Raw genomic sequence first — 55,533 nt, 5'->3', positions numbered from 1 at the left:
GTGCGGCTGGTACTCGCAAAATCGCGTTGGGAAAGGTTGCGCTTGCCCCGGATCGTCCGTAGCACCTTTGCGAACGACGTCTTCAGTGACATTTCTGCTCCTCTGACTGAAACAGCCACGGTGCATCGAACCGATAGCACCTGGCTTCGACGCATCAAGCGCCCTATGACCGGGCTGCACTGTAGCATGGGCTTTGACCTGGGCGGGGCGTTGGCCAACCCTCGAAATCTCCGCAGGAGTGACCGGCGATAGGAGTACATTTGTGCCCTTACGATTCAAGGCGATGCGCTCTGATGTCACGTTTCCTTGGGACGATGAACGCCTCCGGTTCGGCCTGAGCCTGTAAGCCAGCTGGCTGTGCGGACTGATCACTGTTCAGGCGGGGACAAAGCTGTCAGAAAGGGGTGAGAAAAGACCTGACGGCCGATACCTGACTTGCTACTAACATGGATACCGACCGATCAGGGGAGGGTGCGATGGCCTACTTCTTGACGCGTTTAGTTCGACCCCCTGGGCCATGGACTACGATTGGTGTCCACGTTTTGTCAGCGCTGACTAGTTCAAACTCCCTCTCTACATCTTCTTGAGTGCAGAAGATGTCAGTCATGTAGAGCACACCATAGAACGTATCCCAGTCGTGGTGCTTATAACCCTTCATGTCTGCGTAGACGCCATCCAAGCTTGATTTCAGTTCAGTTTCGGAGTTGATGAACTTGAACTCAACCATGGTGCGAAGCGAAGGTATACCAATATCACCTTTGGTATGCTTCAGGATTCGCGGTATCCCGACCTCTTTCATCGCGTCTGTAAACGAGTATTTGCAGACTTTGAGTATTGCATTGCGCAATTCTGCCTCGGTCGTGGGAACAATGCCACTGTCCTGGATGATCATGCCAGTCTTCAAGAGAATATTGCGCAGCACGCCATGACTTGTAATCGCTTTGGCATTGCTCATCGCGCGCAATGGCGCGAAGCAGGCATGAGCTTTAGAGTAAGCATCGGAGTGGATGTCACCCTCAAAAGGTCGGGAAGTTTTTTCGAGATAAACGCGATCACTTCGAAGACTGGTAGCTTCGCGCTCAATCGATGGAACGCCCAGCCGTTCAGCCAAGGCACCGATACCCCGGAAAGCCGCTTCTAAGTGATACCCAATCATCAACTTGGCATGATCGTAGCGATGGTCATCAGGATTCTCATGATCTTCCAGGCTCATGTGATTTTCCAGATCATCGAATTTGTTGACTGCATCGTAAGCTGCATCGAGGTCTCTCTGAATCGCCTCGACCAAAAGCCATTCTTCTCTTCCCATGTGTTCCTCCTATAGAATTATGCTGCCAAACGGGGCGGGACTTCCGTGACGAGCAGGGTTGCTGGTGGCCATGCACATAGTTAATGCTAACCATCAGGATGATATGTTATTCGCCTTTAAGGAGCTGTAATGAGTTTTACTGAGCGGCAGATGAAAGACCATATCTATGACTCTCAAGAGATAGCCGGTATGTACCGGTTTGCCATGCGGATCGGGTTTTGGAATAGCGAACCTGATCGGAGCTCCATGTTGGAAAGATTTCTGAAAGTAGCGAACGTCGCCACCCTTTCTGAAATTGATGATTTGCTCAGTGCTCGGAAGCCACTGATCGAAAAGTTTCTCCTAAATCTGTATGCCAACAGAATCTGCCCTTGGCGGGTTACACCTGAATTTATCTGCGAGCTTGTCTTAATAGTCGAATATCCCGAAGTGTTCACCAAAGAGCGGCTGGTTGAGGAGCTGCAGTGGGACAGTGAAGCGACCGACAGAATCTTGAAAGCGTTGCATGAAACCATCCTGGCCTCATGAGGTTACGATGTGTCACGAGCACGGTCTCCACTGCTTGCTTTGACACTATGAAGAAAGGGCTGCAATTTCCTGCGGCCCTCTCCAGTTCAGATTCAAATCATGAGCCTCGTGTCGGACAGCGGTTTGAAACTCGCTCGCCTACACCCCATAATACCTAATGGCCGACGCGCTTGATCACATCGCCTGAATCCAGCTAGCGGGTATCAGACCGTCACCCTTGCGCTCCCAAGCCTCCACGCTAACGGTGTCCTCGACATTACCCCAGATGTCTGGCCCTGCGTGCTCCAATACGATGATCTGGAAGAAGTTTCCGGCGCGCTTGAGTCCTTTCGCAAGCACTTCAAAAATCCGACGCGTCGCAATTACGTCTGCGGGGCGCGCCTGATTGATTACCTCAAAACCTGCGTCCAGTGCGTTGGAGCCGCCGGTGCTGCTTGGGAAGTAAACCTGGCTCGGCTGATCTATTACGATGAAGCTGAATGGTGGGAGCTTTTTGTTATCGTCTTGGGACAAGTACTCGTGGATGCCAAGGAACGTTGCGATGTGGTAACCCATCCAGTTAGCACCACTGCCTATTTCCCACAGATAATCCTTCTTCCCGTGCCCCTCGAACCTGAGCGTGAGCTCTTTCCTGTCGAGGAAAATCTGCGCACCTGGTGTGCCGTTCAAGCCGAACTGGTCGGCGTACTCTTCGATCATAGGGGACAGCTGAGCGTCGACCTTTCGCTCCTGCTCGGCCTTATCGATCGACGACATGGCGAAGTTGTACTGACGGATCAGCCCCTCCAACTCGGTCATACGTTTGAGCAGGCCATGATCGGCATCAGACCCATCAAGCTGCTTGAGTAGCCGGCTGATTTCACCTGCCACGTAGTAGATCTGGCCTATCGAATTGCGGGTACGCTCGTCTTCCTGGATCAAACGATTCTGTTCACGCAGCAAGCGTGAAAGCTCACGCTCATCTTTTGCCCGTTGCCGTTTGAGGATGGACAGCTGATTGTCGACTACCGGATTATCCTTGAGGGCGTCAGAGATCCGCGAGATCTTATTGACCTTCTCTTCAAGGTTATCAATGACCATTGGCAGAGCATTGGTGAAGGAGCCACATGCCACGCAATTCCCGCCCTCCGCAACGCTCTCCTTCAGCCATTCCAGACCGATGACATGAGACTTTTCTGTATCGATGGCGGCGACGAACTGCTTGCTAGACCGAGCCAGGTGATCAATGCCATCGATCTGCGCGTCTAGCTCATCAACAATCCGTTGCTGCTTGGCCACATCGTCGATCACCTCCTTGAGCTTCTTGGAAATATGCAGCCGCTGGGGCTCAAGCAACGTTTGCTCAAGACGACCCTCGTGAGTGGCGATGACCACTGTCTTGAGCAGTTCCACCTTCTCAGTGCTCAAAGCACTGGTTTGCTGCAGGAGGCCAAGCTGGATGCATCGATCAAACAACTGGTCGATGTCCGTATAGTGGTTCGCCTTGGCTGCATCGTGGACGGTGATTTGTTTGCGAAGCCGATCCTGCTCGCGCAGGGCTTCATCCCGCCGACGCTCATTCATCACATACGTCCCATCCACCATACCTAAAGCGTATGGCATTGCCCGGGTAAGGCGTTCCTTGTGTTGGAACGAATCCGCTTTGAAGAAGAGGGTGTTCGGGTTGGCAACGATGTGCTGGGGCAGGAAGTTGAACGCTGCCATGTCGCGGTACGAGCTCCTGCGGTCGAAGCTTGCAGGATCTTCAGCATCAGAATGCGGCAGGTCGCTGACCCTAACCATTCCGTCGAAAGCCGCCTTGTACTGATTCAGCGAGTGCGTTCGGCTGACATCGTCAGGAATCGTCTCATTATCCTCATCAACAACGAGCATGCAGAGGTCATTAGAGCCCTGCGAGGTGCCCGGCGTGCGTCGAGCCAGTATGTGAGTCGTGTCGAGAAGGCGGACTTTCAGTCCGAACCATGCCACCGTCTCGCGGATGATCCCGATTGGAATCTGGCATTTTGTAGCGCCCAGCACGTAGTCAATGATATGGACGATTGACGACTTACCAGTGCCGCTCAGACCGTGGATGATGTTGATCTTCCCTTCCTCGAAAGGAATGACTCGTGGCTTCATGCCAGGCTTTCGAGGCCAGAGGATGACGGCGTCAATCGTGAATTTCATGGGGAATCCCAAACAAGAGCTTGTACAGATTTTCGGTCGACTCGGTGGCGAACCACTTGGCCAGTCGTTCGACGGTTTGCATCATCGCAGTGGGCATCGCGTTTTTGATGCCCCTTGGCCAGCGGTCAACGAGCACTTGGAAACTCGCTGCCTCTGGGGTTCTTCCGATTTTGCCGACCAGTCGAGCTGAGACTGCGAGGTTAAGTCCCTGAAGCGTGGCACCTGCATGCGCGGCAACGCGTCGTTGCAGATCGATCTTCAACACAGGCGTCTCGCGAAGCACGGTTGCCAATGCCGATCGGGTGGTTCGCTTGCACAGTGCATCGCGCGAGACCTGGCTCCAAGTAAGCGGTAATACGAGGAGAAGCTTTTGAAGGTCAGGCGTCTGCCCTAGCGCAGCCTCTTCGTATTGAGCAATGAAATGCGTCAATAGGAAGCACGCGAGGGATGAGTTGTGGATCAGCTGGCGGTCGAGGTAGGCATCACTCATGACTCTGCCTCCGATTCCGAGGGGGCACGGTGCCAGTGGATAGGTGACTTCGTTTCAACGGCATTAGCCATGCGCTGATAAGTGCCGCAGAACAGATACTGAGCCTGAGATTTGATCCGGCCGACGGTCATCGGGAATGATTCTGGGAACAAGGTTTTGGCCAGCACTTCCTTATAATCAGGTACGTCGAACTGGTGCAGCGCCTTGCTCGATCTCAGCTGATGCGCATTGCCGATAGAACGCCAACGGTCGCCCAAAACCCGCTCAGCACTGTCAAAGTCTTCGAGTAGTACTCGGCCCGAGTCCAGCAAACGAATTCGTTCGGAGTAAGCTGCGCAGAAGAAGCTGAACTGCTCCATCAGGATGTCCTGGGGCACGCTGAGCTTTTTGAGCTGCCCCATGAACACCATGGCGGCTGCATCGATCTTCTTGGCCCATTCAGTGAAGTCGGTTTTCTCGAAGGGCAGCGGCTCCCAGGGGCCATTCATGAATGCGTTAACCAGGGTGTGTTTCTGGTTGTAGAAAGGCTGGCCGGTTGTCCAGAATTGCTGGCGAGCTTTCCAGGTCTCCTGGCATTGGTCGAACAGGAATCCAACGAGTGTGTAGTAAATGGTTTCGCCGGAATCGAGCGCATCTTCGGGAAGGTGAAGCGAGGCAATAACCTTCTGCTTCATATCCGCGTTCTGCTGACCATCCTCGATGCGCATGTGTTTGATCAAGAACGTCAGATCCGCATCCGGAAATGCGGTGACTTCATTGGCGATCTCTCTCGTTTTACCAGTCATCCCAGCCGCGTGCGTGCGTAATGCTGTCACCGCTTCTGCAACGTCTTCTTTTGACTGGGCGTTCGAGAGGCGCATGGCTAGCGTGCCACTCTTCACAATTCGGTTTGTGACGAGAAGATACTCAAGCTCCTCGTGTTCCTGCCTGGCTGTAGCTAAGCCATTCAGCCAAATCCGAAGCGTTTTCCAGAGGTTCTTACCGCTGTCCTGGAGGGGATTTTTGCGAGGCTGGACTGACAGCTTCGCTTGCTCGGACACCCGCCGGGAACCCCTGGCACCCTGACTGACCTCTTCGATGTCATCAGCGGTTTCAATGCCGAACTTGGTGATCGGATTCTGGGCCGTAAAAATCCGAAACAGCGCACGCTCGTACTGATAGCCATACCCCGCTGCGCTAGGGCCAGCGTCAGGCTCTTTCATCCTTCCATCTCTCAGTCCATCCTCGTATCCAATGAGGCCGTGGCCCCATTCCTTTATCCGTGGCGCAGCAAGGCGGGAATGTACCTATCTAGATGTCATTTGGCCATCTATCGAAAGTTAAATTTCCTGCAGAAGATGGCGATAAGCATTCGTTTGGGTTTCTGCAGTTTTGCTCAACATTCAAGTGTGCATATGGCTGGCGTGATGGCTCGCCGGAAGGGCAATGCATGCGCGCTAGCCTCCAGCAGCTTGCGCAGATCTTTCTGGCAGAGTGGTGATGCTAACAGCGGTATATCGACCGCCGTTCCTAGCCCAAGGCGCTCACCTATAGCGTTAGCTTTCTGTGGGTTGCTTCAAGCCGTTGATCGCCTTCCGAGGGTGGAGTAATCGCACGTGTATTCATTCCAGATCGGACAGGTGGGCAGGGTCTTGCAGAGCGGTAGAGATCGCATTGTTCAGGTGAGGGAATGGCTAAGCGAAAGCATGAGTTTAGGCCTGCTGGGGCAATATTGGTCAGGTGCAGACGTAAAAGATCGAGGGCGAGAATGCGGCAGAGAAGGCGGTGAACGAGGATTTGGAAAGGCATGTATGGCACAGATCCTGGGAAGCCTATGGCAATGTATTGAGCGATATCCTGGATGAAGCATTGTGCAGCTACAAGCGCATCGGAGGCTTCGATGAGATGACGCGTCTGCATTCGAGCGCCGCCGGGTCTGACGCTCTTGTGCTACTCAGGCAAGCGATGGTAAATCGCTGGCCAGGTACTGCCGCCGATCCAGAGTCCTATTTAGCGATCCGTTCCAGGTTGAGAGCGCACATTGTGGACTTCCTGCTCTGCAAACTCGTCATCGACCAACACGAGACACCAATCCTGAGAGAGGCATACTTTGCCGCCGATCTCGGTCTATAGCGGACTGTCCAAGCGGGCCGTAGGCGGTTCACTCACGTAATCCTCAAATCACGCAGCTGCCTAGTCTGACGTAGTGTAGAAGTCAGGGCAGGGCGCGCTACACTCGCTACTACAATTCGCCTGGAGCCCCGCGATGCCACGGAAGACACTGATTTTCGGTAATGGGTTGGGTATGGCGCTTGACCCGAGGCACTTTTCACTCACCGAAGCTATGGCCTCAGTATGGGGCGACCCTTTCGCCATTTCCCCCGCTCAAAAGCAGCTGATCAGTCAATGCCTTGGTGGCTTCGACGCAATTCCCCAGCGCGAAGATCAGCTTGATCCCCTTCACTTAGTAATAGCTGCCTGTAAGACCCTCTCAAGCATCAATATGTCTCAGCGGATGGACGTCCACTGGTTGAGCGAAGAAGGCCAGCGGTTCCCGCTTGCCGTAGGAAACTACATTCATAAAGTCGCGACGCATTTGCATATGTATGAAGGCGAGCTTCCGCGGGATTTTCTTAACCCGTTAATCGACTTTGTAAGGCGAACCAGATCGCATGTCGCGACGTTGAACTATGACAAGCTACTCTATGGAGCCTTCCTGGACGCGGGCTTGATGGGCGGCTACTTCGACACCTCATTGGTGGACGGTATGCTCGCTGGAGGGTTCAGTTCCGAGGCTTTGGAGCGGCGATACGGCAATGATTATGCTTACTACCTACACCTCCATGGTTCGCCCCTTTTCTTTGACGACAGGGGCATTGCCAGGAAAAGGAATCGACATGAACTGAATCCTTTCTCACCTGAGGGTTCAGACCACATTGTGCTCACCCATGTCCGGCATAAGCGATCAGTGATAGGCGCTTCTCAGGTACTCTCAGCTTACTGGACGTACCTCAATCTCTGCCTAAACGAGTCACAGGAAATCATCGTCGTCGGATACTCAGGAGACGACTTACATCTAAACGATGTCGTAGCGGCTTATGCGCAATCTCGTCGCGTTGTAGTGGTTGAATGGGCAGGATTGGGTGCGACGCAGGTAAGTCGGATTGCGGTGTGGATGCAAAAATTTAAAACACAAAATTTGCGGCATTGCTACTTGCCCAATATTTTGGATTTCAACCAGTGGGAGTGATGCTTGCTTTCGGTGTGGGTTGTTGAGTTGAAGCGCATGGATTGAAGTAAAATATTTTTCGAGAAGTTTGACATTTATGAGTGTATGGAATTAGTATTGAATCAACAGTGAAGCATAATCTCACCCGAATTCGAGGTAGTACCATGTCCCGCTTGGCAGAATTTCGTCAGCTTGAACAAAAATTGGCCGCGCAACTGGCTGAGCTGGAAGCACTCAAAGGTTCGTCGGAACTTCAAAAAGAAATTGAGTTCGAAACCAAACTCCGTGATTTGTTGGCCAAATATAGCTTTAGCTTGCGTGACATCATCAATATTTTGGATCCCCAGGCTAACCGTCGCTCCAATGCTCCCGCTGTTGAGAAAAGCCCGCGTCGTGCTCGTCAGGTGAAACAGTACAAGAATCCGCATAACGGCGAAATTATCGAAACCAAAGGCGGTAATCATAAGATCCTGAAGGAGTGGAAGGCGCAATACGGATCGGATGAAGTTGAGTACTGGCTCGCTCATTAAGAATCATTAGCTTGCGAAAGCCCCTTTATGGGGCTTTTTGTGTTGAGTCGTAGGGCGGTGCACCTGAGTCATAGGCAGGCGTCCGCTCAATTTCTTTGTACGCTGGGCTGCCAGAACGGCTGCACTCAGTTGGGCATCAAGCGGGTTAGTACGCACTTACCTTTTCAGGTTGGTCAGTCAGCCTCAAGGGCGTAGCGGCACATGCCACACAGTCGAGTCATATCGTCGTCGTTGTCTATTTCCGACTCCAGCGTTGCGCCACATTCAGCGCAAGCTGGGCCTGGACTGTCTTCAAGGCAGAGCAGACATTCGAATTCTTCTGTCAGGTAGCTGAAGTGGCCGCAGCGGGAGCAATGTTCCAGCGGGGCCTCACCTCCCTTGGTTAAGGCATAGTACAGATCCGCGAAATAGTGTTTCGTAGCGATGGTTTCAGCTGCCTCAGCGTAAGTAGCGCAATAGGTGCAACAGGTACATGCAAAGGCGATCTCCGATGCAGGATTCACCAATGCGACGGGTTTGATGAGTGGCGATTTACAGGCAGGGCACTGCAGCAACTCTACCGAGCCCCTAAGAAGCTGATGCCCCCAAGGTACCTGTTTATTCGCTGCTTGGCAGATCTCCAGTTCGCGATTGTAGAAAGCCTCCTGGGCTGTGAGGAACTTCCATAGATCTTCGCCGAGAAAATCGATTGGGGTTCGGTTGAGATAGCTCGGCACAAACTGCTGGATGAGGTGGAAGGAAGCGGCCATGGCTTCGGCTAACCCTGATGCGGGCAGCTTGGAATAGTAGTGCTCCACATCGTTACGCATGATGGTCAGCTTTTTCAGAAGACTCCAGTCGATGCCCTTTACGCCAAGGTTCTCAAGGCGCTCTTGGATTGTTCGCACATCGACGGTCTGTCCTCCTTTGCCAACCCAAACGGGGTTGCCATCGGCATCCAGGCCCGTGGTCACATGCTGTTTGAGAAAGGCTTCTTTGGAATCAGCCGGGCTCAGTTCCTGAAGCTTCACCTTGAACATCAGCAGCAGGCCAGCTGAGAGATTTCGGATCGCCGACAAGGCACGGGCCTCGTCGGCTGGGATGGCTTTGAAATCCTCAATACCCAAGCGGATCGAGGACACAGCGTTGTCGAGCATTGTCATGGTTCACTTCCTTGTGAGGCTGCAGTGTCGTAGGCGGGATGCGGACGACCGTTGGTACGCGATTCGAGTGATCCTAAGCTGAACCTGTCGCCAATGCTAGAGAAGAGGGCCCACTCACATGCCGGCTAACTGCGCTGTGAGTCCCTCAAGTTCCACCAATTGGATGGAAAGAGAGATGAGTCGGGCTCATGTGGAACGCTCTGCGGATCCTAGCAATGCCCCGGATGTCCACCGTTGACTGCATTCCTCTATACGCGCCACAATCTGACCAGTCCTAAGTCTGACGACCTTCGCGTGATCTATGTTGCCTCTACGAGACACGTCACAGCGGTGCGCGGCGCACACCAAGGAGAGGCTGAGGACGGCGTTTTAGTACCGTCCGTCTGCTAGGGCGAAAATAATTAAGGTCGCTCGCCAGTAAACTCGAACCAAACAATTATTTAGTATTGACAGGTTATTTTTGCATTATTGTAAGTGCAATAGGTTGTTGGTTTCATCATAAGATGTTGATTTGTCGGTAGTGGCGCTGAATAATAAGCAAGTATTGACGTGCCGTGCTTGCTTTGTATCATATTATTGTACGGCGTGACAGTCGATGGTAACTATTTTTTGAGGTGGAGCGAGTGACCTCGTACGATGCCCAATAGGGTTGCACCTTCCAATTTTGCAGTTACCATGAGTGCATGACTCATTGAATCCTAATGCTGATGTTGCCTGCTGGCAGCTTGGAGGCTCTTGTGCGTTCGTGGATAATTATAATCGCCGTTGTGCTGGTCATTCTGTTGCTCTTGTACTCCCCAAAGGTCTATTAAGTTGTCGGGCTAGGTTGTCGATTGCGATGTGCCGACGCTTGAGTCTTAGTGCTTGCTCCGGGTGTTCTAGGAGGTCGTTATATGTCAGTGCTTGCAGATTAATAGGAGATGTCAAAAAAGATTTATTGCTATCTTTAATCGCTCTCCGGTGAGGCTGGAGTTGTATGCGGTTTTAAATCCAATTGCATTCGGTGTTAGAAAAAACTGTAAAATCCTACATGCGACGATTGAATCGCCCCTGGTTTCGTAGACACCTCCAAGCCTCATAATGAGGCCCAAATAGGAGGTGCCATGAGTCGTCAGCGTTACCCCGAAGAATTCAAGATCGAAGCGGTCAAGCAAGTGACCGAAAAAGGCAAACCTGTCGCCGAGGTCGCCCAGCGCCTGGGTATGTCCGTGCACAGCCTTTACGCCTGGATCAAGGTTTACAGCAAGCCCCAAGAGCAGCGTCAGCATGACAATGATCAGCAGGCTGAACTGCGCAAGCTGCGAGCTGAACTCAAGCGGGTGACAGAAGAGCGAGACATCTTAAAGAAGGCCGCCGCGTACTTTGCCAAGGAGTGCGGCTGAAGTACGCCTTCATCAACAAGCACTCGACGGATTACTCAGTGCGTCGCCTTTGCCAAACCCTCAAGGTGCATCCCAGCGGCTACTACGCTTGGTTGGCCAAGCCTCAATCTGCCCGAGCCAAAGAAGATCAGCGCCTGCTTGGCTTGATCAAGCAGGCCTGGTTAGAAAGCGGCGGCGTGTATGGCTATCGCAAGATTCACGATGACCTGCGAGAGCTAGGAGAGATCTGTGGGCGAAATCGAGTCGGTCGCTTGATGCAGGCAGAGGGGCTGCGTTCGCAAACGGGCTATCGCTGTCGTCCTGGGTTTTATGGCGGAAAACCAACAGTGGCATCGCCCAACCATCTGGCCCGGCAGTTCAAGGTCGGTGAGCCGAATAAGGTCTGGGTGACCGATATCACCTACATCCGCACCTATGAAGGGTGGCTGTACCTGGCGGTAGTGTTGGATCTGTTCTCTCGCCAAGTCATTGGTTGGTCAATGAAGCCCAGGATGAGCAGCGACCTGGCCATCGACGCCATGCTGATGGCCGTGTGGCGACGCAAGCCACAGCAGCAAGTGATGATTCACTCAGACCAAGGCAGTCAGTTCAGTAGCTCAGATTGGCAAAGCTTCCTGAAGGCCAACAATGTGATCAGCAGCATGAGCCGACGGGGAAACTGCCACGACAATGCCGTAGCCGAGAGTTTTTTCCAGCTTTTGAAGCGGGAGCGAATCCGACGAAAGATCTACGCAACGCGTGACGAAGCCCGAAGTGATATTTTCGATTACATCGAGATGTTCTATAACCCCAAGCGTCGACACAGCAGTGCTATGCAGCTGTCTCCAGTAGAGTATGAGAAACGCTATTTCCTGAGCTTGGAGAGTGTCTAGGAAACCAGGGGCGATTCATCCGGAGCGATGGTCAGGACGCACTCGCAACTGGGAGCCGATTGGTACCGTGCTGCTGAACCCTGATCGGGAACAACAGCACGTGAAGCAAGCCGCATAGTTGGATGGTTGACGCGACAACTACCTTGAAAAACGCCGAGAGTGAGTGCTTCCGTTTTAATACTGTTCCTTGACTTTTGCGAAGGCTGAAGCTCCGGGTTAGAGTGCTTGGCGCGACTCAATACAGGGGTGAAAGGCGAGATAATCTTGTGTCATATTCATGGGCCTGAGTGTTTTTTGTAAAGGTTTCCAAGGTTCGGTGTCACTTAATTATACTTGCAAATGTCATGTTTGAATTCCCCCGGAATTGCTACGCGGGCTAGAAGGGGGTGAGTGAGGAGTGTGGTCGGCTCTTGCTCTACAAGCTTAGGTGCGATGAGGATTTTTTCGCGCATTGGGTCGAGATAGAGTATCGCGGCGTCGAGGCTATAGTTTGAGCATGGGGATTTATAGTTGAAGTCACCTTGGTGGGCGATGTGGTACAAGATTTGGTTTCTGCGGCGATCAGGCTCTATGACATATATGATCATGGATAGGATGAGCATAAAGCCGATAGCGTTTGCGAACAATGAAAGTCCGAAGTGAGGGAATTCCTCTCTCCAGCGAGCTGCGACGTATGATGCGAGCGCAAAGATTAACAAAATACATGCAATGGCAATGCAGGGGTTTTTCAATCTTATCATTACATGCATGAATGTCGATGCTGATACTGTTAGTGGTAGCAAGGCAGGGTCTACGCCGAATATTTCATTCACGTTACCCAGAGCGTCGTTATGAGAAAACCAGATCACCAAGCCTGCAACTGAAAGCCAGAGCAGCGTGCTTGATTTTAGGCCCATAAGTGGTGCCGCCAGCTTCAGCTCCATGAGACTTATGAACACGTAGGCATTTATGATCATCGTGGCAGTCAATGCGAGGATCATGTAATCAGCAAACGGCATTGCGAATGCATCAATCAAGATGGCAGAGAACAGCACCAGAGTAGCTAGGGCGGAAGCAATCGTGAGCACTGATACCCGAGAGGGTACCTTCGGGCTATCAGATTCATGCGATGGGTTTAGTAGTTGTTGCGAGCTCATTTTTATGGCCTGCCAGCTGAACGAACTCAGGTTATCGGCAGGCTGGTGCATCGCAGGAGGGTATAGATCAGCTGGCAACCGGACGCTTCTCAGAACCAAATCACAATGAAGCCGAAATGGTGTGATTGGGGGGCGGTATAGGGGGCGACGGTAGCCAAGCTACACGTCAGAAAAATGATCAATTAGTGTGTAGTGGTCAACTCATCCCGGACACGGTTTTGAGTTTTTCTTCAGCTTTTGCCGGAGCCAGTCCATTGTTGAACTGATGAGGTCGGATCCAGTTGTAGTGGCTCATCAGGTATTGGCCAATGTCTCGTTGAGCTTGCTGCCCGGTCGGGTAACCCGTGGTCGGTATCCACTCTGATTTCAAGCTGCGAAATACTCGCTCCATCGGTGCATTGACGCTCCTATGTCAACCAGCGCTCCTCGACTCGCTCAAGTCGGCCAAAATCAGTGGATATAGGCCTCGGATGATGTAGCGCTTCAGACATCTTTGTATTTCCTTGCACGACATCCCTTCGGCCGTTCTGCGCGCCACATACGCCTTGGTTCTCGGGTCACTGCGCATTCTTACCATCGCGATAGTCCATAGCGCATTGTTGGCGGATCGATCCCCCCCACGATTCAAGCGATGACGCACCGTTTTACCAGATGATGCGGGGAGCGGGTTAACACCACAGAGCGCAGCAAGAGCGGACTCACTTTTCAGTCGCTCAGGGTTATCCCCTGCAACGGAGATTAAAGTGGCCGCTGTCTGAGGGCCAACACCGAATTGACTACGAAGGCGATGTGCATACTGCTGCGTTAGCGAGTCCAGCGTGTCATCTAGCTCCTGCAACTCTGCCGCAAGGGCCTGCCAGCGTTTAGCCAGAAGTCTAAGCGATGTAGTCAGGGCGCTCAGGAATGGGGCGTGCCCCAGTGAGCCAATGTGTGCACAGTTGTCGACGCAAATCGCAGGTTTGACGTCCCAGAGCCGCTCTCTGATTTCTTGAGGAGCACTGACCAGCAGTGATCTGATCTGGTTGATAGCTTGTGTTTTAGCTTTCACCGCACTTCGGCGGACGACAGAAATCTCCCTCATTGCCTCGGCAGCGCCTGAATGGGTTTTAGCGATGGCAGTGGCGCTCCCCGCCAGCACCGAACGAGCTGCGCTTTCCGCATCGGTAGGGTCTGACTTTCCCTCCAATCTGCGCTTGCATCGATCAGGGCGGTTCACTTCAAAAACAGCAATGCCGTGTTCGCGAAGTACAAGTGCAAGCCCAGCGCCGTACGTACCAGTGCCTTCGACGCCAGCCCGCTGGAGCCACCCGAATGACCTTGCCCAAGTCAGCAACTTAAGGTAGCCGCGAGTCTGTGTATCTACAGCAAGAGTACCTAACAGCTGCCCATTCACGTTGATCAGGGCGCCAACATGGACATCCAGATGCGTATCCACACCTAGGATGACCTCAGTGAGTTTTGCAGTGTTCATGCGTAATACCTCTGAGTTTACGCACTACCGACCTTGGACGCAGGACAGGACTCTCGCGGTGCAGCACAAAGCTCCTATTAAGTCACAGACGCCAAGCCTGGCAGTGCCAGGGAACGTCAGCGATCAATCGACAGGTCAACACCAAGGCATCTAGCTAGCCAATCCCAGCACGAGTCAGATTGAGCTGACGCTCTTGAGCATAGTGAACTGAGAATCCCAGCAGTTGCCTCGGCGACTCATGCTCTGGCGCATGCGATAGCGCCACAGTCTCTGGCGGAACAGACGGCTGCCATGTTGCGAACCCTGGTCGGAGTGGAACAATAATCCTTGAGGCTTTCCGCGCTGTTCGTAAGCCACCTCCAGCGCTTTGACCACAAGGTCTGCATCCGGCTTTTCTGATAAGGCCCAACCCACCACTCTGCGTGCATAGAGATCCAGGACAACTGCCAGATAGTGCCATTTGCCCTGTGCCCAGACATAAGTGATGTCGCCACACCAGACCTGATTTGGCGCGTCGACATCAAACGCTCGGTTCAAGATATTCGGAATATCTGGCCGCTCCACTGTTGCCTTTCTGTACGCATGCGCCCCTGGCTGCTTGCTGACCAACGCCAGCTCACGCATCAGCCTACGCACCTTGAACCGCCCGATTTTCTCACCCTCTTCTTGCATCATCATCTTGATACTGCGGCTGCCGGGCGCACTTCGTCCGTGTGTGAACAGCTCATTCACTCGACTACGTAACCTCAGTCGCTCAACGTCCGGAGTTCGCTTTCTATGACGATGTGCGTAGTAACTAGAGCGAGTGACTTCAAACACTTCGCACAAGCAATCAACGGGCTCATGGTCGCTGAGCTGGCGGATCAGCGCGTACGCTCGAGATCTTCCGACATCAAGAGCGCGGTAGCCTTTTTTAGTATCGATTTCTCGCGTTCAAGTCGCGTGATTCGGGCTTCCAACTCTTGGATTTTTTGCTGCTCTGGCGTCAGCGCTTTGCTGGCTGGCGTGATGCCACCGCGCTCCTGTTGAAGCTGATTAACCCACCGACGCAGGGCCGATTCCACCAAGCCGAGCGAACGGGCCGCTTCGGCATGGCTGTAGCCTTGATCGAGCACCAGGCAGGCGGCTTCGCGCTTGAACTCAGGAGTAAAGGTACGGCGTTGCTTGGTCATCGGACACCTCTCTGTGGCGAGCATTCTCGCCTAAATGGGTGTCCGGGGTTAGTAGACCACTACACTTTGCTACCTGGTTGGTTTCGCCAGGGCTCCAACAGCAGGCTGGCGTGATCGACATCGGTGATCTCCGAGGCTGCTTTCGGGTGAATGTCGAGGAACTGGAACTGGCTGATTCGGCCGGGCAGCACCTGGTCACCCGCGGCGACTGCTTCCTTCACCACCTCTTCCCTAGCGTCCGCCCAGCTCATCTTGCGTAGTCAGGTCGGCATCCACTGATGCGGCAGCAACTGCCCGATCTCACTGGCTCGTTGGGTCGGCAGCCGCGTCAGCACATCCTTGAGATAGGCATACGGATCATGCCCATTCATGAGTTTGATCCTAAAGCGGTGTCGGTGTGGTTCAGCGCATCTTGCACAGAATTGTTTCGCATGTTGACCTCCTAGGTCATCGACACCCATTCCATGGGCTTTCCGGAACGAACCGGGGCGGTTCGTTGGGAGGCACAACGCTACTACACCGAGGTCCGGGCCGCGTACTGGCTTTCCGTCCAGAGTGGATGGGTGGACAGGGCATTGCCGTGGTTCTCATGGGTGGTGCTAAAGTGCCATCTTTTGCTGGGAGCATTGAGATGATGAACGGAACGTTGCTACGGCCTGCTACGGAAATAGAAATTGAGAGTCTGCAAGCTCTACTGCAGCAAGACACTAACAACAGTATTCGGGCGGTACGTAATGGATCTGATGTCTTGGGCGAAACAGTGCTTGTGATCTTGCATGGAGGGGAATATGCGGGATTTTGTACGTTCAGAGCCGGTGGCAATGAGATTTTCCCGCTCGTGGTCTTCGACCGATTTCGTCGCATGGGGATAGGTTTTGTCGCTATGCAGCAACTGATCGGGATGCTGCAAGAAGAAGGTGTCCGAAATGTGAGCATCGAGGTTGTACCCGGTGCAGAAGCCTTCTGGAAGAAAGTCTTTGCGGGACGGCCAGAGACCGCACACTACGGCGGAACGAGTTTCACTTACGCTATTTGATGCTTTACTCAGGAGCCCCGCTTCGTGCTGAGCTTTTTGCATGTTGCGACACTGCTCCCTTACCGTGCTCTCTCAAAGGGGTGATCACATGAAGACACTGCTCGCAATCGTAGCTATGGCCTGCATAGCTGGGTGCTCGTCGCTGGAACCATCAAAGGCCGCCGAAGAAATCCAGGAATGCATGACCTACCACTCCATGATGACCGCGCCGATGGCGCCGGATGCAATGGAACGGCTCAAGGTGGAGTGCGAAAGGTCGAGGGCAGGGTAGAGCTTGGCTGTGCCCTCGGGTGGTTTTGGCCATTCCTGCTGGAGGTGGCAGATTTCCAACCGCCCAGGCAAGGACGCTCTAGATGTGAGCCCGCTAGACATCCTCAGGGTACCTGTACGGCTCCTATGACACCCATCAGTGATGAGTTTGATCCAATCGGTGCGCATGGATGGGCATGACCCGTATACCTACCTCAAAGATGTGCTGACGCGGCTGCCAACACAACGGGCCAGTGAAATAGGGCAGTTGCTACCGCACCAGTGGATGCTGGCCTGACTTACGCAAGGTGAGTTCGCCGGTCGCTTACCGGGAAAGACGCATTGCGATGCGCTACGCTCTAATCCTTCAGGGTTGAGGTCTCAGCATGGAATGCCACGTTCGTCCCGCCACGAGCAGAGATGCAGCAGCGATAAGCCGCGTAGTTATAGCCGCCCTGCGTGAGTCAAATTCACAGGACTATCCATCTGAAGTGATCGCTCAGGTTGAGCAGGGTTTTTCTCCTGAAGCCATCACCACGCAGCTTACGAAACGTAGGATCTTCGTAGCCTTGTTGGGCGAAAACATTATTGGCACTGCCGGTCTCGACGGTCATGTGGTCAGAAGTGTTTTCGTTGACCCGGCTCATCAAAAATGCGGTATCGGGCGGCACTTGATGGAGGTCATTCATACAACTGCTGCCAGCGCAGGAGTTGGGGCTGTACGTGTGCCATCGTCGATTACAGCTGAAAGATTTTATGCCGCGTTGGGCTATCAGAAAATCCGAGACGAGTTTCATGGGGCGGAGCGCACCATCGTCATGGAGAAGCGGCTGTAGGATTAGCCCAAATATTTACCCAGTTCTGCGGCAATAAATCAGTGATCCCACTGCCCCGCTGCGTCGGCAGCAATGTCAGCACATCTTTGAGATAGGCATATGGATCGTGCCCATTGTTAAGCGCCGACTGGATCAAGCTCATAATCGTCGCAGCTCGCTTTCTGCTATTTAGCGACTCAGCAAAGAGCCATTTCTTGCGTCCGAGAGCCCATGGCGGGATCTGGTTCTCTGCCCAATTATTATCAATGGATACGGCCCCGTCCTCAAAGTAGCGCGACAGCGCGGCAGAGCGTTCAGATTCTAATCAAGTGCTCTGCTGATAGCCGAACCTTCGGGCATAAGATCGCCTTGGGCGATCTTCCAGGAATTCGGCATGTCCATCACAGGTTTGGCGTTTTCTTGCCGTATTCGGCGACGCAAATCCGGTTCCAGGTAGCGGACTTTGCTCTCGATTTCGTAAGTAGTACAATGCCTGCCCGGTGAACGGAGTTTTCTTGATGGCATGCAATTCGAAGACCTTGCACCACGCAGGGTCTGCAGCCGATCTCCGTAAAGCCAAGCTTAAAGTTTGCCTGTAAGAGTAGACTGGTTGGTAATAATAATTGAATTAAATTTATTGGCGGGCGTGTCTGTATGAAAGTTTTAATGTATGTCGATCAAGGTAAAAAGAGGCAGGTTTCATCGCTTTTGTCATCCGGAATTAAGTTTCAGGATTTGTGGGGGGGTTGTAAAATATGGATATTGGTTTTTGAATTTCATCACGTGCAGGCTCTGTAACCATAATGGGCATGGTTGCGCAAGAGACCCTGAAAATAGCAGGATTTAAGAGCGACTTCCGCCATGAGGTCGCAGTCAATAATGCTGCGCTGATCAGTGTTGCAGTATGTTTTTCTGGTCAGTTTTTTTGTTGGGGAAAATAGATAGTATGGGCGGCGATAGAATAATATTTGCAAACTCACTGAGGGGGTGGGCCGCCATTTTCGTGGTTGTGTCCCACTATGCTGGAATATTTTGGGTAATGCATTCGGATATTGCTGATGAAATGGGTGTGCCCCCACTTGAAGACTTCCCCTCGGTGCCAGTTGGGCTTTCTGTATTTGTTGATTATTCTACTTTGATTGGGCAGCTGGGAGTAGGCATTTTTTTTATCATTAGCGGGCTGGTGATACCGTTTTCTTTGAAAAATGGCACTAGTAAAGTCTTTCTGAAGAAGCGCGCTATACGTATATATCCCGTCTACATCGTCGGCTTCTGTATTTCCGTGGTTTCATTATATATTTTGTCTGCATGTCTAGGGGTGCCCTACAAGTTTTCAATGGGGGATATTCTTGCCCATTTTGGCGTAATCACGCGTGCGCCTTTGGGTGTCACGAGAATCGATGGGGTTAGCTGGACTCTCGAAGTCGAAATTTATTTTTACCTCGTCATGGCGATCCTGGGAACTCGACTGCTTGAATTAGACTTCAAGCGCTATGCAGGGCTGTCTGTAGTTATATTCGCCCTGTCTGCGTTATTTTTCAGAGTGCATGGAAACTTGAATGGTGCGCAAGTGGCCTGTGGGTTGTTGCTTTTGTTGGGGGTATCTTATTACTCTAATTTAAATGGGGGTGTGTCTAAGAAGCAGTTGCTGATAATGCAGTTTATTTCTTCTATTTTGATTTCAGCTCTTTGGCTCGGTTTTGCAAATCGTACCGATCGTACCTTTCAGTGGTTTGGTGCTTATTTGTTGGCAATTGCTTTTTTTTATGGGTGCTTTACTTTTAGGGCGTGGTTTGGTGTTGGTCGACTTACTTTGCATTTATCCAGTATTAGTTATCCTCTTTATGTCGTTCACTCGATGCTTGGCTATGTTATTATTTATGCGCTGCTGAAGAATGGGTTTGGTGTTTATTTTTCTATAGGTGTGGCAACTGTTGCGGCTTACATTGTTGCTCTATGTGTCCATTTGTGGGTTGAGAATCCCTCGTTGCGGTGGATAGCGTTTCACCGTGAGCACAATAATCCGTAGGCACCTCAAACGTGGTAATTGCGCGGCGGCGTCAACCAAAATGTCCCTGTAAATAATCACCTCAAAGAGCTCGCGAGCCAATTTTCAACACCGGGCTCGCCAGAAAGTTGGCATGTTGAGCGCTGCGGTGACGTCGTGCATTCCTCTATAGTGCGAAAGTCATTCGTGAATGGTTAGGATAAACTCAACCTGGCTGACGCTGCGAGGGTTGAGCTTGACGGACTTTACCCCGCAGCCGCTTGCGTTTCTGAAGGCATGAAAGTCCCGCCTTCACCCTTTAGCCGCCGCGCTGCTGGCCTCCCGGCGCGAAGTAAATACCCCGGCGCGAGGCCCGGCTTCGGGCTAGCGGCAGCTCATTGGCCGATGGCCTGCATCCTGACGCGGAGCTCGGCGAGGTCCCTGGTCGGTATGACATAGGTTCTGGAAAGCATGTCCCCGACCCTCTGGCACCGGGCGGATTGCGTGAAGATGAAAAGGGTCACGATCCCCAGCGGCCCCTCGACAAGCCTCGTGAACCCTCGGATCAGGGTTTGAATCAGCGAGGGCGGCCCGCCTGCTCCGTTGATGACGGTAAGCCCGAAGATGTACTTTCCTGGTGTTCTGCCTTTGAAAAGCCACTCGCACAGGGGGTACAGGAGCAGGTAGACGAAGACCAGCTCAAACCCTGCGAAGTAAAGGTTCTCCTGACCGGCAAGCCACAGGCCGAGCAGTACGATTGCTCCGTAGTCGATGATGTATGCCCCTGAGCGTTTCATCAGAAGCGATGTCCTTGAGACTTCCATCGGGTGCTCCGTGCAGTGTTGACTCGAGCCTGACCTTGATTGGGGCGGTTCGAGATTGGCATGTGGCGGGCTCACGCCCGGCTTTACGGGTTGTAAATGGGCACTGCGACCATGCGTGGTGCACCTCGTTATTTTCAACGCGCATCATCCCTGCATCAAGGCTTGTCATGCAGTGCCTGGCAACCGCGCGTTCGTCAGTAGCCACGAACAGCTATGGGAGCGCGGCGGAGCCTGTGATAATGGCGGTAACGACAGGGGCCATACCATGCTGACCATCTCCAACACCGTGCATCTGCCGGATGCCGAAATCGAACTGAGCTACATCCGCGCACAAGGCGCGGGTGGGCAGAATGTCAACAAAGTCTCCAGCGCCGTGCACCTGCGCTTCGACATTTCGGCCTCGTCGTTGCCCGCCTTTTACAAGGAGCGCTTGCTTGCGCTGCGCGACAGCCGCATCACCGGCGACGGCGTGCTGATCATCAAGGCCCAGCAGTATCGCACCCAGGAGCAGAATCGCGCTGATGCACTGACGCGTCTTGCCGAGTTGATCATCACTGCCGGGAAGACCGAGAAGAAACGCCGTCCCACCAAACCGACCCTCGGCTCGAAGACCCGTCGCCTTGAAGGCAAAGCCAGGCGCAGCACCGTCAAGGCGGGGCGGGGAAAGGTGGAGTTCTAGGTAAACGCATTCCCCGACCCGAAGTCTCTACCTCACAAACCGCCCCACGATCTCCCCAAGCCGATCACAGCAGCGCTCCAGCTCGCGTCCGGCGCTGGTGGTAATGCCCAGCATGATCCCGCTCCTGGCCCGTGCCTGGTCCAGGTACCAGGTGGACAATGCCCCCGGTGACATGCCGAACATCGAGGCCTCCCTGGCGATGGCCACGTCCGGTGTGCCGGGCGGCAAGCGCAGCAGCACAGCCAGCCCTGCTGTGGCGATGTCGGCGCTCCACTGGCGTTTTTTCAGGGTGGCGAGCAGTTCGTCACGCTGGCTGCGGTACAGGCGCTTGGCCCTGCGCAGGTGGCGAAGGTAGTGGCCCTGCTGCATGAACTCCGCTGCAGCCAACTGCACCGCGGGTGCGGGTGCAGGGCTCAGGCAGGCGGCCACTTCGCCCAGCCTTGGTGCGAGCGTGGTCGGGGCGATGAGAAAGCCCAGGCGCAGGGCTGGGCTGATGGTCTTGCTGAAAGAGCCGATGTGCACAACGCGACCATGACGGTCCAGCGAGGCGAGTGCCGGTGCGGCCCTGGATTCGAGCTGCAGTTCGCTGAGGTAGTCGTCCTCGATGATCCAGGCATCGTTGTGCACCGCCCAGTCGAGCAGGGCCAGGCGCCTGGGCAGTGAAAGGGTGACGCCCAGTGGTGCCTGTTGGCCTGGGGTGACCACGGCCACGGCGGCATCCGGTGCCAGGCGTCGGCCTTGTTCGACGTCCAGGCCGTAGGCATCGACCGGTACGGCGACGGGGGGCAACCCGCCAAGTTCCAGTGCGCGCCGGGAGAACGGAAAACCCGGATCCTCGACCCAGGCCTTGCGACCGCTGAGGCCCAGCCCCTGCAGAAGCAGGCCGAGCCCGCCGGCAAAGCCACTGGTGATGATTACCTGGGAGGGCAGGCACTCGATCCCGCGGGCGAGCGCCACGTAGGCGGCCACCACCCGGCGCAGCTCCAGTTCCCCGCGCGGGTCAGGGTACTGGATCGAGCCGCGCATCTGCGCACGCATCGCGTGCGAGCGGATCTGGCTGAACAGCCTGGCTGGCAGGCTTTCATGAGAGGGGACGCCGAGCTGGAAGATGGCCGGGCCGGCGGTGAACTCGCAGTAGAGCTCCATGAAGCCGGTCTCGCGTGCAGGCGACTCTTCTCGCGGCGCAAGTGCCGGCCGGTCGCAGACGCGGGTGCCGTCTGCGCGGGAGGCGACGGCCAGTTGCGCGTCCACCAGCAGTTCGTAGGCGGCCCGCACGGTGCCGCGCGAAACCCCCAGCTGAGCGGCAAGGTCCAGCCACGACGGCAGGCGGGCGCCAGGGGCGAGCACGCCTGATTCGATGGCGGCAGCGATGCTGGCGCGGATCTGCTCGGTCAGCGATGTCTTCACTGTGCGGTCGATGCTGAGGTTGAGCGGCATGGCTGACGGACCTTGTAGTGGTACAAGAAACAATTCGGTTTTTGGTTCTTTTTAATGTACCAGAAAGACCTGAAACTGACCGGGTCATTCATTCCACGAGGACATCTCGATGAAGCGTCTTTCGCTCATGGCCACCCTGGTATCCGGCGTGTTGCTGGGGGCTTCCCTGTCAGCCCACGCGCACGGTTCCGGTGAGGTGGTGAAGCCTAATTTCGAACACGTCATTCCCAACATCCCCGGCAAATCGCTGGTTGCCGTCGAAGTGGAGTACGCGCCGGGTGCCCAGTCGCCGTCGCACGTCCATGCCGGCTCGGCCTTCATCTACGCCTATGTCGTGTCGGGTGCCATCGAGTCGCAGGTCGATGACGGGCCCGTCCAGGTGTTCAAGGCCGGTGAAAACTGGTTCGAAAACCCTGGCGCACGCCATGTCGTGAGCCGTAATGCGAGCAAGACCGAGCCGGCGAAGCTGCTGGCGGTATTCATTGTCGACAGCGACGACAAGACCCTCACCACACCCGTCAAACCTGCAGCGGAGCACTGACATGAGCAACCGACTCGACTACAACCAACTGGCGCCGGGTGGTGCCAAGGCCTTGGGCGGGGTCTACGCCTACGTCATGCAGAGCGGCCTGGATGCGACCCTGGTGGAACTGGTGTACCTGCGGGTGTCGCAGATCAACAACTGCGCCTACTGCCTGGACATGCACACCCGTGACCTGATCAGCAAGGGTCAGAAGATCGAGAAGATTGCGCTCGTCCAGGCATGGGCCGAAGGCGGCAATCTGTTCGATGCCCGCGAGCGCGCGGCACTTGCGTGGGCCGAGCAGGTCACCTGCGTGGCCCGGACGGGGGTGCCGGACGACGCCTATGCGGCCGCCCGTGCCGTGTTCGAAGAGCGCGAGCTGATCGACCTGACGATCGCCATCAGCCTGATGAACGCCTACAACCGCATGGCCATCAGTTTCCGCAACACACCCAAGGCGGTCGAGGCGCTCGAGCGATGAAGATACTGATTGCCGGCGCCACCGGCGCGATGGGCGTGCCACTGGTTCGGGCACTGTGCACGGCGGGTCATGAAGTGACGGGGATTACCCGTGCCGGTGCCGGTGTCGAAACCTTGCGCGGGATCGGTGCCAGGCCGGTCGTCGCGGATGTGTTCGATGCCCAGGCGATGCTCGATGTCGTTCGCGATACCGCGCCCGATGTGGTCATCGACCAGTTGACGCTGCTTCCCGCCGATCCTGCGTTGCTCATCGAGTACATGCCCAGGGATACCCGGCTGCACGAGGTCGGTGGTGCCAACCTGCTGGCGGCAGCCCAGGCCCATGGCGTGTCGCGCTACATCATCCAGTCCCGTGGCTTCTACCTGGCAGCGCCCGAGGGCGAACTGGCCGATGAGCAGGCGTCCTTGTGTGTCGAGGCGCCGGGCGTGGTCGGGGAAAGTGCCCGGGTGTTCCAGCGTTATGAGGACCAGGTGCTGGCCTCGCCGCAGATGACCGGTGTTGTGCTGCGCTATGGGTTTTTCTACGGTCCGGGCACCTGGTACCACCCCACGGGGGCAATTGCCGAACAGGCGCGAAGAGGCGAGTCGACCATCATTGGCGCGGGCAATGGGGTCTGGTCGTTCGTGCATCTGGACGATGCGGTGGCGGCAACGCTGGCTGCGCTAAACAGCGAAGGCGGCATCTACAATGTGGTCGATGACGATCCATTGCCGGTGTGTCAGTGGCTACCGGCGTTCAACCGCTGGGTCGGGGCCGATGCGCCAGGGTCGCTCACGGTCGGGCAGGCACGTGAGCAGTTCGGTGAAGAAGCGCTGTTCTACCATGCGGCGATCCGCGGCGCCTCGAACGCCCGTGCCAAGGCCTTGCTCGGCTGGCAGCCACGCCGGCTGCTGTGGCGTGACTGACCGCCCGCGGTCCTTGCGCTGACTCGAACCTCGACGCGGCCCCCAAGCCCCGGCAGCATTGCCATGCTGCCGGGGTTGCGTCACATCCGATCCACGTCCACCACTGCCTGGGCAAATGCCGCAGGCGCTTCCTGTGGCGGGTTGTGGCCGATGCCGCCGGTCAGTACGCGGTGCTCGTAGTGTCCGGTGAAGCGCTGCCGATACGCCTCGGCCGGCGGATGCGGCGCACCGTTGGCGTCGCCTTCCAGGGTGATGGTCGGCACCGTGATCGCAGGAAACTGCGCCAGCCTGGCTTCCAGCGGGTCGTACTGGGTTTCGCCCTGCGCCAGGCCCAGGCGCCAGCGGTAGTTGTTGATGGTGATCGCCACCTGGTCGGGGTTGTCCAGGGCCTTGGCGCTGCGCTCGAAGGTGGCGTCGTCGAATGCCCACTTGGGCGAGGCGAGCTGCCAGATCAGCTTGGCGAAATCGTGCCGGTTCTTCTCGTACCCGGCGCGGCCGCGCTCGGTGGCGAAGTAGAACTGGTACCACCACTGCAGTTCGGCGCTCGGTGGCAGCGGCGCCTTGGCGGCTTCCTGGCTGCTGATCAGGTAGCCGCTGACCGACACCAGTGCCTTGACCCGCTCCGGCCACAGGGCCGAAACGATGTCGGCGGTCCGCGCACCCCAGTCGAAGCCGGCGAGTACGGCCTTGTGCACGTCCAGGGCATCCATGAAGGCGATCACGTCGCTGGCCAGGGCCGAAGGTTGGGCGTTGCGTGGGGTCTTGTCGGAGAGAAAGCGCGTGTCGCCATAACCGCGGACATAGGGCACCAGGACGCGATAGCCCTTGGCGGCAAGCAGCGGCGCCACGTTTTCGAAACTGTGAATATCGTACGGCCACCCATGCAGCAGGATGACCACCGGACCGTCGACGGGGCCCTGTTCGACGTAGGCGACGTCCAGTACGCCGGCCTTGATGTGCTTGAGCGGACCGAAGCTGTCGTGGCTGGCCTGCGCCTTTGGCGTGTCGGGCGTGATGTCGGCCGCCTGGGCTGCGCCGCTGGCGACGAGGCTCAGCGGAACCAGGGCGGCGGCGAGCAGGGCGGGATAACGGAAGCGACGCGGGTGGCTGCTGGACATGGACAGTTCCTTGGCTGGGCCATGGGTGGGTGATGGCGCCAGTAGAATCCTGCGGTGTATCGCGTATGTGTCCGGCGAGCGCTGTCGAGGTTTCCCGGTGTATCTACAGCACACCCTGGTACATGAACTTACAAAGGTGTGGGCCCTGATAATGCCGGCTTAAGCTCGGTGTGCGGCCTGGGCCGGTGCGCGACGGCGCCGCTGCGGTTAGGATGTCGTCCTTTGACCCTCGAATCACGGATCCAGCCCATGAGCACGCCAGTCTTTCGCCCCGCCACATCGTCGGATGTGGATCGTTGCTATTACATCGAAACCACCGCCTACGAGGGCGACGAGGCAGCCACGCGGGAAAAGATCGCCACGCGCATCGACCAGTACCCTGAAGGCTTCCTGATCCTGGAGCTGGACGGTCAGGTGGTCGGTTTCATCAACAGTGGCTGTGCCCATGAGGTGGTGATGTCGGACGAGGCGTTCAAGGAACTGGTAGGTCATGATGCTCAGGCGCCGAACGTGGTGATCATGTCGGTGGTGGTCGACCCGGTGTTTCAGGGGCTTGGTCTGGCGCGGCAACTGATGACCCGCTTCGTCGAGCAGATGCGTGCCGCTGGCAAGGCGACCATCCACCTGATGTGCAAGGACAGGCATGTGGGCTTGTACGAGAAGATGGGCTACCGGTACGTCAAACCGTCCAGTTCCGATCACGGTGGCATGGCCTGGCATGAAATGGTCATGGAGCTCTGAACCCCCTTTGTGTGTCTGGCCAGGGAGCGGCTTGTGAAATATGTAGTGATCGAAAGTCATCGCAGTGAGTATCCACAGCCGATCCGCTTCGCCCGCGGCGCGTTGCTGCAGATCGGGCAGCGCTATGAGGGTGAGGAGGACTGGCAGGACTGGTATCTGTGCAGTTGTGACGGGCAGGAGCCTGGCTGGGTTCCCGCGCAACTGATCGAGTGCCTGGGGGTGGGCCGGGGCAGGGCGCTGGAACCGTATTCGGCCCATGAACTCGATGCCGATCCGGGTCAGGTGATGATCGGTTTGCGGCCGTTGAATGGCTGGCTCTGGTGCAGGCGCGAGCGCAACGGCGAGCTGGGCTGGTTGCCGCAGGAGAAGCTGCGTCGGCTGGGCTGATTCAGTGCACCCGGAGTCGCTCGCAGTTCATCTGATATGCTTTTTTTCCACAAACCTGAATCTGTAACCGTATCAGCCCAGACGCGACAATACCCACCAAGCCCAGCCGTACGAAGCGGTATGTGCCGGGCGAGCAGGGCTGCACCGCATCCCTTGCGGGCAGCTCCGCCTCCAGTCCCCACTTTGTCGAGGTTCAAATGGGCAAGCTTGCGCTGTTCCTGGGTGGTTTCCTGATGCTGACGATCCTGATCGGCTTGCTGGGTACCATCCCGCCGGGTTGAAACGTCCCGTCCACCTTCTTCCGAGCCTGTCTCTGCCTGAGACGGGCTCGAAGCGTTGCTGCCGCGCATGCCTTCCATCGGCTTCTGCTGGTGCTCGGTTGGTATTTATTCTCATATGCGAATCGCTCGTGTAATCTCCCGCGGCCGTTTCAGGCCTCCTGACCCAGGAGGCCATGAAATTCCGGGGCTTCACAGTAGCCCCTCCTGTCTCGGAGTCGCACATGGATAGCAAGAAGGGCACTGCAGCGATGCTGGAGTGGCGGGAAAGATTTGTCGGTGCAGGCATCGCCAGCGAACAGGACTACGAGCAGGCGCTCGCGTTTGCCGAACAGCTTGAGCAAGCCGGGGCGATCAACGTTGGTGAGTGGATCGAATTGGTAAAGCTGGCGAATGCGGCACTGTCGAGTGTGCGATAAGTCGTTATTCGGCCTCGGAATTCTGTCCACAAAAAACGTGGGTAGGTCTGTGGATAAAACGCTACAAGCCAGACGGAAAGCGGGCTTTGTCAGATTGAGCAGAATTTGTACAGTGGTGCCGCTTACCCTGGGCAGTGGTGTGCGGCGCTGACAGAGCGCTCGCCGCGCGGCTCAAATCACCTGTCGCAGCGCCTGCTCCACGCGGTTGCGGCCGTGGGCCTTGGCCCGATACAACGCCTGGTCGGCGTCGGCGAGCAAGGCATCCAGGGTCGGCGCCGTGTGCTGGTCGCCGTGGCCGCTGACGCCGATGCTCACGGTGATCTGCAGCGCCACGTCCTGGTGCAGTACGCGCAGGTCCTGCACGGCGCGGCGCAGGCGCTCGGCAGCGAAGCTGGCCTGTTCAGGTGCCAGCCCCGGCACCACGATGACGAACTCCTCGCCACCGAGGCGGGCGAACAGCTCGCCGTCATGCAACTGCTCCTGCAGCACCCGCGCGCACTGGCGCAGGACCTGGTCGCCCACGGCATGACCATGACGGTCGTTGATCGCCTTGAAATGATCGATGTCGAGCATCATCAGGGTCAACGGCAACGGCTGGGCCTGCTGCCCCCGTGCGTTCAACAGGGCCGTGGCCTGGCGCGTGAAGGCGCTGCGGTTCAGGGCGCCGGTCAGGTGGTCGATGGTTGCCTGATGCGCCAGGCGCGCCAGCAAGGCGCGATTGGCACTGCTGACGCAGGCCACCACCAACGGCCCTAGCACCAGCATGGCAATGCCCAGGCGAGCCGACATCAGCGCGGTGACCCCGGGCTCGCTCTGCGGCACGCTGAAGTGCATCAGGTTCTGCGCCACGGCGACGATCAAGGTGCTGCCGGCAGTCAGCGCCAGCAGCGAAAGCAGGAACGGCGAGTAACTGAGCGCGCACCACAGCAAGGCCGAGATGGGAAACGCGATCGCGCCGGGGCCACCGAAGCCGATGCTCACTACCAGGGATGCCAGCAGCACCAGCAGCGGCGCCAGGTGAATGGGCTGGCCACCACTGCGCAGCAGGGCCGGCAGCGATGGTGCGGTAAGCAGGATCGGCAGCACCAGCACGCTGGTGGAGAACTGCTCGCTGAACCAGGCCAGCCAGGTGGCGCGCAGCGATTGATCGAACCAGGGTGCGGCCATTACGCAGGCCAGGCTTGCCGCCACCACCGCACCTGCGGCGCAGGCGGCGAACATGCGCAGCACGCCGTGCGGTGTGCGCAGCCTGCGGTGCGAGCGCGGCAGGTGCGCGAGCAGGCGCCAGATGGTGACGATCGCGCCGACGTTGCACAGGTTGAACCACAGCGCCGGTCGCCATTGGCTGCCACAGGCAAGATCGGCCGCGACCATCGCCACGTACATCAGCACGACGCCCGCCAGGCTGCCCTGGCGGGGATGGCGCAGCAATACTCCGGCCAGCACCGCATTGACCGGCCAGAACAGCGAAAGGGATTCGATCGGCCTGGCCAGAATGCCGCCAAGGGTCAAGGCGAAGGTCAGGCCAAACAGGATCAATGGAGGGATCAGGCGCGACTGGGCTGGAAACACCATGGGCTCGACCGACAAGCGAGAGGGTAATCCAGGACGACTGCAGCGAACACCTGGGACAGATGCACCCAAGTGTGGTTCAGGGATTCATTTGATGTCAATTGGATATTAACTTGCGCCGATCCTCTCCAATCTGCCAGGACTAAAGCCCGTAGAACCACGGCACCATCACCACGGTCACCGCCATCACCAGTAACGTGAACGGTACTCCGACCTTGACGAAGTCGGCGAAGCGGTACTGACCAGGGCCGAGCACCAGGGTGTTGACCGGTGAAGACACCGGTGTCATGAACGCCGCCGAGGCCGCCAGGGCCACGGTCATGGCGAAGGGGTAGGGCGACATGCCCAGTTGTTGCGCCGTGCTGATCGCCACTGGCGCCATGAGCACGGCGGTGGCGGTGTTGGAGATGAACAGGCCGATCACTGCCGTGAGCGCAAACAGACAGGCGAGGATGGCCAGCGGGCCGGCACCGCCGAGCAGATCGACCAGGCCGGTGACGGCCAGGTCGATACCGCCGGTTTTCTGCAGGGCGAGGGCGAAGGGCAGCATGCCGACGATCAGTACCAGGCTTTGCCAGTGGATGGCGCGGTAGGCGCTGTTCATGTCGATGCAGCGACCGGCACCCATCAGCAGGCAGCCGATCAGCGCAGCCATGACATTGGGCACCAGGCCGCTGACCATCAGCCCGACCATCACTGCCAGGCTCAGCAGGGCATGGGGTGCGCGGGCGCGTGCCGGGGCGACCTGATCGACCTCCGCCGGCAGGCTGAGCACGAGGAAGTCGCGCGGCTGGCCCTGCAACTGGCGCACCGCCTTCCATGGCCCGATCACCAGCAGGGTGTCGCCCAGGCGCAGTTTCTCCTCCACCAGTTGTTCCTCGACGGCGGCCTGTTCACGACGCAGGCCGACCACATTGAGGCCGTAGCGGCTGCGAAAGGTCAGCTCCAGGATGCTCTTGCCGATCAGCTGCGAACCCGGCGGCAGCGAGATTTCCGCCATGCCGATCTCCTGCGACTGGTCGATGAAATAGGCTGCCTTGAAGTGCAGGGGTTCGAGTTGCATGCTCTGGCACAGGTTGCGCAGGTCGTCGCGATTGGCGAACAGGTCCAGCAGCAGCACGTCGCCCTGGTGCAGCACGGTGCCGGAGTCGGCGGCGATCACCCGGGTGGTGAACTTGTGCTGGCGCTCGATGCCGACCACGTTGGCGCCGTGGCGGGTGCGCAGTTCCAGTTCGCCCAACGTATGGCCGACCAGGGGCGAGTGCGGGCGGATGCGCAGGCGCCGTTCGCGACCACTGAGCTTGTAGTCCAGCACCAGGTCGAGCAGGGTGCGACGACTCTCGGTGCGCCCGTCCTTGCGCACCTCGCCGTTGAGCCAGTGGCGGGTCAACAGCATGTAGCCGATGCCCAGCACCAGCACCACCAGGCCGAAAGGGGTGAAGCTGAAGAAGCTGAACCCGGCCAGGCCATGGCGCACCAGCTCGCTGTGCACCACCACGTTGGGCGGTGTCGCCACCAGGCTGAGCATGCCGCTGATCAGGCCGGCGAAACTCAGCGGCATCATCAGCCGGCTGGGTGACAGCTTCAGGCGCGCGGCAATGCTCAGCACCACCGGGATGAAGATCGCCACCACACCTGTCGAGCTCATCACCGAGCCCAGCCCGGCCACCGCGACCATCAGCAGCACCAGCAGGCGCGCCTCGCTGTTGCCGGCACGTTCGCTCATCCATTCGCCGATACGGTAGGCGATCCCGGTGCGTACCAGCCCCTCGCCGATCACGAACAGCGCAGCGATCAGCACCACGTTGGGGTCGCTGAACCCAGCCAGTGCCTGTTCGACGGTGAGGATGCCGGACAGCGGCAGGAACAGGATCACCAGCAGCGCCACCACATCCATGCGCGGGCGGTTGATGATGAACAGGGTGACGACGACGGCCAGCAGGCCGAGGACCAGGAGCAGGTCGGAAGACATGGGGCAGGGTGATCCTTCACGGTGGAGGCAGGACCGAACAGTAGCAGCCTGGGGCGCTGGCGTCGTTGATGTGTTGCAAGGGTTTCGACGACGGGCGCAAAAGCCGTTTCGTCGTGGTCACAAGCAAACGTGGCGATCCCCAGCCGCCTTTCCAGGAGTCCCAATGCCTGCGCACATCGAAGACTACGCCCTGCTCGGCAACTGCCGTAGTGCCGCCCTGGTCAGCCGCGACGGCTCGATCGACTGGCTGTGCCTGCCCCGTTTCGACGCCCCGGCAGTGTTTGCCGCCTTGCTCGGCAACGAGGAGAACGGCCGCTGGCGCCTGGCCCCCTGCGATCCGGTGGAGCACTGCAGCCGCCAGTACCTGCAGGACACCCTGGTCCTGGAAACCATCTGGACCACTGCCAGCGGCCGCGCCCGGGTGCTCGACTGCATGCCGCTGGGCGAACGCAATGCGGTGCTGCGCATCGTCGAAGGGCTGTCGGGCGAGACCCATTTCGAACTCGACCTGGTGCTGCGCTTCGACTACGGCCGCAGCGTACCCTGGGTGGAGCGGCTCGATCCCTTGACCCTCAGCGCTGTCGCCGGCCCCGATCGCCTGCTGCTGCGCAGCACGGTGGGGCTGCATGCCATGGACCACCACAGCGTCTGCCGCTTTCGCGTCGCCGCCGGTGAGCGTCAGGTGTTCGCCCTCAGTCACCAGGCATCGCACCTGCCCGACGAGCCCGGCTTCGATGCCGACCAGGCGCTGGCGCAGACCATCGACCAGTGGCAGGACTTCGCTGCGCGCTGCCCGGACATCGGCCCCAACAGCGCGCTGGTGCGCCGTTCCCTGCTTACGCTCAAGGCCCTGACCTATGCGCCCACCGGCGGGATCGTCGCTGCAGCCACCACTTCGCTGCCCGAGCGCATTGGCGGCGAGCGCAACTGGGACTATCGCTTCTGCTGGCTGCGCGACGCCACCATGACCCTGCTGGCATTCATGAACCTGGGCTATTTCGACGAAGCCCAGGCCTGGCGCGAGTGGCTGCTGCGTTCGGTCGCCGGCAACCCGGAGCAGATGCAGATCATGTATGGCCTTGCCGGCGAGCGCGACCTGGCCGAGTTCACCTTGCCTTGGCTGGCCGGCTACGAATGCTCCGCGCCGGTGCGCGTCGGCAACGCCGCCTCCGGACAGCGTCAACTGGACATCTATGGCGAGGTCGCCGATGCCATGAGCCAGGCGATCAAGGGCGGATTGCCCAGGCATCCGCGCAGCGCTGCCATCGCCCGGCTGATCATGCCCTACGTCGAAAGCATCTGGCGCGAGCCAGACGAAGGGATCTGGGAGGTGCGTGGTGGCCGCCAGCACTTCGTGCATTCGAAGGTCATGGCCTGGGTGGCATTCGACCGGGCGGCGAGCCTGGCCGAAACCACCGAGGAGGATCGTGAGCGCGGGCAGCATTACCGCAAGGTGGCCGAACAGATCCATCGCCAGGTGTGCGAGCAGGGGCTGGATGGGAGCGGGCAGTATTTCGTCCAGGCCTACGGCTCGCAGGAGCTCGATGCCAGCCTGCTACACATCGCCCTGACGGGTTTTCTTCCGGCCGACGACCCGCGCTTTCTGCGCACCCTCGAGCAGATCGAGCAGCGCCTGCTCAAGAACGGCCTGCTGCTGCGCTACGACAGCGACAGCTGCAGCGATGGCCTGACGCCCGGGGAGGGCACTTTCCTGGTCTGTTCGTTCTGGTTGGCCGACGTCTATGTGCTGCTGGGGCGCCAGGAACAGGCGCAAGCCTTGTACGAGCGCCTGACCGGGCTGTGCAACGACCTGGGCCTGCTGGCCGAGCAGTACGATCCGCGCGGGCAGCGAATGCTGGGCAACTTCCCCCAGGCGTTCAGCCATATCGGCATCATCAACACGGCGCTGAACCTGCACCGCGCACAGTGCCCGGCACGGGACCGGGCGCAGTGCGGCTGAGGGGCGCGCAGGCCCCTCGGCGGGTGGGTCAGAAGTAGTACGGGAATTTCAGGCTGAAGGTGAAGTCCGGAGCGTCGTCCGTGAGGCCGATCGACAGGTTCGGCACGATGGTCAGGTTGTCGGTGGCGGCCAGGGTCATGCCGACGTTGAAGTAGGCGGCGTTGGCATCGCTGCTCTTGACGTCGGCCCAGGCGTCGCCGGTTTCCGCGGACTTGATCCGCGAGCGCCGGGCGATCAGGTCCGAGACCGAGAACGACATCGACATCTTCTCGTTGAGGGCAAAGGCCACGCCTGCGCCGATCTGGAAGCTGTCGCCGATCTTCACCTTGCCCGGCACCTTCTGGTTGATCGTCGAGCTGACGTCGCTGAACGACTCCTCGAAGGTGTGGGTGTACGACAGGCTGCCGAACAGCACGGCCGGGTCGAAGGTCTTGACCAGCGAGATGCCCGGGGTGATCGACCAGACCCCGTTGCCGGTCGGCAGGTCCTCGGGGTAGCTGAGGCTGTCGTTCTCGGTGTCGCGCAGCAGCTTGATGCCGAACGGATCCTTGCCGGTCGGTGCCTTGACCCGCACGCTGAACACTGCATCCGGAGTGTTCTCAGACTCGTCGAGGAACTTGTAGGCCACGCCGAAGTTGACGTCGCCAAGCGTGGGGTCGCGGGTGATGGTGCGTTCGGAAATACCTTGGGCGTTGCCGCCGACACCGCCTGACTGGTAGGTCGACTCGCGGTAGACGATCGGCACGTTGACGTCGAACTGCCAGCGGTTGTCGAGGTTGTAGCGGGCGGTGAGGTCCAGCGTCCAGTTGTCGGCCTTGATCCGGTCCAGGTTGATGTTGCCCAGGAAGATCGAGTCCAGCGCCAGGAAGCCGTTGAGGATCAGCTGGCGGGTGTCGTAGCGGGCATAGGTGATGCCGGTCTCGACGCTGAACTTGCCGCCACCGAAGAACCCGCTGGCCTCATCGTAGAGGTTGGACACGCTCTGCGCCGGTTCCGAATCGTCCTTGAGCGACTGGCCGTAGGAGGAACCGCTGCCGCTGCCGCCGGAAGCGGCGATCGCTTGGTTGTTGCGCGGCTCGGAGGCCGGCGAACGGGTCAGGCGCTTCGGTGGTGGGGCGGCGGGCTGCTCTTCGACCTGGCGCACGCGCTGCTCCAGCACCATCAGTGCCTGCTGCTGCGCTTCATAGCGCTGCTTGAGCGCCGCCAGTTCGGCTTTCAGCGCGTCCACCTGGGGGTCACTGGCTGCATAGAGCAGTGACGACGGAACCAGGGTTCCCAGGCAGACGACTGCCCCCAATGACAACGATCGATGCATAAGTTAGCCGTCCCTTCCAACTACGATGATTGAGACGAAGCGTAGATCAATATCCTGAAACACGAAGGCCCTTGAGTTGATCAAGATTGCAGTTCAGCGCACCGGCCGAAGGCAGGTTGTCGCGCAGGACCACATTGAGCTGTGTCAGGTTGCTGACCGCGTTGCTGCCGCCCAGCAGGGTGGTGGCCTGGAGCAGCCCACCATTGGCCAGGCGCTGCATGCTTTGCCCTTGGTTGTTGTTGGCCTGGATGGCCATCTGGATGCCGTTGCCACTGTTGGAAACGCTGAGCGTACCGGCGTTGTTGCTGCTGCTCAGGGTAGTGCCGGCGGCCAGGACCTGGCCTTGCGGAACACCGGCATCGCCGACCTGGCTGGCTTCGCGGACATTGATGGCGACATCGTTGTAGGCGCTGTTGTGGTCGCCTGCAGCGCGCACCGACTGGGTCACGCCCTGGGTGGTGTTGACCAGCCCGGCACCGCCGTTGACCAGGCCATTGCCACGCCCCGGCGCGTCACCGGAACCGTTCTCGCCGGTCATCGACACGTAGAACTGCGGCTTGATCACGTTCTGCTGCACCTGCAGGGTCGTCGTGGCGCCGATGCGGTCACCGGCGGCGTTCTGCCAGGTGCTGCTCATGACGACGCCGAAGCTGATGATCCGCCCCGGCATCACGTATTTGCCACGCAACTGGGCAAGCTCCTGGTCCTTGACCTCGATGGGCTTGAACACCTGCGCGTGGGCGGGAAGGCTGGCCGCCAGGCATGCCGCGACCAGCCAGTTGGTAGTCTTCATCGCTGCTCCCCGGGACTTCGTGCCCCTTGTAATCGTCAGAAGAAATCGCTCTGGATGAACCCGAACTCCATCAACTGCGCGTCTTCTACCGGGTAGAAACCGTTGACGCGGTTCTTTGCGGTCAGAGGTGCCGGCGGGTCGAGCAGGGCGTTGGCCTTGTCGTAGCCGGGGCCGATGACGGCGAAGATGATGCCGTTCCAGCCTTTGAGGAAATCGTCGAACTTGTAGCGTTTGTGGCCCAGCACCGGGTCACCGATATACACCCAGCCCCGGTCGATGCGCTGCAGCACCACGAAGTGCTTGTAGCCACGGATGTCCATCAGCACGATCACCGGAATGCTCACTTTTTCCAGGGTGTCGGCTTCGACCCGATAGCCGCGGGCGCGCATGCCGATGCTTTCGACGTAGCGCTTCATGTCGAGCATGGAAAAGCCCTGCACCTTGACGGTGTCCTGGTCGGAATGGGCGAGCATGCCTTCGATGACCTGGTGTTCGTCCACATCCAGCCAGTAGGCCTGCTTGAGAACGGTGGCCAGGGCGGCGGCGCCGCAACTGAAATCGGTCTTCTGTTGCACCAGGTCGGCGAAGCGCCGCTCACGCAGGCTCTGTACCGGCTTGTAGACCAAGGTACCGCCTGGCAAGGCGGCAATCGGCATCTGCGCCGCCTCGGCGAGGCCGGCGAGAAACATGAGTGTGGCAAGCAGGACAATGCGCATGACCTTCTCCACCGGGCAGACACAGGGAAAGGGGCCCCGAAGGGCCCCGATCGACTGCTGTTACATGCAGGCTTTGCAACCTGCGGCGATGGACAGCGAGTTGGTCTGCTGGTTGCCGCTGCCGGCCGAGACGTTGGCGCCGACGTTGCCCGACACGCCATTGAGCGAGTTGCTCAGGTTGGCGTTGTTGGTCACAGGGTTGCGCCAGCCGGTGGGGGTCAGGACCTGATAGGAGGCGACGCCGGCCAGGCCGAAGGTGCCTTCTTCGTGGAACTTCAGCGGGTCCTTGTCGACATGGGTGTTGCCATGGCGATCGCGGCTGCTTTCGTCTTCGACATAGCCGTAGCCATTGCCTTGGTAGTGACCCACCGCGGCGAAGGTCGAGGTGAGGGTTTCCTTGCTGTAGGTACGGTCGGCCTTGTTGGTGACGTTCAGGCCGCCGACGTTCTGGTTGGCGGCACCGGTGGCGGCAGCGACGCGGCCACCCGACACGGCGATGGCCATGTTGTTTTTCTGTTGGTTGAAGTCCCCGGCGGTCACGTTGATGCCGATGTTGCCGGAGCTGCCGTTGGCCGAACCGGTGAGGTTGGCGTTGTTGGAGGTGGAGTAGTTCTTGACGTTGTTGCCAGCGTTGGTCTGGGTGGCCTGGGCCATGGCCACGGCGCTGCCGAAGATGAAGTTCTCATCGGCGGTGGCGATTGCAGCAACGTTGTCCTGCTGGTTGCCGCTGCCTGCGGCAACGTTGGCACCCAGGTTGCCTTGGGAGCCGTTGGCCGAGTTGTCCATGCGGGCATCGTTGCGGGTACCCTGGTTCAGCACTCGGTTGCCGGAGTTGCTCTGGGTATCCAGAACGGTGGCGGCAGAACCGGCGTTCACCAGCAGGGACAGCAGCAGGCTTTCGTTGTTGTTATGGCCATTGTTGTGGCCGCCGTGGTTGTCGTTTCCACGGCCGCCGGCTTGTGCAGCAACTGCCATGACCGCAGCGAGGGCGAATACCAGAGGCTTGAGTGCCATTTTCGGTTTCATGGTGTTTCTCCGCTTATATTTTCGTTGTTAAGTGTTGTGTTGCTGATCGGGTCAATCCGCGACCCGGACGCTCAGGGTGTTGGCCATTCGGTTGCCCACCCCGGCGCTCTGATTCAACTGGATCACGCCACGGCTGCCGGTGAAGGCCTGGTCACTCGTGGTGACCTGGCGACTGCCGGGTGTGTGATCCGTTGCCTCGGAGCTGTTGGCCAGCGAGACGTTCTGCTGGCTGAGAATGCTGTCGTCGATGTTCTGGGGAATTGCGCTGATGCTGATGCGTACTGCGTTGGCCTGCTGCGTCGCGGCGCCGGCCGACTGGTTTATGCCGAGCATGCCGTTGCCATTGCTGAAGGCGTTGCCAGTGATGCTGGCCTGGGCATCGCGCGCACTGTCGGCGCGAAAATCACTGCGTTGGCGGATTTGCGTGCTGGCCTGGCCTTCGGTGCCGATGGCGATGGCTTTGACGTTGGCCTGCTGCACTGCATCGCCTGCCGCCTGGTTGATGTTGAGGTTGCCCTGGTAGGCGCGGCCGCTGGCCTCGAGGGTGGCATTGTCGACCACGGGCGAGGCGGCGAAGCTGCTGGCGCTGCAGCCCAGGGCCAGGAACATCAGCGAGAGAGTGAAGGTACGCATGTTCATTGGCCCCGGGTCAGGATCTGCAGCGGCGCCATGCCGCGCTGGACGTTCTGGTTGACCGTATTGGAGATGCTGTTTGCCCCGGATGCACCGGCACTGGATCCCCCGGCCATGCCAGGCAGTTGCGATTGGGCAGTGCCCATGCCGCGCAGGTTGCCGGAGTTGTCGGGCTGGAAGATGCGGTTGACGGTGGCGCCGCTGGCGACGCTGGCGAAGTCGCCATCGCTCAGCTCGTTGTTGGTCTGGGCCTGGATGCGCGCCGACTCGTTGGTGTTGGCGGTGGTCGGGTACGGGTCGGGGGTGCCGGTGCGGCGATCCGCCTGACGGGGCTGGACATCGCGGTTGAGAACGATGACCCCGTTGCCCCCGGCGAAAGCCGGAACCGTGAAGGAAGTGGCGGCAAGGCAACCCAGAACGAGCAGTGCAGGCAGTGTGTTGTGCTTGTTCGCCACGGCGGTCTCCCTTTTCTGTGCGCTGGCCCTTGAGCGTTGCCAGAACAGAGAGCGAAAGCCGTGCCGGTTTTGGTTTTTACCGATTTATCAAGAACTTGCCCGAACAGGGTGGTGGTGGCGGTTTTCTGTTGTATCAGCGCTGAGACAAGCTGCCGGGTTATCGCCGGGCGAGGGCCGAAGCCCGGGCTATTCGCGGGCAGGAGGAGGGGTGTATCAGGGCTGTGACAGTTGCCCGCACAATGGCGGCGAGGCCTGAGCCATCAGGATTTGCGGGCATGGGGGTGTATCAGGCCTGTAACAGCCTCACCCCAACAGCGCGGCCACCGCCGCCAGCGCTTCCTCGCGCCGCTGCTGCCAATCACCCTCGATGACGCGCAGCACTTGCCGATGCTCCTGCAGCCAATGCAGGCTGGCGTCGAAGAAGGCCTGGCGCTCCTCGATGCGCGGTTGGCAACGCTGGCCGTCACCGACCCATTCAACCCCTTTGGGGCTGAGCAGCAGGTGCAGGTCGTAATGGCGTGCCAGCAGCGCCTGCTCGAGCCACGCCGGACAATCGCCGAACAGCGCGCGACTCCACAGCATGTTGCTCAGCAGGTGAGTGTCGAGGATCAGCAACCGGGGCGCTGCGTCCCGCGCCTGGTCCTCCCAGGCCAACTGCCCGCGGGCGATGGTCGGGATATCGGCATAGCAGGTGTCGCGCTGCTCGCTGTCGATGAAATGGCGTACGTACTCACCGACGGTGACTCCGCCGAAACGCGCCCGGATCTCGCCGCTGAGCCAGCTCTTGCCACTGGACTCCGGGCCGCACAGCACCACGACCTTCATGCCCCGGCCAGCGCCGGATCACGTCGCCACTCCAGCCAGCCGCGCACGGCGATCAGGGTGAACAGGGCGTAGAGCGCGGCGGTCAGGTACAGGCCCTTGTACAGGAACAGGCCGACGAAGATCACATCCACCACGAACCACAGCGCCCAGCACTGCAGGCGCTTCTGCGCCATCCACACCTGCGCCACCAGGCTGAAACCGGTCAGTGCGGCGTCCAGCCAGGGCTGGGCCGCGTCGGTCCAGTGCGCCATGGCGGCGCCCAAGGCGACGCTGGCCAGCAAGCCCACGGCAAGGCCGCGCAGCAGCGTCGGGGTGTCCAGGCGTGAGACCTGGCGTGCGTCCTCGATACGGTCGGGACGCGTCCACTGCCACCAGCCGTAGAGGTTGAGCACGGCGTAGACCAGTTGCAGGAGCATGTCCGAGTACAACTTGACCTCGTAGAAGATCCAGCTGTAGAGCACCACCATCACCAGGCCGATCGGCCAGCACCAGGTGTTCTGCCTGACCGTGAGCCAGACAGCGATGACGCCGAGCGCGGCGGCGAAGAGTTCGAGGCCGGACATCGGCGCTCCTTCGGGAGGGAAAGGGCGCGATTGTAGCTTGAGGGCCGGGGAAGGTGAATCTTTGCAGCAGGGGGCGCCGTGGCGCCCCCTGCTGGTCAGACCCTGAACTGGCGCAGCAACTGCTCGAGTTCCTCGCTCAAGCGCGCCAGCGCCGTCCCGGCATCGCTGGACTGGCGCGCCGCCTCGGCGGTCTGCTGGGACAGCCCGGCGGTGTCGAGTACGTTGCGGTTGATCTCCTCGACCACATGGGACTGCTGCAGCGTGGCGCTGGCGATCGAGGTGTTGAGCGCGGCCAGGGTGTGCAGGGCCTGCTCGATGGCGGCAAGGCTGGTGCCGGCTTCGCGGGCCTGTTCGACGGTCTGGCGCGAGGCTTCGCTGCTGGTATCGATGGCCTTGACCGCGGCATCCGACTGGCCTTGCAGGTGCTCGATCATGGTCTGGATCTCGGCGGTCGACTGGGCAGTGCGCTGGGCCAGCAGGCGCACTTCGTCGGCGACCACGGCAAAGCCTCGACCCTGTTCGCCGGCGCGCGCGGCCTCGATGGCGGCGTTGAGCGCCAGCAGGTTGGTCTGCTCGGCGATCGAGCGGATCACTTCAAGTACGCCACCGATCCGGGTGCTGTGCCCGGCCAGGTCGCGGATCACACCCTGCGCCTGGTCGATGGTTGCGGACAACCGGTCGATCTGCTGCAGGCTGCCATGGATCGCCTGCTGGCCCTGGCCCACCTGCTGTTGCGCCGCGCGCATTTCCACCGCGGCCTGCTCGGCGTTCTTCGCCACGTCCTGCACGGCATAGGTCACTTCGTTGACCGCCGTGGCCACCTGGTCCATCTGCAGCGACTGCTGGGCACTGTGCTGCTGGGCGCTGCCGGCGTTGTCGCCGACGTGCCCGGCAGACTCGGCCAGGGCATGGGCAGTGCCTTGCAACTGGCCGACCACCCCTTGCAGCTTGCCGTTGAAGCGGTTGAAGTACTCGCCCAGGTGGGTGATTTCATCACGCCCGTGCGTGTCCAGGCGGCGGGTCAGGTCGCTTTCGCCACTGGCGATGTTGCCCATGGCCTGTACGGCTTCGCGCAGGGGTTGGGCAATGCTGCGGGCGATCAGCCACACCAGCAGCCCCATCACCACGGCGATCAGCAGGCCGACCAGCGAGGCGTCGCGCACCTGGCGGGCGAACTCGTCCTGTACGTCATCGATGTAGACGCCCGAGCCGATGATCCAGCCCCAGGGCTTGAACAGTTCGATATAGGAAGTCTTGGCCACCGGTTCGCTGGCGCCGGGCTTGGGCCAGCGGTAGTTGACCGGCCCTGCGCCCTGGGCCTTGGCCAGGGTCACCATCTCGTTGAACACGGCAAAGCCGTCAGGATCGCGGATCGCCGAGAGGTCCTGGCCATCGAGCTTGGCGTTCATCGGATGCATGATCATCTTCGGTTGAAGATCGTTGATCCAGAAATAGTCATCCTTGTCGTAGCGCAGGCCACGCACCACCTGCAGCGCCTGCTGCTGCGCGCTCTGGCGGTCGAGGCTGCCGGCGGCCTCCAGCCCCTGGTAATAGGCGAGCACGCCCACGGCGGTCTCCACCACGTGCTGGGTCTTCTGCGCCTTGGCCTGGTACAGGTCACCCTGAATCTGGCGCAGCATCAGCAGCCCCAGGACCAACAGCATGGCGACGGCCACGAGCAGGATCAGCCACAGACGACGGCTGATCGACATCGATCTCAAGGTCTTCATCAAAAAATCACTCCATGTCTTGTTCTTTTTATACGGGCAACATCCAAGCATGGCCGGATGCCTGCAACCCAGTCGACCAACGGCTAAGTGCCGCTTGCGACAATCCATGTTGCATCCCGCGCAAGTCTTTGCGCAGGCCCTCTGATAGGATTTCGGCCGCGCCAGATGAAACCTTTAGCCGCGGCGAACTTTTCCGCTGGCATTGTGACCAAGGGACGCTGTAAAACAGCGGCGTCGCGCGTGTGGCGAACTTGTAATCGAAAAAAACTAGGATGCTGCCAGGAGCAGTGTCCACCGGGGGAGTTGATGGATTTTTGGAGTGCCTTTCAGGCAATCATTCTGGGTATCGTCGAGGGCTTGACCGAGTTCCTGCCGATTTCCAGCACCGGTCACCAGATCATCGTGGCCGACCTGATCGATTTCGGCGGCGAGCGTGCGATGGCGTTCAACATCATCATCCAGCTGGGTGCGATCCTGGCGGTGGTGTGGGAGTTTCGCAGCAAGATCCTCGAGGTGGTCGTCGGCCTGCCAAGCCAGCCCAGGGCCCGGCGGTTCACCGCCAACCTGCTGATCGCCTTCATGCCGGCAGTGGTGCTCGGGGTGCTGTTCGCCGACCTGATCCACGAATACCTGTTCAACCCGATCACTGTCGCCGTGGCGTTGGTGGTGGGCGGCATCATCATGCTCTGGGCCGAACAGCGCGATCATCGCATTGCCGTCGATCATGTCGACGACATGCGCTGGAACCATGCCCTGAAGGTCGGCCTGGTGCAGTGCCTGGCGATGATCCCGGGCACCTCGCGCTCGGGCTCGACCATCATCGGCGGCCTGCTGTTCGGCCTGTCACGCAAGGCCGCGACCGAGTTCTCGTTCTTCCTGGCGATGCCGACCATGGTCGGTGCCGCAGTGTACTCGGGCTACAAGTACCGCGACCTGTTCCAGCCAGCGGACCTGCCGGTGTTCGCCATCGGCTTCGTGGTGTCTTTCATCTTCGCCATGATCGCCGTGCGCGCCTTGCTCAAGTTCATCGCCAATCACAGCTACGCGGTCTTTGCCTGGTACCGCATTGCCTTCGGCCTGCTGATCCTGGCGACCTGGCAGTTCGGCTGGGTCGACTGGGCCACGGCGCACGGTTGATGGGCCGCGAGCAGAGCACCGGCCGGCGCGTCAGCGGCCAGGCCGTGGAAGGGGTGCGCTACCTGCGCCTGAAGTTGCTGGTGCTGCTTGCCTTGTGCCTGCTGCCCGGCGCAGGGGTGGCACAGATGGCCTGGAGCGGCCAGACCTGGCTGCCCCTGGCGCTGTATCCGCTGGCCAGCCTGATCTGCCTGCTGCTGTATTGGCATGACAAGCGCCAGGCCCGCACCCAGGCCTGGCGCACGCCGGAAAAAGTCCTGCATGCCTGTGAGCTGCTCGGTGGCTGGCCCGGCGCCCTGCTGGCGCAGCAGCTGTTCCGTCACAAGACCCGCAAGCTTTCCTACCAGGCGGTGTTCTGGGGCATCGTGCTGCTGCACCAGGTGTACTGGGGCGATCACCTGCTGCTCGGTGGGCGCTGGCTGGGGTTGATGGGCTGAGCGACGATCCCGCAATCCTCACCCAGCCAACAAGCCTGGCTGCAACCGCTTGGGCAAGCGCCGCACCACCAGTTGATGCGAGCGCTGCAGCAGGTCGGTCAGTTCCTCGCGCTGCATGGGGTAGGGCGCCAGCATGCTGATCCAGCGCGCCCTTGCCAGGTAGGGCGCCGGTCGCACACCGGGTCGGTCGCAGTAGCCGAGAAACAGCTCGTCCGCGACCTTGAACGACAAGCCCGCTCCGGCCAGGTCCAGCACTGCGAACATCTTGTTGCCGGCCACCGAGAACACCCGGATGCCACCCCATTTGTAATCCTCCCGTGCGCCCGGCAGGCCCAGGCAAAAGGCGGCCACTTGCTCGGGGGTCATGCCTGACTCAGACATAGCGTTCTCCACAGGCCTCGAACGAGGCCGCCAGATGATCGATCCATACCCGCACCGCCGGCAGCATACCGCGCCGATGCGGATACACCGCCTGCAGGTAGCCTCCCGGTAGCGACCAGTCCGGCAGCAGGTGCACCAGTTCGCCGCGTTCCAGTTCTTCCTCGCAGGAGTTGCTCGGCAGGGCGGTGAAGCCCAGACCTGCGCAGGCCGAGGCCTTGCGCACGACGAAGTCGTCGATGGACAGGCGCGGCTCCAGGGCAACCTCCTGCTCCTTGCCGCCCGGCCCGATCAGGCGCAGGCGCACCAGGCGGTCGGCATCGGCGGCGCCCAGCACCGGCAAGTCCAGAAGCTGCGAAGGGTGCGTGAGCCCGTCGGCAAAGCCTGGGGCGGCGACCAGGTACATCTGCGCCTGACGCAGACGGCGAGTGGCCAACGTCGGGTCTTCATCCCCCAGGTCCCGCACCCGCAGGGCGACGTCGATGCCTTCGGAGATCAGGTCGACCCGGCGGTTGAGCAGCACCATCTCCAGCTGAACCAGCGGGTACTGGGCCAGGAAGCTGCTGATGATATCGGGCAGGAAGGCATGGGCCAGGGCCACCGGCGAAGACACGCGCAGGCGACCGCGCGGCTCGCTGGTCATGCTGGCGACCGCTTCGTCGGCCATCTCGGCTTCCAGCAGCATGGCCTGGCAATGGTGCAGGTAGCGCTCGCCCACGGCAGTCAGCTTCAATTGCCGGGTGGTGCGCTGCAGCAGGCGCGTGCCCAGGCGTTCCTCCAGCTCTGCGATCCGTCGCGACAGGCGCGACTTGGGAATGCCCAACTGGCGACCGGCAGCGGCGAAGCCACCGGCTTCGACCACCCGGGCGAAGTAGAAAAGGTCGTTGAGGTCTTGCATACGGATATCTCACTGTTCCATCAGTGGAACAAACTAATGCATTTTTGCCGACTAATCAGCTATTGGTCTTCTCTGTAGGATTCTCTCCATCGTGATCGCCCACTGCCGCGGTCTTCATTCACAGGAGAGTCCCATGAAACTGTTGCACATCGATTCGAGCATCCTGGGCGACAATTCCGCCTCCCGCCAGCTGAGCCGTGAAGTGGTCGATGCCTGGAAAGCCGCCGACCCGAGCGTCGAAGTCATCTACCGTGACCTGGCTGCCGACGCCATCAGCCACTTCTCCGCCGCGACCCTGGTTGCCGCCGGTACCGCCGAAGAAGCCCGTGACGCTGCCCTGGCCCATGAAGCGCGCCTGAGCGCCGAAACCCTCGCCGAATTCCTTGCGGCCGATGCCGTGGTGATTGGTGCGCCGATGTACAACTTCACCGTACCGACCCAGCTCAAGGCCTGGATCGACCGCGTCGCGGTGGCCGGCAAGACCTTCCGCTACACCGAAGCCGGCCCCGAAGGCCTGTGCGGTGACAAGAAAGTCGTGCTGGTGTCCACCGCAGGTGGCCTGCACCAGGGGCAGCCAAGCGGTGTCGGCCATGAAGACTTCCTGAAGGTGTTCCTCGGCTTCATCGGCATCACCGACCTGGAAATCGTTCGTGCCCACGGCCTGGCCTACGGCCCCGAGCACCGCAGCAAGGCCATCGATGCTGCCCAGGCGCAGATCGCCAACGAGCTGTTCGCTGCTGCCTGATCATCGAGGCTGAGAAAAGCCGGCTGCCGCCTTGCGCGACAGCCGGCTTTTTCATGGATTTTTCATCCGCCGACCCGCGCTGGCTTCTATGCTTAGAAGACTCGTCCGCCTCGAGGGGAGAGCCGCCGTGATGAAAACCCGTGCCCTGTTGACCCTGCTGTTGCTCGGCGGCCTGCTGGCCCGTGCCGAAGCCTCGCCGTGGGTAGCCGGGCTGCATCGCCTGAGCCTGGCGGACCCGGTGGATGCGCAGCCCATGCAGGCACTGGTGTTCTACCCCAGCAACAGCCCAGCGCGTCCGGCGCGCATCGAGGGTTACACCCTGCGAGTGGCCGAAGAAGCACCGGTCGCCATGGGTCAGTTCCCGCTGCTGGTGGTCTCCCACGGCAACACCGGCACGCCTGTGGCCCTGCATGACCTGGCGACTTCCCTGGCCCGCCAGGGCTTCGTGGTGGTGGCGGTCACCCATCCGGGCGACAACGTCCGCGATCACAGCCGCTTGGGCAAGCTCAGCAACCTCTATGGCCGCCCGCTGCAGATCAGCGCCGCGATCACCGCCGCACGCGCGGACTCACTGATCAGCCCTTACCTGAACCAGGGCAAGGTCGGTGTGATTGGCTATTCGGCCGGTGGCGAAACGGCGCTGATTCTCTCCGGCGCCCAGCCAGACCTCGAGCGCCTGCGCAACTACTGCCTGGAACGTCCGCTGGACGCCGACGCCTGCAAGACCCACGGCGTGCTGATCGCCGACCGCAGCGAACTGACGCCGCAAGCCGATCCGCGCGTCGGTGCGGTGATGCTGATGGCACCCTTGAGCCTGATGTTCGGGCGCCACGCCCTGGCCGGCGTCCATGTCCCTGCACTGATCTACAGCGGCGACCAGGACCAGTTGCTGGCCGTGGACCGCAATGCCAGTGCCCTGGCGCGCAAGCTGCCGGTCACCCCGGATTACCGCTTGTTGTCCGGCGCCGGGCACTTCGTGTTCATGGCGCCTTGCGATGACGAGCAGCGCCAGCGCATGGCGGTGCTGTGCAAGGACGCCGATGGCGTCGATCGCCGTCAGGTGCACCGCAGCCTGCAGGGCGAGACGGCGGCCTTCTTCAGCCAGGCGCTCGGTGCGCCGGAGCCTGCCGAGCGTTCAGCGGCCGTTGGCGCGGCGGGCCAGCAGCAGGACCAGCCCCACCCCTGACAGCGACAGCAGCGCCGCCGCGCAGAAGATCGACGCATAGCCAAGGTGCACGGCCACGGCGCCCATCACCGGGCCCGCCAGGCCCAATGCCAGGTCGAAGAACACCGCGTAGGCACCCAGCCCTGCGCCGCGGCTGGCGCTGGGCACCTGCCGGATCGCCTCCACACCCAGGGCCGGATAGACCAGTGACAGGCCGAAGCCGGTAAGGCCGGCGCCGACCAGCGCCCAGCCCGGCGCGGGAGCCAGCCACAGCAGGGTCAACCCGAGCACTTCGGTGGCCATGCAGACGATTGCCACGTTATAGCCGCCGAAGCGGTTGACGGCATTGACGAACAGCAGCCGCGAGACGATGAAGCACAACCCGAAGGCGCTCAGGCACCAGGCCGCCCCGATCCAGCCCTGCTCCAGGTAGTAGAGGGTGACGAACGTGGTCAGCGTGCCGTAGCCGATCGACGCCAAGGTCAGGCCCACGCCGCAGGGCGCCACACGGCCGAAGGCCGACCAGAACGGCAGGCGCTCGCCGCGCACCACCACCACGTCCGGGCGGGTGCGCAGTACCCACATCGCCAGCAGCGCCATGACCAGCAGCGTAGGCCCCAGCACGGCAAAGCCCAGGGTATCGACCATCACCACACCTGCCGGCGCGCCGATGGCGATGGCGCCATAGGAGGCGATGCCATTCCAGGAGATCACTCGGGCGGTGTGCTCGGCGCCCACCTGGCCGATGCCCCAGCTCAGCGTTGCCACCCCGATCAGGCCTTGGGCGATTCCCAGCAGCAGACGACCGGCCAGCAGCAGCGCGAGGCTCAGCCAGGGCAAGGCCAGGCTCCAGGCCGAGAGCAGGGTCAGCACGCCGCAACCGGCGATGCCATACAACCCATAGCGGATCGCCTGCTTGCCACCCAGGCTGTCGGCCACGCGACCGGCGAAGGGGCGGCTGAGCAGGGTGGCCAGGTACTGCACGCCAATGGTCAGGCCTGCCATCACTGCGCCCATGCCCAACTGATCGTGGACGTGGCCGGGCAGCACCGCGATCGGCAGGCCGATGCACAGGAAAGCGACGAAGGTGTAGAACACGATCGACAGGATTTGCAGGGTCAGGGCGGTGGAACTGGCGGGTGTCGGGGCAGCGGCGGTCATGGCTGGGTTCGCGGGAGGGCGGTGCGCTAATCATGGCTGGCCCGGGGCACAAAAGAAAGCAGGCTAACGATCTTTTCACGCCGGCGCTGTGCTTGAACCCTTCCCTGAACCGGCGTACCGTCTGGTTCCGTCTATCCTAGGAGTGCTCCATGCAAGGCAAGGCCCGCAAGATCGTCCAGGCCATTCTCTATGAAGTCATCGCCGTGGCGTGCGTTGCGCCTGCGCTGTCGTTGATGTTCGATGCCGGCATGGCCCATTCGACGATTCTCTCGGTGCTGATGTCGGGCATCGCCATGAGCTGGAACATGGGCTACAACTGGGCCTTCGAGCGCTGGGAGGCGCGCCAGGCGCAACGCTCGCGCACCTGGCTGCGACGCTTGCTGCACGCGCTGGGCTTCGAGGGCGGGCTGGTGCTGATTCTGCTGCCGCTGGTGGCGTTCTGGCTGGATATCAGCCTGTGGAGCGCGCTGCTGACCAACCTGGCGCTGTTCGTGTTCTTCTTCGTCTACGCCTTTGTGTTCCAGTGGGGCTTCGACAAGGTCTTCGACGTGCCGCTGTCGGCACAGCAGGAAGCCCGTTGCTGAGTGTTGACTTCCTGCCGGTGAGCGGGATAACTTCCTACACCATGAATACCTCCCAGCCTGTGCGCAGCTTCGGCCTGATTATTATTACCGCCATTATCGGATTGGCGGGCTAGCGCGCACTGGCACCGAAACCCGCCCTTGAGGCGGGTTTTTTCTTCTCGACTCCTGGGCATCTGCAAACCACCCCAGGAGTCATCGATGAGTAACCTGAGCGTCAGCCCCCGCACCCTCGTCACGCCCCAGCAATTGCTGTCGGAGCAGGTACGACGCATTCTTGCCGCGCCAGTGTACGACCTGGCCATCGAAACCCCGTTGCAGGTGGCGCCAGCGCTGTCGGCCAGCCTCGGCAACCAGGTGCTGCTCAAGCGCGAAGACCTGCAGCCGACCTTCTCGTTCAAGATCCGCGGCGCCTACACCCGGCTGTCGCGCCTGTCCCAGGCCCAGCGCGAGCGCGGGGTGATCACCGCATCGGCCGGCAACCATGCCCAGGGTGTGGCGTTGGCGGCCGCGCACCTGGGGATGGTGGCGACCATCGTCATGCCGACCACCACGCCGGAGCTGAAGATCGCGGGCGTGCGATCACGCGGTGGCAATGTGGTGTTGCATGGCGAGAGCTTTCCCCATGCCCTGGCCCATGCACTGCAACTGGCCGACCGCCAGGGGGCGACCTTCGTGCCTCCGTTCGACGACCCGGATGTGATCGCCGGGCAGGGCACCGTGGCCATGGAGATCCTGCGTCAGCATCCGGGTGCCTTGGACGCGATCTTCGTGCCGGTCGGCGGTGGTGGTCTGGTCGCCGGCATCGCCGCGTACGTGAAGTACCTGCGCCCGGAGGTCAAGGTGATCGGTGTCGAGCCCGAAGACTCCAACTGCCTGCAGGCCGCCCTTGCCGCTGGCGAGCGGGTGGTGTTGCCGCAGGTCGGTACTTTCGCCGACGGTGTGGCGGTGGCCCAGGTCGGTGCCCACTGCTTCGAGCTGTGCCGGCATTTCGTCGATGAAGTCATCACCGTCAGCAGCGATGAGCTGTGTGCGGCGATCAAGGATATCTACGACGACACCCGCTCCATCACCGAGCCTTCCGGTGCGCTGGCCGTGGCCGGGATCAAGAAGTACGTGGCGCGTGACGGCGTTCATGGGCAGACCCTGGTGGCGGTTGACTCCGGTGCCAACATCAATTTCGACCGCCTGCGCCATGTGGCCGAACGTGCCGAGCTGGGTGAGCAGCGCGAGGCGGTGATCGCAGTGACCATTCCGGAGCGGCCGGGCAGCTTCCGTGCCTTCTGCCAGGCCCTGGGCAAGCGTCAGGTGACCGAGTTCAACTACCGCTATCACCCTGGCAAGGAGGCCCGGCTGTTCGTCGGCGTGCAGACCCATCCGCAGCACGATCCGCGTGAGCGTCTGCTGGAGAGCCTGCGTGTGCAGGGTTACGAGGTGCTCGACCTGACCGACAACGAACTGGCCAAGCTGCATGTGCGCCACACCGTTGGGGGGCATGCGGCGCCGGGGGCGAATGAGCGAGTGCTGAGGTTCGAATTCCCCGAGCGTCCGGGGGCGTTGCTGGGGTTTCTGGAGCGGTTGGGGCAGAACTGGAACATCAGCCTGTTCCATTACCGTAACCATGGTGCTGCCGAGGCGCGGGTGTTTGCGGCGCTGGAGGTGCCGGTCGACGAACAGTCAGTCATGCCCGAGGCGTTGGCGTCCATGGGGTATCGGTACTGGGATGAGACGGATAACCCGGCTTATCAATTGTTTCTTGGGTGAAGGGCGGCCAGTATTTTCAAGTCAGTGTTTTTGCTTTTTGCTTTTTGCTTTTTGCTTTTGCTTTGGCTTCTAAGCGCGCGATCGTGCAGACACCACAAGGTGCGACCTCAGGAGGCCGAGCAGAGGTGCCTGTAGGGCCAGGCGCGTAGCGCCCTTCGGCGTCAGCCGAAGTCGCCAGGCGAAGTGTTTGCGCAGCAAACCGTAGCGGCGATGGGCCCGGAAGGCGCCGGCGCGAGGGGACCCGGAGCGAAGCGGAGGGCCGTATGTGGGAGCGAGGCGGTTTTGGTTACTTTGCCCGCGAGCAAAGTGACTCGCTGTAAAAGCGAAAAGGTGATTGAGCATCACACTGGCAAACGGATATACACACGATTTTCGCATCATCGCGCTTTTTTAACTGCTTTGAGGCTAGGTGCATGGCTGCATGAATGGAGTGAATATCCGTTTGCCAGGGTGATGCTCAATCACCTTTTCGCTTTTACAGCGAGTCACTTTTTGGCAAACGCCCCAAAAAGTAACCAAAAAAGGCTGGCTCCCACATACGGCCCCTACGCTGCGCTTCGGGGTCCCCTCGCTCCGGCGTCTTACGGGCCCATCGCCGCTACGGTTTGCTGCGCAAACACTTCGCTTGGCGACTTCGGCTGACGCCGAAGGGCGCTGACGCGCCTGGCCCTCCAGACGCCTACGCTCGGCCTCCTGAGGTCGCGATTTGTGGCGCCTGAGCTATCGCGCGCTTAGAAGCAAGATCAAGATCAAAAGCAAAAGCAAAAGCAAGAGAAGAACAAAAGCTGCAATTAACGCTCCCGCATGAAGAACCCCGCCACATACTTGCGAAAGGTCTCCAAGCTCTTGAAATCCGCAAAGCGCTTGAAGTTCTCCGTGTCAGGCTCCGGCCCCAGAGGCCTCTCCAACAGCGACACCGACAAGACCCGATCCTGATCCGAAGTCAGCACCAGCTCATCCATCACCTGGCCACCGATCACGGGCCTGCGCATCAGCACTTTCACGCCTTTGCCCGCCATCCAGTCGATCAACGAGACCAGCGCTTTCAACGGCTCGCGCTCTTCGTCGCGGTACACCGGGAACAGGTGCACGCGCGACAGCACCGGTACGCTGGCGACATGGATCAACTCGTAGTAGTGGCTGCCTGCAGTGGTGGGCGAGTACAGCGCCAGGGCCAGCAGCGGACCGCCGGTCTTGCTGCCGCCCCAGAGCAGGTGATGGCCCTGGAAGTCGAAACCGTCTTCGCTGCGGGCGTTGAACAGCTTGCGGCCCTTGATCTGCTCGACACAGTCCAGCAGCAGGCCGTGACGGCGGTGGCTGCCGAATACGGTGGACTCACGCAGGCGCGACTTGAGCATCATCATGTGCTTCATGTCCAGGCGCGTTTCCAGGTAATTGCTCGCCGGCACCCGCTCCAGCAGCGGATAGCGCGCGGCGACGCTGCGCAGCTCGGCGAACTGGGCGGTCAGGTCCTTTTTCAGGTGCGTGGCATAGACGTTCAGGCCGCTGGCTTCGATCCAGGTCAGCAGCAACGACAACAGGCGCTGCTGTTCCCGGCGCTCGCTACCATCAGCGGCTGCGCCGGAGGGCTCGTTGCCTTGGCGAAAATCGCCCAGCAGGCGCAAGGGCGTGTCTGGCGCCAGCCAGGCGGCAGGAGGCTGCACCTCTTCGCTGCGCTCGAGCGTTTCACGCTCATCCTTGGTGAAAGGGCAACCGGGAGCATGCTCGGGTGTATCGGGGTTGTTGCGCAGGAACAGCGTGCCGGTGTTGCCGTTGAGGCTGACATTGAGCACCGGCAGCGCATCCTTGCGGCAGTCGCAGGCCAGCCACTGGTTGGCGCTGCGCACCTTCATCAGCCACTGGTTGGCCTGCAGCAGGCGCGGGCCGGCCAGCGTGGCGCTGGCAAAACCGACCAGCAGTTCTTCTTCGGCAGGGGTGAGGGTGCGCACCTGCGCGCCGCTCTTTTCGATGATTCGCATTCGACAGCAGCTCCAAGCTACAAGCCTCAAGCTTCAAGCAAAGCCGCGGTGCTTTCAACTCGAAGCTTGCGGCCTGCGGCCAGTTGCTTGCTCAGTTTCCGCCAAACAGCTTGGCGGCGCGGTTGCGGATTTCCTCGGGGCTCAGGTCTTCCTTGTGGGTGGACACGAACCAGAGGTTGCCGAACGGGTCTTTCAGGGTGCCGCTGCGGTCGCCGTAGAACTGGTCCTGCACCTCGCGCAGCGCGATGGCGCCGGCAGCAACGGCCTGGGCATAGACGGTGTCACAGTCCTCGACATACAGGTGCAGGCCGATGGCTGCGCCTGACAGCGACTGGCTGGCGGTGAGGCCACCTTCCATGTCGCAGGGATCGGCCAGCATCAGCGAAGAGTCACCGATCTTCAGCTCGGCGTGGCCGACGCGACCGTCCGGGCCATCGAGGCGGAACATCTCGACGGCGCCGAAGGCTTTCTTGTAGAAGGCAATGGCCGCGGCAGCATCCCTGATGCCCAGGTAGGGCGTGATGCTGTGCTGACCTTCGGGGATAGGTTTGGCTGGCATTGCAGGTACCTCCCATGCAAGGTGGAGTTCACTCGTCGAAGCTGTATATTTATACAGTTTCGACGAATGCGCAAATGCCATTTTTCGATTAGCAGGCAGCCGGCTAGAAGATGTAGTCGGTGGTCAGGAAGCTGGACTGGCGATTACGGATGATCTCGCTGATCAGCGTCTTGTTGGCCTCCTGGAACCTGGTGGCAACCAGGGTACGGATCGAGAATACCCGCAGCGCGTCATGCACCGACAAGGTCCCTTCGGCGCTGTTCTTGCGTCCGTTGAACGGATAGGTGTCCGGGCCACGCTGGCACTGGGCGTTGAGGTTGATGCGCCCGACCTGGTTGGCGAAGGTGTCGACCAGCGCACCGACGGTCTGCGGGTCGTTGCCGAACAGGCTCAGTTGCTGGCCGTAGTCGGAGTCGAGGACATAGTCGATCACCGTCTGCAGGTCGCGATAGGGCACCACCGGCACCAGCGGGCCGAACTGCTCCTCGTGATAGACACGCATCGATGGCGCCACCGGGTAGAGAAGGGCCGGGTAGAAGAACGACCCGCGGCTCTGGCCGCCGTCCGGGTTGATGACTTTCGCGCCGTGTTCCAGGGCGTCGGCGACCAGGCCGTCGAGGTAATCGACCTTGCCCGGCTCAGGCAGGGGCGTCAGTGCAACGCCGGGCTCCCAGGGCATGCCAGGCTTGAGCGCAGCAAGCTTGCGCTGGAATTTTTCGAGGAAGGGCTCGACCACATTTTCGTGCACAAACAGGATCTTCAGCGCCGTGCAGCGCTGGCCGTTGAACGACAAGGCGCCGGTCAGGGCTTCGTCCACGGCGTTGTCCAGGTCTACCTCGGGCAGGACGATGCCGGGATTCTTGGCATCCAGGCCCAGTGCCGCGCGCAGGCGGTGAGGGCGTGGATGGAGTTTCTTCAGGTCGCTGGCGGCCTTGTGCGTGCCGATGAAGGCGAACACATCGACCTTGCCGCTGGCCATCAGCGCACTCACCGTCTCGCGCCCGCGGCCATAGATGACGTTGATCACCCCGGCAGGGAAGCTGTCGCGGAAGGCTTCGAGCAGTGGACGGATCAGCAGCACGCCGAACTTGGCCGGCTTGAACACCACCGTGTTGCCCATGATCAGCGCCGGAATCAGGGTGGTGAAGGTCTCGTTGAGCGGATAGTTGTACGGGCCCATGCACAGCGCCACGCCCAGCGGTGCGCGGCGGATCTGGCCGAGGGTGCCCTGTTCCAGCTCGAAGCGGCTGGAGCGGCGGTCCAGGTCCTTGAGGGCGTTGATGGTGTCGACGATGTAGTCACAGGTGCGGTCGAACTCCTTTTCCGAGTCCTTGAGGTTCTTGCCGATTTCCCACATCAGCAGCTTGACCACCGCCGTGCGCTGCTCGCGCATGCGCGCCAGGAAGGCTTCGACATGCTGGATACGTTCGGCCACGCGCATGTTCGGCCACACGCCGCGGCCCTTGTCGTAGGCTTGCACCGCGGCATCGAGGGCGGTGAGGGCAGTGTCGGCATCGAGCAGGGGGGCGCTGCCGAGAATGACCTGGCGCTCCTCGCCACCCTCTTTCAACCACACCGGGCTGCGCACAGTGGCCAGCGGCCCGTCCCAGTGCCGGAGCTCGCCGCCCACCAGGTAGTCGCGTTGTTCCAGCGGCTCGCCGAGGCGCCAGGCCTGGGGAATGTCCTCTGGGGCGGGAAACAGCGAATCGAGCAGACGGTCCATGGGTACTGCACCTCACTTTTTGCTGATCAGGTGAAACGCTTCAGCCGAGCATGCACCTGCTGCCGGAAATATTCCAGTCTGGCCCAGTCGCTCATTTCGTCCATCGACTTCCCGTCGGCGCACTCACCGACCCCGACGGGTGGTCGGCAGCTCATTCTTCGGGATGGACGACAGGTGCAGGCGGTTCCGGTACTTCGATGGGCTCGAGCGCAGGCGGCGGTGGGAAAGGCAGTGCCAGCAGTTGTGCGGCACCGTCCGCAATGGCCAGCTCACGCAGGGCCTGGCTTTGATCCAGCAGGTGCAGGCGCCGCCAGATTTCCGCCAGGGCGACATCGGGCGCTGCGTTGAATGCATCATCGTCGATCAGTTGCCGCAGGTCGCGGCGGTACTGCAGAGGCAGTCGCTCCCAGGTTGCCAGGTCTTCTTCGTCGGCCATGGACAGCAAGGCTTCGTATTCATGCGCCGCGACCATCAGGTCCACGCCGTAGCGGACGTAGTAGGCGTTGACCTGAGCAGTCATTGCCTCGCTCATGTGCTGGCTTTCGAGGCGCATCATCTGGGCAATCGGTTCTGCCAACGGTTGCGGTTGTGGCAGTTGCGTGAAGCGGTTCTCCGACAGGTTGAGGATGTTCGGTGCGCGCATGTTCGCCAGGCCTGCAGGGAATTCGCTCAGCTCGCATCCACCGAGCATCAGTGCATCCAGCTCGCGCAGTGCCACGATGCTGGGGGCGTGACCCAAAGGGTTGTTGGTGAGGTCAAGGGTCCTGAGGTTGACCATCTGCTCGAGCATCTGCTGCGCCTGGTCGTCCCAGATCAGTTGGTTGTCTTCCAGGTCCAGCAGCAGCAGGGCTTGCGGGTTCCTCAGTTGGGGGATCTGGCGCAGGGCGCAGCCGTCCAGGGTCAGCGTCTGCAGGTTGGGAAGGCGTGCGAGCAATGTGTCCGGCAGCGTGGTCAGCCGTGGGTTGCGCGCCAGGTCGAGTACCTGGACATGGGGGAAGTGATCAGGCAGTGCCAGGCTGGCAAGGTCGGTGTCGTTCAGGTCGATGTCCGCCAGGTTCAACGAGAACTGCATCTGTCCGCTGACTTGCTGGTGACTCGTGCCACGCCAGGCGCTGCGCAGTTGTGCCGTGGCTCGGGTCCGTTCAGGCGAACCGGTTGCCCATGCACCCAGGCTGGTTTCGAAGGCTTGGTACTGGGTGGTCAGGGCTGCCACCGCCTGCTCGGGGTTCAATCCTTGCGCCTGGGTTGCGCTGAAGAAAGCTTCGACGCCTGCTTCGGGCAGGTTGGGATAGATGTGCTGAACCTGGCGAAACAGGGTGCGGTTGATCGGACCGGGTTGTGGTGCGGGTCCAGGCCCCGGGGCAGGTTCGAGGGGGGCGCCACCGCGCAATTGACCGCGCTGTGGCCAGGCGAACTCGGCGAATGGGCGCAACTGCCGGGCATAGCCATGGCGGTCTGCGTTGACGAGCATCGCCAGACGCGCATGCAGCGTGTCGGCAGAGCCCCTCTTCAGGCCCAGCATCGCCCGCTCCCTGACCGACAGCACCTCGAGCACCGCCTGAGAAAGGTCGGCGTGGGCCTTTACCGGCGCAGGGCGTTCGCCCAGGTAGGGTTCGTACCCCTGGGCCGTCTTGATGATGACGCGCAGGCCGGTGGCCTTGCGGTTGCCCGCCATGGCCAGCGTACGTCCCTGAGGACCGTTGGCGCGCAACTCCAGACGTACCGCCCTCGGCCAGCCGTCCAGGGCTGTCATGGCCTTGAGCAGCAGGCGCTGGCTGTGAGCGTTGGCCATCTCCGGGAAGTACAGGCCCTCCAGGCCTCGGACGAGCGGCAGTTCGCTTTCCAGGGCACGTGCTACCTGGATCAGGTGCACGGGCAGGGTGCGCTGCGTGTTCCAGGCCGTTTGCTCCGCCGCGGTCATCGACCGCAGCACGCGTCTGCACAGCGGGGCACTCAGCCCTGGGTACTGCTGCTGCATCGCTGCCTCGTGCGCGTGGACGGGCACGCTGGCTTCATAGGCGTCGGCGAACGCCTTGCCGTCTGCACTTGCAATCCGCTGCCTTGCGCTCAGGCGCGCAAGGGTGTCGGCGAGCAAGGGGGGAGGGGGAGTATTGCTCAGGTGCAGCGCGCGCAGTTGCACGTCGTCCATGCCGCTGATGCTCGC

At 60.3% G+C, this 55,533-nt stretch carries 52 protein-coding genes and 7 pseudogenes (2 of these 59 running past the window's edge); 24 read left to right on the top strand and 35 right to left on the bottom strand.

Annotated features, from left to right (window positions below):
• Together AC1TXO_RS16735 and AC1TXO_RS16730 are read right to left on the bottom strand one after the other, a co-directional pair.
• Window positions 1–92, bottom strand: partial view of a helix-turn-helix domain-containing protein gene (locus AC1TXO_RS16735; protein ID WP_486402786.1) — the start only. The gene continues 301 nt to the left of window position 1, outside the view; 92 of the gene's 393 nt are visible here — the first part of the coding sequence; the start codon lies at window positions 90–92; its stop codon lies off the left edge, out of view.
• Between the two features lie 389 nt (window positions 93–481).
• Entirely contained in the window at window positions 482–1,309 is an 828-nt protein-coding gene (locus AC1TXO_RS16730) for a hypothetical protein (RefSeq protein ID WP_486402785.1), read from the bottom strand.
• Window positions 1,310–1,438: 129 nt separating this feature from the next.
• Here AC1TXO_RS16730 and AC1TXO_RS16725 point away from each other — a divergent pair, with 129 nt between their 5' ends.
• The gene (locus AC1TXO_RS16725; RefSeq protein ID WP_486402784.1) at window positions 1,439–1,837 is read left to right on the top strand and encodes a hypothetical protein; all 399 of its coding nucleotides are present in this window, start codon (window positions 1,439–1,441) and stop codon (window positions 1,835–1,837) included.
• Between the two features lie 174 nt (window positions 1,838–2,011).
• Here the strand turns inward: AC1TXO_RS16725 and AC1TXO_RS16720 are convergent, their stop codons facing one another.
• The 3 genes from AC1TXO_RS16720 to AC1TXO_RS16710 are packed head-to-tail and all read right to left on the bottom strand — an operon-like array spanning window position 2,012 to window position 5,695.
• A complete protein-coding gene (locus AC1TXO_RS16720; RefSeq protein ID WP_486402783.1) occupies window positions 2,012–4,003 on the bottom strand; it encodes a DUF3732 domain-containing protein in 1,992 nt (663 codons plus the stop codon).
• A complete protein-coding gene (locus tag AC1TXO_RS16715) occupies window positions 3,987–4,493 on the bottom strand; it encodes a three component ABC system middle component (RefSeq protein WP_486402782.1) in 507 nt (168 codons plus the stop codon). Before AC1TXO_RS16715 ends, AC1TXO_RS16720 begins: the two co-directional genes overlap by 17 nt.
• Window positions 4,490–5,695 (bottom strand): ABC-three component system protein, encoded by a 1,206-nt coding sequence (locus AC1TXO_RS16710; RefSeq protein ID WP_486402781.1) that lies wholly within the window; start codon window positions 5,693–5,695, stop codon window positions 4,490–4,492. Before AC1TXO_RS16710 ends, AC1TXO_RS16715 begins: the two co-directional genes overlap by 4 nt.
• A 562-nt stretch (window positions 5,696–6,257) precedes the next feature.
• Here AC1TXO_RS16710 and AC1TXO_RS16705 point away from each other — a divergent pair.
• From AC1TXO_RS16705 to AC1TXO_RS16695, 3 genes are all read left to right on the top strand, one after another.
• Window positions 6,258–6,605 carry a hypothetical protein gene (locus tag AC1TXO_RS16705; RefSeq protein WP_486402780.1) on the top strand — a complete coding sequence of 116 codons (348 nt, stop codon included), beginning with the start codon at window positions 6,258–6,260 and terminating at the stop codon, window positions 6,603–6,605.
• A 133-nt stretch (window positions 6,606–6,738) separates the two neighbouring features.
• Entirely contained in the window at window positions 6,739–7,722 is a 984-nt protein-coding gene (locus AC1TXO_RS16700) for an SIR2 family protein (RefSeq protein ID WP_486402779.1), read from the top strand.
• 143 nt (window positions 7,723–7,865) lie between these two features.
• Window positions 7,866–8,231 (top strand): histone-like nucleoid-structuring protein, MvaT/MvaU family, encoded by a 366-nt coding sequence (locus tag AC1TXO_RS16695; RefSeq protein WP_486402778.1) that lies wholly within the window; start codon window positions 7,866–7,868, stop codon window positions 8,229–8,231.
• A 173-nt stretch (window positions 8,232–8,404) separates the two neighbouring features.
• On the opposite strand, the gene AC1TXO_RS16690 is transcribed toward AC1TXO_RS16695, so the two are convergent.
• The gene (locus tag AC1TXO_RS16690; protein ID WP_486402777.1) at window positions 8,405–9,373 is read right to left on the bottom strand and encodes a hypothetical protein; all 969 of its coding nucleotides are present in this window, start codon (window positions 9,371–9,373) and stop codon (window positions 8,405–8,407) included.
• Between the two features lie 1,103 nt (window positions 9,374–10,476).
• On the opposite strand from AC1TXO_RS16690, the gene AC1TXO_RS16685 reads away from it, so the two are divergent.
• A protein-coding gene (locus AC1TXO_RS16685; protein WP_486402776.1) for an IS3 family transposase occupies window positions 10,477–11,627 on the top strand; the annotation gives its coding sequence in 2 pieces (ribosomal slippage) (window positions 10,477–10,711 and window positions 10,711–11,627; 1,152 coding nt in all).
• A gap of 323 nt (window positions 11,628–11,950) precedes the next feature.
• Here the strand turns inward: AC1TXO_RS16685 and AC1TXO_RS16680 are convergent.
• The 6 genes and pseudogenes from AC1TXO_RS16680 to AC1TXO_RS16655 form a co-directional block, all read right to left on the bottom strand.
• Window positions 11,951–12,763, bottom strand: coding sequence for a hypothetical protein (locus AC1TXO_RS16680; RefSeq protein WP_486402775.1), 813 nt, complete (start codon window positions 12,761–12,763; stop codon window positions 11,951–11,953).
• Window positions 12,764–12,959: 196 nt separating this feature from the next.
• Window positions 12,960–13,163, bottom strand: a pseudogene (locus tag AC1TXO_RS16675) (integrase core domain-containing protein); the annotation flags it as partial.
• Between the two features lie 12 nt (window positions 13,164–13,175).
• Window positions 13,176–14,234 (bottom strand): IS110 family RNA-guided transposase, encoded by a 1,059-nt coding sequence (locus AC1TXO_RS16670; protein ID WP_486402397.1) that lies wholly within the window; start codon window positions 14,232–14,234, stop codon window positions 13,176–13,178.
• 210 nt (window positions 14,235–14,444) lie between these two features.
• A pseudogene (locus AC1TXO_RS16665) lies at window positions 14,445–15,406 on the bottom strand (IS3 family transposase); the annotation flags it as partial.
• Window positions 15,407–15,465: 59 nt separating this feature from the next.
• The gene (locus tag AC1TXO_RS16660; protein WP_486402774.1) at window positions 15,466–15,627 is read right to left on the bottom strand and encodes a hypothetical protein; all 162 of its coding nucleotides are present in this window, start codon (window positions 15,625–15,627) and stop codon (window positions 15,466–15,468) included.
• A 39-nt stretch (window positions 15,628–15,666) separates the two neighbouring features.
• Window positions 15,667–15,777 (bottom strand): annotated as a pseudogene (locus AC1TXO_RS16655) (transposase domain-containing protein); the annotation flags it as partial.
• 260 nt (window positions 15,778–16,037) lie between these two features.
• Here AC1TXO_RS16655 and AC1TXO_RS16650 point away from each other — a divergent pair.
• From AC1TXO_RS16650 to AC1TXO_RS16640, 3 genes and pseudogenes are all read left to right on the top strand, one after another.
• Window positions 16,038–16,442, top strand: a complete 405-nt coding sequence (locus AC1TXO_RS16650; RefSeq protein ID WP_486402773.1) for a GNAT family N-acetyltransferase — start codon at window positions 16,038–16,040, stop codon at window positions 16,440–16,442.
• 406 nt (window positions 16,443–16,848) lie between these two features.
• Window positions 16,849–16,989 (top strand): annotated as a pseudogene (locus AC1TXO_RS16645) (transposase domain-containing protein); the annotation flags it as partial.
• Between the two features lie 88 nt (window positions 16,990–17,077).
• Window positions 17,078–17,527, top strand: coding sequence for a GNAT family N-acetyltransferase (locus AC1TXO_RS16640; RefSeq protein WP_486402772.1), 450 nt, complete (start codon window positions 17,078–17,080; stop codon window positions 17,525–17,527).
• Here AC1TXO_RS16640 and AC1TXO_RS16635 read toward each other — a convergent pair.
• Window positions 17,508–18,102: pseudogene (locus tag AC1TXO_RS16635) on the bottom strand (IS66 family transposase); the annotation flags it as partial. The gene AC1TXO_RS16640 and the pseudogene AC1TXO_RS16635 overlap by 20 nt on opposite strands.
• Window positions 18,103–18,410: 308 nt before the next feature.
• On the opposite strand from AC1TXO_RS16635, the gene AC1TXO_RS16630 reads away from it, so the two are divergent.
• On the top strand, window positions 18,411–19,535 hold the full coding sequence (locus AC1TXO_RS16630; protein ID WP_486402771.1) for an acyltransferase family protein: 1,125 nt from the start codon (window positions 18,411–18,413) through the stop codon (window positions 19,533–19,535).
• A gap of 353 nt (window positions 19,536–19,888) precedes the next feature.
• Here AC1TXO_RS16630 and AC1TXO_RS16625 read toward each other — a convergent pair whose 3' ends face one another.
• Window positions 19,889–20,317 carry an RDD family protein gene (locus AC1TXO_RS16625; RefSeq protein ID WP_486402770.1) on the bottom strand — a complete coding sequence of 143 codons (429 nt, stop codon included), beginning with the start codon at window positions 20,315–20,317 and terminating at the stop codon, window positions 19,889–19,891.
• A gap of 265 nt (window positions 20,318–20,582) precedes the next feature.
• On the opposite strand from AC1TXO_RS16625, the gene arfB reads away from it, so the two are divergent.
• Window positions 20,583–20,996, top strand: a complete 414-nt coding sequence (gene arfB / locus AC1TXO_RS16620) for an alternative ribosome rescue aminoacyl-tRNA hydrolase ArfB (RefSeq protein ID WP_486402769.1) — start codon at window positions 20,583–20,585, stop codon at window positions 20,994–20,996.
• A gap of 27 nt (window positions 20,997–21,023) precedes the next feature.
• Here the strand turns inward: arfB and pdxR are convergent, their stop codons facing one another.
• A complete protein-coding gene (pdxR, locus tag AC1TXO_RS16615) occupies window positions 21,024–22,433 on the bottom strand; it encodes a MocR-like pyridoxine biosynthesis transcription factor PdxR (RefSeq protein WP_486402768.1) in 1,410 nt (469 codons plus the stop codon).
• A 109-nt stretch (window positions 22,434–22,542) separates the two neighbouring features.
• Here pdxR and AC1TXO_RS16610 point away from each other — a divergent pair, with 109 nt between their 5' ends.
• Genes AC1TXO_RS16610 through AC1TXO_RS16600 form a run of 3 tightly spaced genes read left to right on the top strand, consistent with a single transcriptional unit; the run spans window position 22,543 to window position 24,342 of the window.
• Window positions 22,543–22,974 (top strand): cupin domain-containing protein, encoded by a 432-nt coding sequence (locus AC1TXO_RS16610; RefSeq protein WP_486402767.1) that lies wholly within the window; start codon window positions 22,543–22,545, stop codon window positions 22,972–22,974.
• 1 nt (window position 22,975) lies between these two features.
• Complete coding sequence (locus AC1TXO_RS16605) at window positions 22,976–23,437, top strand: carboxymuconolactone decarboxylase family protein (RefSeq protein WP_486402766.1); 462 nt, start codon at window positions 22,976–22,978, stop codon at window positions 23,435–23,437.
• The gene (locus tag AC1TXO_RS16600; RefSeq protein ID WP_486402765.1) at window positions 23,434–24,342 is read left to right on the top strand and encodes an NAD-dependent epimerase/dehydratase family protein; all 909 of its coding nucleotides are present in this window, start codon (window positions 23,434–23,436) and stop codon (window positions 24,340–24,342) included. The genes AC1TXO_RS16605 and AC1TXO_RS16600 overlap by 4 nt, the downstream gene beginning before the upstream one ends.
• Window positions 24,343–24,422: 80 nt before the next feature.
• Here the strand turns inward: AC1TXO_RS16600 and AC1TXO_RS16595 are convergent, their stop codons facing one another.
• Window positions 24,423–25,460 (bottom strand): alpha/beta fold hydrolase, encoded by a 1,038-nt coding sequence (locus tag AC1TXO_RS16595; protein WP_486402764.1) that lies wholly within the window; start codon window positions 25,458–25,460, stop codon window positions 24,423–24,425.
• Window positions 25,461–25,709: 249 nt separating this feature from the next.
• Here AC1TXO_RS16595 and AC1TXO_RS16590 point away from each other — a divergent pair, with 249 nt between their 5' ends.
• From AC1TXO_RS16590 to AC1TXO_RS16575, 4 genes are all read left to right on the top strand, one after another.
• Window positions 25,710–26,201 (top strand): GNAT family N-acetyltransferase, encoded by a 492-nt coding sequence (locus AC1TXO_RS16590; RefSeq protein ID WP_486402763.1) that lies wholly within the window; start codon window positions 25,710–25,712, stop codon window positions 26,199–26,201.
• 33 nt (window positions 26,202–26,234) lie between these two features.
• A complete protein-coding gene (locus tag AC1TXO_RS16585) occupies window positions 26,235–26,588 on the top strand; it encodes an SH3 domain-containing protein (RefSeq protein WP_486402762.1) in 354 nt (117 codons plus the stop codon).
• A gap of 122 nt (window positions 26,589–26,710) precedes the next feature.
• Entirely contained in the window at window positions 26,711–26,869 is a 159-nt protein-coding gene (locus tag AC1TXO_RS16580; protein WP_486402761.1) for a hypothetical protein, read from the top strand.
• A gap of 221 nt (window positions 26,870–27,090) precedes the next feature.
• Window positions 27,091–27,285, top strand: a complete 195-nt coding sequence (locus AC1TXO_RS16575) for a hypothetical protein (protein WP_486402760.1) — start codon at window positions 27,091–27,093, stop codon at window positions 27,283–27,285.
• 171 nt (window positions 27,286–27,456) lie between these two features.
• Here the strand turns inward: AC1TXO_RS16575 and AC1TXO_RS16570 are convergent, their stop codons facing one another.
• Together AC1TXO_RS16570 and AC1TXO_RS16565 are read right to left on the bottom strand one after the other, a co-directional pair.
• Complete coding sequence (locus tag AC1TXO_RS16570; protein ID WP_486402759.1) at window positions 27,457–28,875, bottom strand: GGDEF domain-containing protein; 1,419 nt, start codon at window positions 28,873–28,875, stop codon at window positions 27,457–27,459.
• A gap of 124 nt (window positions 28,876–28,999) precedes the next feature.
• The gene (locus AC1TXO_RS16565) at window positions 29,000–30,829 is read right to left on the bottom strand and encodes an SLC13 family permease (protein WP_486402758.1); all 1,830 of its coding nucleotides are present in this window, start codon (window positions 30,827–30,829) and stop codon (window positions 29,000–29,002) included.
• Window positions 30,830–30,992: 163 nt separating this feature from the next.
• Here AC1TXO_RS16565 and AC1TXO_RS16560 point away from each other — a divergent pair, with 163 nt between their 5' ends.
• Entirely contained in the window at window positions 30,993–32,789 is a 1,797-nt protein-coding gene (locus tag AC1TXO_RS16560; RefSeq protein WP_486402757.1) for a glycoside hydrolase family 15 protein, read from the top strand.
• 28 nt (window positions 32,790–32,817) lie between these two features.
• On the opposite strand, the gene AC1TXO_RS16555 is transcribed toward AC1TXO_RS16560, so the two are convergent.
• The 10 genes and pseudogenes from AC1TXO_RS16555 to AC1TXO_RS16510 form a co-directional block, all read right to left on the bottom strand.
• On the bottom strand, window positions 32,818–34,104 hold the full coding sequence (locus AC1TXO_RS16555) for a hypothetical protein (RefSeq protein WP_486402756.1): 1,287 nt from the start codon (window positions 34,102–34,104) through the stop codon (window positions 32,818–32,820).
• A 46-nt stretch (window positions 34,105–34,150) separates the two neighbouring features.
• On the bottom strand, window positions 34,151–34,897 hold the full coding sequence (locus AC1TXO_RS16550; protein ID WP_486402755.1) for a hypothetical protein: 747 nt from the start codon (window positions 34,895–34,897) through the stop codon (window positions 34,151–34,153).
• Window positions 34,898–34,932: 35 nt separating this feature from the next.
• Window positions 34,933–35,613: a C39 family peptidase gene (locus AC1TXO_RS16545; protein WP_486402754.1), complete on the bottom strand. Its 681-nt coding sequence runs from the start codon at window positions 35,611–35,613 to the stop codon at window positions 34,933–34,935.
• A 60-nt stretch (window positions 35,614–35,673) separates the two neighbouring features.
• The gene (locus AC1TXO_RS16540) at window positions 35,674–36,639 is read right to left on the bottom strand and encodes a heme utilization protein (protein WP_486402753.1); all 966 of its coding nucleotides are present in this window, start codon (window positions 36,637–36,639) and stop codon (window positions 35,674–35,676) included.
• Window positions 36,640–36,690: 51 nt separating this feature from the next.
• Entirely contained in the window at window positions 36,691–37,272 is a 582-nt protein-coding gene (locus AC1TXO_RS16535; RefSeq protein WP_486402752.1) for an adhesin, read from the bottom strand.
• Between the two features lie 2 nt (window positions 37,273–37,274).
• Window positions 37,275–37,727, bottom strand: a complete 453-nt coding sequence (locus tag AC1TXO_RS16530; protein ID WP_486402751.1) for a hypothetical protein — start codon at window positions 37,725–37,727, stop codon at window positions 37,275–37,277.
• 303 nt (window positions 37,728–38,030) lie between these two features.
• Entirely contained in the window at window positions 38,031–38,552 is a 522-nt protein-coding gene (locus AC1TXO_RS16525; RefSeq protein ID WP_486402750.1) for an AAA family ATPase, read from the bottom strand.
• Complete coding sequence (gene pnuC / locus AC1TXO_RS16520) at window positions 38,549–39,115, bottom strand: nicotinamide riboside transporter PnuC (protein WP_486402749.1); 567 nt, start codon at window positions 39,113–39,115, stop codon at window positions 38,549–38,551. The genes AC1TXO_RS16525 and pnuC overlap by 4 nt, the downstream gene beginning before the upstream one ends.
• A 95-nt stretch (window positions 39,116–39,210) precedes the next feature.
• A pseudogene (locus tag AC1TXO_RS16515) lies at window positions 39,211–39,786 on the bottom strand (methyl-accepting chemotaxis protein); the annotation flags it as partial.
• A 345-nt stretch (window positions 39,787–40,131) separates the two neighbouring features.
• A pseudogene (locus AC1TXO_RS16510) lies at window positions 40,132–40,755 on the bottom strand (cache domain-containing protein); the annotation flags it as partial.
• Between the two features lie 396 nt (window positions 40,756–41,151).
• On the opposite strand from AC1TXO_RS16510, the gene AC1TXO_RS16505 reads away from it, so the two are divergent.
• Together AC1TXO_RS16505 and AC1TXO_RS16500 are read left to right on the top strand one after the other, a co-directional pair.
• Window positions 41,152–41,982, top strand: coding sequence for an undecaprenyl-diphosphate phosphatase (locus AC1TXO_RS16505; protein ID WP_486402748.1), 831 nt, complete (start codon window positions 41,152–41,154; stop codon window positions 41,980–41,982).
• Window positions 41,982–42,416, top strand: coding sequence for a DUF1294 domain-containing protein (locus tag AC1TXO_RS16500; RefSeq protein ID WP_486402747.1), 435 nt, complete (start codon window positions 41,982–41,984; stop codon window positions 42,414–42,416). Before AC1TXO_RS16505 ends, AC1TXO_RS16500 begins: the two co-directional genes overlap by 1 nt.
• Window positions 42,417–42,434: 18 nt before the next feature.
• Here the strand turns inward: AC1TXO_RS16500 and AC1TXO_RS16495 are convergent, their stop codons facing one another.
• Complete coding sequence (locus AC1TXO_RS16495; protein ID WP_486402746.1) at window positions 42,435–42,797, bottom strand: MmcQ/YjbR family DNA-binding protein; 363 nt, start codon at window positions 42,795–42,797, stop codon at window positions 42,435–42,437.
• Window positions 42,790–43,692, bottom strand: coding sequence for a LysR substrate-binding domain-containing protein (locus tag AC1TXO_RS16490; protein ID WP_486402745.1), 903 nt, complete (start codon window positions 43,690–43,692; stop codon window positions 42,790–42,792). The genes AC1TXO_RS16495 and AC1TXO_RS16490 overlap by 8 nt, the downstream gene beginning before the upstream one ends.
• A gap of 133 nt (window positions 43,693–43,825) precedes the next feature.
• Between AC1TXO_RS16490 and AC1TXO_RS16485 the strand changes: the two genes are divergently transcribed.
• On the top strand, window positions 43,826–44,437 hold the full coding sequence (locus AC1TXO_RS16485; RefSeq protein ID WP_486402744.1) for an FMN-dependent NADH-azoreductase: 612 nt from the start codon (window positions 43,826–43,828) through the stop codon (window positions 44,435–44,437).
• Window positions 44,438–44,567: 130 nt separating this feature from the next.
• The gene (locus tag AC1TXO_RS16480) at window positions 44,568–45,623 is read left to right on the top strand and encodes an alpha/beta hydrolase family protein (protein ID WP_486402743.1); all 1,056 of its coding nucleotides are present in this window, start codon (window positions 44,568–44,570) and stop codon (window positions 45,621–45,623) included.
• Here the strand turns inward: AC1TXO_RS16480 and AC1TXO_RS16475 are convergent.
• The gene (locus AC1TXO_RS16475; RefSeq protein WP_486402742.1) at window positions 45,573–46,763 is read right to left on the bottom strand and encodes an MFS transporter; all 1,191 of its coding nucleotides are present in this window, start codon (window positions 46,761–46,763) and stop codon (window positions 45,573–45,575) included. The two genes, AC1TXO_RS16480 and AC1TXO_RS16475, sit on opposite strands and share 51 nt — an antisense overlap.
• Window positions 46,764–46,912: 149 nt before the next feature.
• Here AC1TXO_RS16475 and AC1TXO_RS16470 point away from each other — a divergent pair, with 149 nt between their 5' ends.
• A complete protein-coding gene (locus AC1TXO_RS16470) occupies window positions 46,913–47,347 on the top strand; it encodes a PACE efflux transporter (RefSeq protein ID WP_486402741.1) in 435 nt (144 codons plus the stop codon).
• A 198-nt stretch (window positions 47,348–47,545) separates the two neighbouring features.
• Window positions 47,546–49,108, top strand: a complete 1,563-nt coding sequence (ilvA, locus tag AC1TXO_RS16465; protein ID WP_486402740.1) for a threonine ammonia-lyase, biosynthetic — start codon at window positions 47,546–47,548, stop codon at window positions 49,106–49,108.
• Between the two features lie 791 nt (window positions 49,109–49,899).
• Here the strand turns inward: ilvA and AC1TXO_RS16460 are convergent.
• The 4 genes from AC1TXO_RS16460 to AC1TXO_RS16445 form a co-directional block, all read right to left on the bottom strand.
• Window positions 49,900–51,087 (bottom strand): hypothetical protein, encoded by a 1,188-nt coding sequence (locus tag AC1TXO_RS16460; RefSeq protein WP_486402739.1) that lies wholly within the window; start codon window positions 51,085–51,087, stop codon window positions 49,900–49,902.
• A 91-nt stretch (window positions 51,088–51,178) separates the two neighbouring features.
• Window positions 51,179–51,646: a VOC family protein gene (locus AC1TXO_RS16455; RefSeq protein ID WP_486402738.1), complete on the bottom strand. Its 468-nt coding sequence runs from the start codon at window positions 51,644–51,646 to the stop codon at window positions 51,179–51,181.
• Between the two features lie 103 nt (window positions 51,647–51,749).
• The gene (locus AC1TXO_RS16450; protein ID WP_486402737.1) at window positions 51,750–53,369 is read right to left on the bottom strand and encodes an NADP-dependent glyceraldehyde-3-phosphate dehydrogenase; all 1,620 of its coding nucleotides are present in this window, start codon (window positions 53,367–53,369) and stop codon (window positions 51,750–51,752) included.
• A 151-nt stretch (window positions 53,370–53,520) separates the two neighbouring features.
• A protein-coding gene (locus tag AC1TXO_RS16445; RefSeq protein ID WP_486402736.1) for a dermonecrotic toxin domain-containing protein crosses the window boundary here: on the bottom strand, window positions 53,521–55,533 show its 3' portion. 1,845 nt of this gene lie beyond the right edge of the window; only the last 2,013 of its 3,858 coding nucleotides appear in the window; its start codon lies off the right edge, out of view; its stop codon occupies window positions 53,521–53,523.

The sequence above is a fragment of the Pseudomonas sp. FA117 genome (assembly GCF_057370475.1).
The sequence above is the reverse complement of the archived record's forward strand: the minus strand, read 5'-3'. Positions and strand labels throughout refer to the sequence as shown.

Coding starts and splice junctions, on each gene's coding strand:
- AC1TXO_RS16470 (WP_486402741.1), top strand. CDS start 46,913: ATGCAAGGCAAGGCCCGCAAGATCGTCCAGGCCATTCTCTATGAAGTC.
- AC1TXO_RS16610 (WP_486402767.1), top strand. CDS start 22,543: ATGAAGCGTCTTTCGCTCATGGCCACCCTGGTATCCGGCGTGTTGCTG.
- pnuC (WP_486402749.1), bottom strand. CDS start 39,115: ATGTCCGGCCTCGAACTCTTCGCCGCCGCGCTCGGCGTCATCGCTGTC.
- AC1TXO_RS16540 (WP_486402753.1), bottom strand. CDS start 36,639: ATGAAACCGAAAATGGCACTCAAGCCTCTGGTATTCGCCCTCGCTGCG.
- AC1TXO_RS16505 (WP_486402748.1), top strand. CDS start 41,152: ATGGATTTTTGGAGTGCCTTTCAGGCAATCATTCTGGGTATCGTCGAG.
- AC1TXO_RS16555 (WP_486402756.1), bottom strand. CDS start 34,104: ATGCATCGATCGTTGTCATTGGGGGCAGTCGTCTGCCTGGGAACCCTG.
- AC1TXO_RS16460 (WP_486402739.1), bottom strand. CDS start 51,087: ATGCGAATCATCGAAAAGAGCGGCGCGCAGGTGCGCACCCTCACCCCT.
- AC1TXO_RS16475 (WP_486402742.1), bottom strand. CDS start 46,763: ATGACCGCCGCTGCCCCGACACCCGCCAGTTCCACCGCCCTGACCCTG.
- AC1TXO_RS16605 (WP_486402766.1), top strand. CDS start 22,976: ATGAGCAACCGACTCGACTACAACCAACTGGCGCCGGGTGGTGCCAAG.
- AC1TXO_RS16650 (WP_486402773.1), top strand. CDS start 16,038: ATGATGAACGGAACGTTGCTACGGCCTGCTACGGAAATAGAAATTGAG.
- AC1TXO_RS16450 (WP_486402737.1), bottom strand. CDS start 53,369: ATGGACCGTCTGCTCGATTCGCTGTTTCCCGCCCCAGAGGACATTCCC.
- AC1TXO_RS16640 (WP_486402772.1), top strand. CDS start 17,078: ATGGAATGCCACGTTCGTCCCGCCACGAGCAGAGATGCAGCAGCGATA.
- AC1TXO_RS16495 (WP_486402746.1), bottom strand. CDS start 42,797: ATGTCTGAGTCAGGCATGACCCCCGAGCAAGTGGCCGCCTTTTGCCTG.
- AC1TXO_RS16710 (WP_486402781.1), bottom strand. CDS start 5,695: ATGAAAGAGCCTGACGCTGGCCCTAGCGCAGCGGGGTATGGCTATCAG.
- AC1TXO_RS16525 (WP_486402750.1), bottom strand. CDS start 38,552: ATGAAGGTCGTGGTGCTGTGCGGCCCGGAGTCCAGTGGCAAGAGCTGG.
- AC1TXO_RS16565 (WP_486402758.1), bottom strand. CDS start 30,829: ATGTCTTCCGACCTGCTCCTGGTCCTCGGCCTGCTGGCCGTCGTCGTC.
- AC1TXO_RS16690 (WP_486402777.1), bottom strand. CDS start 9,373: ATGACAATGCTCGACAACGCTGTGTCCTCGATCCGCTTGGGTATTGAG.
- AC1TXO_RS16695 (WP_486402778.1), top strand. CDS start 7,866: ATGTCCCGCTTGGCAGAATTTCGTCAGCTTGAACAAAAATTGGCCGCG.
- AC1TXO_RS16670 (WP_486402397.1), bottom strand. CDS start 14,234: ATGAACACTGCAAAACTCACTGAGGTCATCCTAGGTGTGGATACGCAT.
- AC1TXO_RS16560 (WP_486402757.1), top strand. CDS start 30,993: ATGCCTGCGCACATCGAAGACTACGCCCTGCTCGGCAACTGCCGTAGT.
- AC1TXO_RS16575 (WP_486402760.1), top strand. CDS start 27,091: ATGGATAGCAAGAAGGGCACTGCAGCGATGCTGGAGTGGCGGGAAAGA.
- AC1TXO_RS16480 (WP_486402743.1), top strand. CDS start 44,568: ATGAAAACCCGTGCCCTGTTGACCCTGCTGTTGCTCGGCGGCCTGCTG.
- ilvA (WP_486402740.1), top strand. CDS start 47,546: ATGAGTAACCTGAGCGTCAGCCCCCGCACCCTCGTCACGCCCCAGCAA.
- AC1TXO_RS16730 (WP_486402785.1), bottom strand. CDS start 1,309: ATGGGAAGAGAAGAATGGCTTTTGGTCGAGGCGATTCAGAGAGACCTC.
- AC1TXO_RS16545 (WP_486402754.1), bottom strand. CDS start 35,613: ATGCGCATTGTCCTGCTTGCCACACTCATGTTTCTCGCCGGCCTCGCC.
- AC1TXO_RS16590 (WP_486402763.1), top strand. CDS start 25,710: ATGAGCACGCCAGTCTTTCGCCCCGCCACATCGTCGGATGTGGATCGT.
- AC1TXO_RS16455 (WP_486402738.1), bottom strand. CDS start 51,646: ATGCCAGCCAAACCTATCCCCGAAGGTCAGCACAGCATCACGCCCTAC.
- AC1TXO_RS16600 (WP_486402765.1), top strand. CDS start 23,434: ATGAAGATACTGATTGCCGGCGCCACCGGCGCGATGGGCGTGCCACTG.
- AC1TXO_RS16720 (WP_486402783.1), bottom strand. CDS start 4,003: ATGAAATTCACGATTGACGCCGTCATCCTCTGGCCTCGAAAGCCTGGC.
- AC1TXO_RS16500 (WP_486402747.1), top strand. CDS start 41,982: ATGGGCCGCGAGCAGAGCACCGGCCGGCGCGTCAGCGGCCAGGCCGTG.
- AC1TXO_RS16715 (WP_486402782.1), bottom strand. CDS start 4,493: ATGAGTGATGCCTACCTCGACCGCCAGCTGATCCACAACTCATCCCTC.
- AC1TXO_RS16630 (WP_486402771.1), top strand. CDS start 18,411: ATGTTTTTCTGGTCAGTTTTTTTGTTGGGGAAAATAGATAGTATGGGC.
- AC1TXO_RS16595 (WP_486402764.1), bottom strand. CDS start 25,460: ATGTCCAGCAGCCACCCGCGTCGCTTCCGTTATCCCGCCCTGCTCGCC.
- AC1TXO_RS16550 (WP_486402755.1), bottom strand. CDS start 34,897: ATGAAGACTACCAACTGGCTGGTCGCGGCATGCCTGGCGGCCAGCCTT.
- AC1TXO_RS16725 (WP_486402784.1), top strand. CDS start 1,439: ATGAGTTTTACTGAGCGGCAGATGAAAGACCATATCTATGACTCTCAA.
- arfB (WP_486402769.1), top strand. CDS start 20,583: ATGCTGACCATCTCCAACACCGTGCATCTGCCGGATGCCGAAATCGAA.
- pdxR (WP_486402768.1), bottom strand. CDS start 22,433: ATGCCGCTCAACCTCAGCATCGACCGCACAGTGAAGACATCGCTGACC.
- AC1TXO_RS16490 (WP_486402745.1), bottom strand. CDS start 43,692: ATGCAAGACCTCAACGACCTTTTCTACTTCGCCCGGGTGGTCGAAGCC.
- AC1TXO_RS16700 (WP_486402779.1), top strand. CDS start 6,739: ATGCCACGGAAGACACTGATTTTCGGTAATGGGTTGGGTATGGCGCTT.
- AC1TXO_RS16485 (WP_486402744.1), top strand. CDS start 43,826: ATGAAACTGTTGCACATCGATTCGAGCATCCTGGGCGACAATTCCGCC.
- AC1TXO_RS16535 (WP_486402752.1), bottom strand. CDS start 37,272: ATGCGTACCTTCACTCTCTCGCTGATGTTCCTGGCCCTGGGCTGCAGC.
- AC1TXO_RS16680 (WP_486402775.1), bottom strand. CDS start 12,763: ATGAGCTCGCAACAACTACTAAACCCATCGCATGAATCTGATAGCCCG.
- AC1TXO_RS16625 (WP_486402770.1), bottom strand. CDS start 20,317: ATGGAAGTCTCAAGGACATCGCTTCTGATGAAACGCTCAGGGGCATAC.